This is a genomic window from Brucella sp. H1_1004, from assembly GCF_047308065.1.
Lineage (GTDB): Bacteria > Pseudomonadota > Alphaproteobacteria > Rhizobiales > Rhizobiaceae > Brucella > Brucella pseudogrignonensis_B.
Genome location: NZ_JAYKZA010000002.1, coordinates 7501 through 64276, shown reverse-complemented (window position 1 = coordinate 64276; position 56776 = coordinate 7501). Strand labels below are relative to the sequence as shown.

Below are 56776 nucleotides of genomic sequence, written 5' to 3'. Positions count from 1 at the left end.
TTCATCATATTGAGCTTGCCGAAGGTTCGCTTGGCGAAGAAATGGTTTGGGTCGTTCGCCGTATGGAGATCGACTACAAGTCACCTGCGAAAATGGATGATCTAATTCTGATTGAAACCCGTGTCAGCGAAATCCGTGGCGCACGGGTTATCATGGCGCAGAAGATTACCTGTGGTGAGCGGCTGCTTTCAGAAGCGAAGGTTGAGGCTGTGATGATCACCAAGGAAGGACAACCGCGCCGGATACCCGATGAATGGCGTGACGCTTTTACGAAGGCTTGAGATGAGTGACCGTTTCCACTCTTTTGAAGAGCTCTGCGATGTCTATATCGAGGGTAATGATTTTGCGGTCGTGACCCGCTTCGTTCCAGGTTCAGAAATTGTTATTCTCGCCCCGCATGGCGGTACAATTGAATATCAGACGACAGAACTCGCAGAAGCAGTTGCGGGTGGAAAATATAGTTTTTATTCCTTTATTGGCTTGGTTGACCGCAAGCGGGCAAAAGATCTTCACATAACGTCCCATCGTTTTTTTGAAGTCAGGATGGATGATCTGTTGTCCCGTTCCAGATATGCCCTTGCTATTCATGGTCGAAAAGACACTCAGACCTTGGATGGTATGGGGCAGCTTGACGACAAGGACACGATTTATCTCGGTGGATTGGATACCAGGTTTATTGAGCTTCTTGACGAAGAACTGAGAGGTGCCGGATTTTCCACTCGCTTGTCCGGTCATGCATTTCCTGCTCGCAATCCCGTCAATCTGTGCAATCGCTGTCAGTCTGGCCGGGGGGCTCAGCTCGAACTACCATTATCGCTTCGCCATGCATTTGCGAATTCCGCGTCAATGACGTCCCAATTTGTTGTTGCAACGCAAAATGCCATAGTCCGTCGCATTGGAAGCAAACAGTAATTCTTTGTGCTCATTGATTATTCGCACATTAAGAGTAACTGATCTTTAACCATAATAATCCATTAATCATGCTGATGGAATCGGTAGAGGGGCAGGTTATTAAGCAACGCCTTCCTTTCACCAAATTTAACCATGACAAGCGCTTGAGGATTTAAAGTTAAAATCCGGTTATGGCGGTTGGGGCGTTCGGCAGCGGACGTTTTTCGAGTAATTTGCGATGCCGCCCGGTCACAATGCCGGGCGTTTGGATTCGAGGACGGTAGATCGATGGAAAATATTGCGCTCGCGGCCCCTGCCGCCGATATTACCCTCTGGGGCCTGTTTATGCATGCGGGTTGGGTGGTCAAGCTGGTGATGCTCGGCCTGATAGGCGCATCGGTCTGGACCTGGGCAATCATCGTCGACAAGATTGTTTCTTATCGTCGTGCTCGCGGCGCGATGGAGCGTTTTGAGCAGGCTTTCTGGTCGGGACAGTCACTGGAAGAACTCTATCGTACGCTCAATGAACGTCGTACCACTGGCATGGCCTCCATTTTCATCGCTGCAATGCGCGAATGGAAAAAGTCCTTTGAAAAAGGTGCGCGCTCGCCAATTGGTTTGCAGATGCGTATCGACAAGGCGATGGATGTGGCACTGGCGCGCGAAGGCGAAAAGCTCGAATCCCGCCTTGGCTTCCTCGCAACGACAGGCTCGGCGGCGCCATTCGTCGGTCTGTTCGGAACGGTTGTTGGTATTATGACCTCCTTCCAGGCGATTGCTGCTTCCAAGAACACAAGTCTTGCCGTTGTGGCACCGGGTATCGCGGAAGCGTTGCTTGCAACGGCGATTGGTCTGCTCGCCGCTATTCCTGCGGTTATTGCTTACAACAAGCTTTCTGCGGATGCGGGTAAAATTAGCGGACGCCTTGAAGGTTTTGCGGACGAGTTTTCCGCCATACTGTCGCGCCAAATTGATGAGAAGCTGACACCGCGCAGCTAAAGCATGTCGCGGAGAAGTTGGAACTGGTTTTCCGATAAAGACATGCGTGAAAACAAAAAATAAAGCGTTCCAGCAAAAAAAGTTGAAATCGAGCCTTCGGGAAACTTGCAATGGGCATGTCAGTTGGAAATCAGGGAATGCAGTCGGGTGGTCGCCGCAGGCGCGGCCGCAAGAAGGCATTGATGAGCGAAATCAACGTTACGCCATTCGTGGACGTGATGCTGGTTCTGCTGATCATCTTCATGGTTTCTGCACCGCTTCTGACCGTTGGTGTGCCAATCGATCTGCCGGATACGCAGGCGAAGGCGATGAACGCCGATACGCAGCCAATCACCGTATCGGTGAACAGCGAAGGTAAAATCTATCTTCAGGAAACAGAAATTCCGATTGATGAAGTTGTTGCTAAACTTCAGGCGATTGCCAAGACCGGTTACGAAGAGCGTATCTTCGTGCGTGGGGACAAAGCTGCCGATTACGGCACTGTCATGAAGGTGATGGCTCGCATTTCCGCTGCCGGTTTTAAGAATATCGGCCTTGTGACACTCCAGGAGCAGGATAGCTGACGGCATCATGAAGGCTGGCCTGACATCTTCTGTTGCACTGCATGCCGCGGCACTTGCGCTGGCAGTGGTTTCGTTTTCCTCGCCGAAGGCTTTCGACGTGCAGGATTCGGAATCGTTTCCGGTTGACATCGTTCCGATTGAATCAATCACGCAAATTCAGCAGGGCGATAAAAAAGCGCCTATGAAGGAAAAGTCGGCACCTATTCCGACAACAAAACCGCAGACGGTACCGGATGCGCAGGAGTTTGGTGATCAGAGCGTTGATAGCCAGACACCGCCGACGCCTGACACCAAAGCTAAGCCGCTTGAAGCTGCTCAGGAACCAAAGGCGCAGCCGGAGCCGGTGAAAAATCCTGAGCCGAAGCCCGACCCAAAGCCTGAACCCAAACCGCAGGATAAGCCGACACCGGTTCCTGCCACGGAAGTTCAGACCAAGCCGGAAGCAAAACAGGAAGTGAAGCCGGATCCGGTCGCGGAAGCGATTGAGAAACAGGCAGAAGCGCCTGATCAGGCAGCACCGAAATTGCCGGATAATGTTCCGGCACCGCAGGAAAAGCCAAAGCCTCCGCAGGCGCAGACGGCCAAGACACCGGATCGCAAGCCTGTTGAAGAGAAGAAGCCAACGCAGTCAGCTTCGCAGACGTCACAGTCGAAGAATGATGCCATTGCGGATGAAGTGGCAGCACTTCTTAATAAGCAGAAAGCTTCAGGCGGCGGTGCTAAGCGCTCGACCGATCAGGCATCGCTGGGCGGCAAGAAGAATACTGGTGGCTCGAAATTGAGCCAGAGTGAAATGGACGCGCTTCGTGGCGCGATCTCGAAATGCTGGAACGTGCCAGCTGGTGTTGCAGATGCGCCTGGTCTTGTTGTGACGGTGAAGATGCATCTCAATCAGGATGGTTCCATTCAGGGCTCGCCTGAGGTGACATCTGGTGGTGGCAGTGATGGTGTGGGCAGAGCGGCTGCAGAAAGCGCCCGTCGCGCTGTGGCACGTTGCGCACCGTACAATCTGCCAGCAGACAAATATGAGAATTGGTCGGAAGTGATTGTTAACTTCGACCCAAGCGAAATGTTCTGATCAGCATGGCTGGTCGCTCCTAACGAATGCCAAGGACAAAAGAGGTCCCAGAAGATATGAAAATAGGCATCATGAAAACAAAGATCCGCGCAGCCTTATCGGCTTTTGCCTGTGTGATCGCTGCAAGTTTTGTTTCCACCATGCCGGCTCATGCGGTCGTGGAAATCAATATTAACAAGGGCGTGGTCGAGCCTTTGCCGATTGCTGTCACCGACTTCCTTTCAGGTGATCAGCTCGGCGCGAACATCACTTCCGTTATTGCAGCCGATCTTGAGCGGTCCGGCTTGTTTGCGCCGATCAGCAAGAGTGCATTCATCGAAAAGATTTCCAATCCTGATGCATCTCCGCGTTTTGAAGACTGGAAGGTCATCAATGCGCAGGCATTGGTCACTGGTCGCATTACCAAGCAGCCAGACGGTCGCCTGAAGGCTGAATTCCGTCTCTGGGATACATTTGGTGGCCAGCAGCTGATTGGACAGCAGTTCTTCACCACGCCGGATAACTGGCGTCGTGTTGCACATATTATCGCTGATGCGATCTATGAGCGTCTGACGGGTGAAAAGGGTTATTTCGATACCCGTGTCGTTTTCGTGGACGAATCCGGTCCAGCCCAGAAGCGCGTGAAGCGTCTGGCTATTATGGATCAGGATGGTGCCAATATTCGTTACCTTTCCGATGGCCGTGATATTGCACTGACCCCGCGTTTTTCGCCAAACCGTCAGGAAGTGACGTATATGTCCTTTGCTGGCGGTCAGCCGCGCGTTTACCTGTTGCAGCTTGAAACCGGTCAGCGGGAGCTGGTTGGTAACTTCCCCGGAATGTCGATTGCGCCACGCTTCTCGCCAGACGGCCAGAAGGTTGTGATGAGCCTTCTGCAGGATGACGGCAGCGCGAACATCTACACGATGGATCTGCGTAACCGCACAACCACACGTCTGACCAGCAGCCAGGCTATTGATACCAGTGCGTCTTATTCGCCAGATGGTTCGCAGATTGTGTTCTCGTCTGACCGTGGCGGACGTCCGCAGCTCTACGTGATGGGCGCTGACGGCTCCAATCCACGCCGTATCTCGTCCGGTGACGGCAGCTATTCGACCCCGGTTTGGTCCCCACGTGGCGATCTCATCGCCTTCACCAAGCAGTCACAGGGTCAGTTCTCGATTGGTGTTATGAAGACGGATGGAACGGGTGAACGTCTTCTGACTTCGGGCTTCCACAATGAGGGGCCAACCTGGGCACCAAATGGTCGCGTCCTGATGTTCTTCCGCAAGGCATCAGGTGCCGGTGGTCCGAAGCTCTTCAGTATTGATCTGACTGGTCGCAATGAACGTCAGATTCAGACCCCGAACTTCGGTTCTGATCCGGCATGGTCGCCGTTGCTCGAGTAGTTCGAATTATAAGAACACTAATATAATGGCGCGAAGCATCAGTTTCGCGCCTTTTTCATGGCAAAATGCCACAATTATAGCCTTGGGGCCGTGTTTCTGCCTCATTTAGCCCTCAAGGGCTAAAAGCAGAATTGCTACCGGATAAAAACGGTTTGCAGATGGTCGCAAGAAATTATTAACCATACTTCTTGAGCCTGCTTTAACCTAAATATGATTATTGGTTGGTTACGCAGGAACATCAAATCTTAAGGAGCTCCGGCCCATGCGCCGTATCCAGTCGATTGCACGTAGCCCGATCGCTATTGCCCTTTTCATGTCGCTCGCCGTTGTTGGTTGTGCGTCCAAGAAGAATCTTCCAAACAATGCCGGTGATCTTGGCTTGGCTGGTGGCGCTGCAACGCCCGGCTCCGCTCAGGACTTCACTGTAAACGTTGGTGACCGCATTCTGTTTGACCTCGATTCGTCGCTGATCCGCTCGGATGCGCAGCAGACATTGTCGAAGCAGGCTCAGTGGTTGCAGCGTTACCCACAGTACTCGATCACTGTCGAAGGCCATGCCGACGAACGCGGTACGCGTGAGTACAACCTTGCCCTCGGTCAGCGTCGTGCTGCTGCAACCCGTGACTTCCTTGCAGCCCGTGGCGTTCCAACCAGCCGCATGCGCACCGTTTCTTACGGCAATGAGCGTCCAATCGCTGTTTGCGATAACAACTCTTGCTGGTCGCAGAACCGTCGTGCTGTTACCGTCCTTAACGGTGCTGGCAGCTAAGTTTCAGCAAATAGCCTGACCTAATCAGAAAAAAGCGGTCTTCGGGCCGCTTTTTTTGTGCCGAAAGACAACTATTGGTAATTTCGACAAATTTTGGCCGAAGTAACCTGTGTGATAGGGAAAGCATCTATGCTTTTTAAGGTTTTTCTCTAATAACTGAAAAGAACCGCGGAAAATCAGGTGTTCAGAAAATGTTCAGGCATCGTGTTTGATTGTTTATCCAGACCTTGGTGGTCGCGGTTTATAGTTTCAGGGCACCATCATTTTTCGACAATGAGCGATAGGGGCAAAAGGGAATGAGGAAACCAATGAGGAAAGTGACGCTGGCAATTGCCATGCTGCCGCTTTTGGCGAGTGCGCCGGTTCTGGCAGCATCTGGTTTTTCGCAGCAGGGAAATATTCAACTTGCGCAAGCTGGAAGTCCGGGTGGCGATCAGTTTTCGCAGCAGGTTTGTAATCTGGCGCATCAGAACGCACAGTCCTATGCCCGCATCATGCAACTGCGCGACAACATGCTGAAAATTCAGCGTGAGAATGAAACCCGTTTTCGTGCGCTGGAAAAGGGCAATGGTGGTGGACAGAATCACGTGAATATCGGTTCGACCGCAATTCTTGACGACGCTATGCGTGACAATGGCAGCGGGGGCGGTCAGGGCGGCTATCAGCAAAGCCCCGGCTTGCAGCAAGAATTGATCCGTAACCTCACCGGTAAGGTCGAGGACGTCGACGCGCAGATTTCATTTACGAATGAGCTGCTGCAGAAGACGCAGGATGATAATGATTTCCGCTTTGAAGAGCTGGAAAAGAAGCAGGGTCTAGCGGCTCCTGCAAAGTCCACTGCCCAAAATCCTCAGGTCAGCCCCCCTCCCGGCAGCGATCTTTGTGCGCAGGGCATGGGCAATCCGGTAAGCACCGCCGATGCGCTCAGCAACCGTGCCGAAGCCATGAACTTCCAGGTCCTCGAATTGCAGGACCAGATGCAGAAAATGCAGGAAGACAATGAACGTCGCTTCCAGAAGCTGGAAGGTGGCCGCGCCGATGCGGGCAAAGCGCCGGACGAGACTTCGCTTGCTGATGCGACGCCAGCTGGAAACCCCGATAATGGGGTTTCTGGTAATGTGGCGCAGGGCGGTGATTTTGGTTCAGATACACAGTTGGCGACCCATGATACATCGGGCGCCGATTCCGTGGCTATTGGTTCAGGTGCTGCTCCGCAGGGTGGCCCACAACGTGGAGAGCCGCCGCGCTCGCTCGGCTCCATCCGCTTTGACAACAATGGCAATGTAATCGGCGAAACTATTGATGTGCAGCCTCGTCCGGTTGAGCAAGGCGCTGCGTTGCCAGCGGGTCAGGCAGTGGCATCGCTGCCGACTGATGATAATCCAAATTCGCTGTATCAGGCCGCGTATCAATATGTGATGTCGGGCGATTATAAAGCAGCGGAGACTGGTTTCCGGGAGCATATCAAGCGCTATCCTGCTGATCCAACCACGGCTGAAGCACGCTATTGGCTGGGTGAATCGCTGTATGGTCAGGCACGTTATCCCGAAGCTGCGACTGTTTTCATCGATACGCAGCGCGATTATCCGGATTCCAAACGTGCACCAGAAAATATGTTCAAGCTCGGTATGACACTTGAAAAAATGGATAATCACGACGTTGCTTGTGCAACATTCAAGCAGATTCCAGAACGCTATCCGAAGGCTGCGCCTGCCATTTTGAAGCGGGTGAGCGATGAGCGCGCGCGTATCAAGTGTTGATTTTGGAGACTATTTGTGGGGCTTTCCCCGACTGATATTTTTGAGCCTTTCAGATTAGATTGCGCTAAGGGAATCATTGCTGCCGTGTCAGGCGGGAGCGATTCTCTGGCTCTTCTTTTCCTTTTGAAAGACTATCTCGCGACGCTGGATAATCCGCCGCCGCTGACAGCTGTTACGATTGATCATCGTTTGCGTGCGGAATCGGCGCAAGAGGCTGACAATGTAGGTGTGCTTTGCCACCAACACGGCATAGCGCATCGTGTTCTTTCATGGGACGACGCCAAACCGAAAACTGGTCTCGCCGCCGCCGCTCGTTCTGCGCGTTATCGGTTGCTGGTTCAGGCGGCGCATGAGGCGGATGCTGATTTTATTGCGACGGGGCATACGCGCGATGATCAGATCGAAACATTTTTGATGCGCAAAGAGCGGAGCTCTCATTCAGAAGCCCGTGGTCTTGCTGCAATGGCACCGCAGTCATGGCTTGAAAATTCGGTGGTCTTGGTGAGGCCGCTGTTGGAAACATCCCGTTCAAACCTGCGGCAAGAGCTTACGGATAAATCGGTCGTCTGGATTGATGATCCCAGCAACGTAAACACCAATTATGAGCGTCCGCGCGTGCGGCTGTCATCGGCTTCCGAAGCCGATCCGGACCGCGTGATGGCGCAGATCGCACTGGCATCTGTGGCACGCAAACGCGATAATGCGGCGCTTGTTTCAGCACTTTCAAACCCCGGTTGCCTGCAAATGAATGCCTTCGGCACGATTTTGGTCGATGCCTCCATTTATGCAGCGCTGCCAGAAAGTGTTCGGCGCTTGTTTTCTGGCCTTCTTGCATCGATTGCTGGCGGGCGGCGTTTTCTTCCCGGTGATGCTGAGCGTGCACGGATTGAAAAGCTGTTGTCTGGTCAGGAGAAAGTTGGCCGTCTGACGGTGTTTGGCGCGCTTGTTGAGCTCGGTAAAAATGGTGATGCGCATAAGTTTCGTCGCGAACGCCGTAATCTGCCAAAGATGGAACTTAAAACCGGGCAGACGATCATCTGGGACGGACGCTATCGCCTGAAAAATGAAGCTCAAACGTTGTTTGAAGTGGCCGCACCTGATCGGCAGGAACTGGCTGATTTCATTGAAGTGCATCAGATGGAACTTGATTTTACACAACGCGAAGCTTTGCTGGTGCTGCCCGCGATCTATCAAAACGGCAAATTGCAGCAAGTTCCGGCGGTTAACGGTCAACAGTTGCCTTCAGGAATCACTGTCGAAAAGCACTTCGCAATCTTTGATCATGTGCTTCCGGGCTATGATTTTGCGCTGGCAAAGGCCATTGAAACGCAATTTGGGCGCGAATGTCCTAATTTTTATAAACCAGTTTGATAAGAATCGAAGATGAGGCGGCTCTCGCGCCTTGGCAAGGCCGTTCTTCGATCCTATGTTAAGTCGAAACATCCTACCGCCCTTGTCGGGTGGCTGTGGTATCGATAGGACCCGATATGAATCCGAACTATCGCAACTTCGCCCTCTGGGCGATCATTGCTCTACTTTTGATAGCGTTGTTCAACCTGTTCCAGAGTCCTGGCCAGCGCTCGAATTCCCGTGAAGTTTCCTACTCCCAGTTTATCGATGACGTTTCCAATGGACGCGTGAAGTCGGTTACAATTACTGGTGAGAAGATCAGCGGTACATTTGCCGATAATGGATCGACATTCCAGACTTATTCGCCGGGCGATACAGGACTGGTTTCCCGTCTTGAAGAGAAGGGCGTAACCATCACTGCCCGTCCTGAAAATGACGGTTCCGGCTCGCTTCTTGGTATCCTGCTGTCATGGTTGCCGATGATTCTTATTCTGGGTGTTTGGATTTTCTTCATGCGCCAGATGCAGGGTGGTTCACGCGGTGCGATGGGCTTTGGCAAGTCGAAGGCGAAGCTTTTGACCGAAGCGCATGGTCGTATCACTTTCCAAGATGTAGCTGGCGTTGAAGAAGCCAAGCAGGATCTGGAAGAAATCGTAGAATTCCTGCGTGATCCGCAGAAGTTCCAGCGTCTCGGCGGCAAGATTCCGCGCGGCGTACTGCTCGTTGGCCCTCCCGGAACCGGTAAGACTTTGCTCGCGCGTTCTGTTGCAGGCGAAGCCAATGTGCCGTTCTTCACGATTTCCGGTTCTGACTTCGTTGAAATGTTTGTTGGTGTGGGTGCAAGCCGCGTCCGCGATATGTTCGAACAGGCGAAGAAGAATGCGCCTTGCATTATTTTCATCGACGAAATCGATGCTGTTGGTCGTCATCGTGGCGCAGGTCTTGGCGGCGGCAACGATGAACGTGAGCAGACGCTCAACCAGCTTCTGGTCGAGATGGATGGTTTTGAAGCAAACGAATCGATCATTCTGATTGCTGCAACCAACCGTCCTGACGTTCTTGATCCAGCACTTCTTCGTCCGGGCCGTTTTGACCGTCAGGTCGTTGTTCCAAACCCGGATATTGTTGGTCGTGAACAGATCCTCAAAGTGCATGTGCGTAATGTGCCGCTTGCTCCGAATGTGGATCTTAAGGTTGTGGCACGCGGTACACCGGGCTTTTCTGGCGCGGACCTTGCTAACCTCGTCAACGAATCTGCTTTGATGGCAGCGCGTCGCAACAAGCGCCTCGTGACCATGCAGGAATTTGAAGACGCCAAGGACAAGATCATGATGGGTGCGGAACGCCGCTCCGCCATGACGCCGGAAGAAAAGGCGAATACGGCTTATCACGAAGCTGGCCATGCTATTCTGGCGATCAACGTGCCAAAGTCTGATCCGGTCCATAAGGCGACAATCATTCCGCGCGGTCGCGCGCTGGGTATGGTGATGCAGTTGCCGGAAGGCGATCGTTATTCTGCGACCTATACCTGGATGGTTTCGCGCCTTGCGATTCTGATGGGCGGACGTGTTGCGGAAGAGCTGAAATTCGGTAAGGAAAACATCACATCCGGTGCATCCTCCGATATTCAGCAGGCAACCAAGCTAGCGCGTTCGATGGTGACGCAGTGGGGTTATTCCGACAAGCTCGGTCGCGTGGCCTATGGTGACAATCAGGAAGAAGTGTTCCTCGGTCATTCGGTTTCGCGCACGCAGAATATTTCGGAAGCAACTGCGCAGATCATTGATGCTGAAGTACGCCGTCTTGTGGATGAAGCCTATGCAGAAGCAACCCGTATCCTGACTGAAAAGCGTGAGGACTGGATTGCTCTTGCTGAAGGTCTACTTGAATATGAAACGCTCAGTGGCGATGAAATTAAGGAGCTGCTTGCGGGCAACAAGCCATCGCGTGATCAAGGGAATGATACGCCATCGCGTGGTTCGGGCGTTCCGAAAGCTGGCAGCCCACGCAAGCGCAAGGGTGAAGAACCCGGCAGTGAGCCTGGTATTGAGCCCAACCCACAGCCGCAGTAAGTATCGTAACAATTTTAAAAGCCGGGCATTCTGTCCGGCTTTTCTGTTTTTGAGGCGCATTTTGTTGGAAAGGCTCGGTTAAGGATTTCGGCGCATCATATGGCAACTTTGGGAATTGATGCTTTGATATAATTTGTTTCCCCGAAAGGTGAAATTGCAATGACGGGTGGTTTTGCGCTATTAACGCAGACAATCGATTGCCGGGCTAACGACCCCGGATGTCATTGCCGTCTCATAAAATAACCGCGACTGATTTTTTATTGCTTCGAGACAGCTTTATGGCGCAACGCAAGGCTAAGAATATGACACGTAAATATTTTGGAACTGATGGTATTCGCGGTAAGGCAAACAGCTTTCCGATGACGCCAGATATTGCCATGAAAGTCGGTATGGCGGTTGGACATATTTTTCGCCGCAAGGGCCAAGCTTCGCGCGTTGTGATCGGTAAGGATACGCGCCGCTCTGGTTACATGCTGGAAAACGCGCTTGTGGCGGGGTTCACTGCCGCCGGTATGGACGTGTTTCTGCTCGGTCCAATTCCAACGCCTGCGGTCGCGATGCTTTGCCGTTCGCTGCGTGCCGATATTGGTGTGATGATCTCGGCTTCGCACAATCCATTCTATGACAATGGTATCAAGCTGTTTGGTCCTGATGGCTTCAAGCTCTCAGATGAGATTGAATTGCAGATTGAAAGCCTGATCGATAGCGATCTCTCCGCGCATCTCGCGACCCATGGCGAAGTGGGTAAGGCCAAGCGCGTCGATGGTGATATTTATCGCTATATCGAATTTGCGAAGCGCACGCTGCCGCGCAATATCTCGCTTAATGGTCTTCGCGTTGTGGTGGATTGCGCCAATGGCGCGGGCTACAAGGTAGCGCCCGCCGCACTTTGGGAACTCGGCGCCGAGGTTATCACCATCAATGACGAGCCAAACGGCATCAATATCAATGAGGATTGCGGCTCGACCCATCCGATTGGCCTGATGAAGAAGGTTCATGAAGTGCGCGCTGATGTCGGCATTGCGCTTGATGGCGATGCGGATCGCGTTCTGCTGGTCGATGAAAACGGCACCGTGATCGATGGCGACCAGCTTCTCGCGGTTATTGCCGAATCATGGGCAAAGTCAGATCGTCTGCAAGGCGGTGGGATCGTCGCGACGATCATGTCCAATCTCGGCCTTGAGCGTTACCTGCACGACCATAATATGACGCTGGCCCGTACCAAGGTTGGCGACCGCTACGTGGTTGAACACATGCGTGAGCATGGCTTCAATGTTGGTGGGGAACAGTCCGGTCATATTGTTCTGTCGGATTTTGCTACGACGGGCGATGGGCTGGTCTCTGCCTTGCAGATTCTTGCCGTTGCACAGGAAGAGAACAAGCCGTTGAGCGAGTTGTGCCGCAAGTTTGAGCCAGTGCCACAGCTTCTTAAGAATGTGCGTACCGCTGGCGGAAAGCCGCTTGAAAATAAGAAGGTTAAGAGCGCTATCGATGAAGCGACTGATCGTCTGGGTTCGCAGGGGCGTCTGGTTATTCGTCCATCCGGAACTGAACCGCTGATCCGCGTTATGGCGGAAGGCGATGACCGTGCACTCGTTGAGAAGGTCGTTAACGACATCATCAACGTGATTTCTTCGGAAAGCGCTGCGGCCTGATCAGTCGGACTATAAATTTAAAAAAAAGCGCGGTTTTCCGCGCTTTTTGTGTTTTTGGACGAGGAAAAGTTATACTTTAGAAGTCATTGATAAACATGGTTAAAAAACAAGGTTAAGTTGTATTTAACTTTTCATCGTTAGCGTGGCTTCCACAATTCAGTTCCGACGCAGTTGCGACGAGACAGATTTATGGGACAGACAGATGAACGGTCTTATTAAAACTTTTTGCGCAAGCCTTGCTGTATCGGCTGCAATGATGGCATTGGCTCCTGCGGGTTTCGCCGCAGATTACATCGAACCTGTGCCGGAAGTCGTTGTCGCTCCGCCAGCTGTTGGTGGTTGGTATTTGCGTGGCGATATCGGTTATTCCGCAGCGAAATTCCGTGGCGCAACCTACACCTTGCCGGGTGGCGGTGGTTGTAACACCTGTGGTGACGGCGATTCCGAAATTCATGGCGGCAAGCTGAAAGGCTCGTTTTTGCTTGGCGGTGGTGTTGGTTATCAGGTCACTGATTATTTTCGTACCGACCTGACGCTTGACTATATGACGCGCGCTAAATTCACGAGCGATCGCGATGAAAGCAAGATGTCTGCTTTATCGCTTCTGGCTAACGCCTATGTCGATCTCGGCAATTTCGGCGGCGTTACGCCTTACGTCGGCGCCGGTATCGGTGGCACTCGCGTGAAGTGGAACGACCTCGTCGATACCACCAATGGGGGTGTTCTCTCAGGTGATGCTGACTGGCGCTTCACCTACGCACTTATGGCTGGTGCGTCTGTCGATCTGACACACAATCTCAAACTTGATGCTGGTTATCGTTTCCGCCATATCAACGGCGGCAAGATGTTTAATGGAAACTATGGCGTTGGCGACGGTTACGACAAGGGCATGAATATCCACGATGTTCGTGTGGGTCTTCGGTACATGTTTGGTGGTTAAAACACTGTAACTTGAAATAAAGCCCGAAGCGCTCCGGGCTTTTTTCATTTTATATCCTATAAGCCCGTCAAAATTGCCCATAAATTAGTAATCTGGCTATTTTTTATTTCATATCTTCCGAAATGCCCTTAGAAGGCCGCATCAGAGAGGCGTTGCCTTATAGAAGCATTTTTCGAGACTGTACGCAGTCTGAAGGGAGAGAAATGAAAGCGCTTGTAGCTTTTTCAGATTTTGTTGGCCGCTCTTTTGCTGTCTGGATTATCGTCTTCGCTGTACTTGGTTTCCTGTTGCCATCGACGTTCAGTGTTTTCGCGCCTTGGATTGTCGTGTTGCTGGGCATCATTATGTTTGGCATGGGACTTACGATTTCGACCAAGGATTTTGCGGAGGTCGCCAAACGACCGTTTGAAGTATTGATTGGTGTTTTCGCCCAATTTCTGATTATGCCGCTGCTTGCAGTTTTGCTGACGCGCATTATTCCGATGTCGCCGGAAGTGGCTGCGGGCGTAATTCTTGTTGGCTGTTGCCCGGGAGGTACCGCAAGCAATGTGATGACCTATCTTAGCAAAGGGGATGTGGCTCTTAGCGTTGCTTGTACCAGCGTGACCACTTTGTTGGCCCCGCTGGTAACGCCATTTCTGGTTTGGTTCTTTGCAAGCCAGTATTTGCCTGTTGATGCGATGAGTATGTTCATCAGCATTCTCAAAGTTATTCTCGTACCCCTTGCACTTGGTTTCATTCTGCAGAAGCTGATGCCGGGTCTTGTGAAGGCAGCCGTTCCAATGTTGCCTCTCGTTTCGGTGATCGGCATTGTTTTGATCGTCGCAGCTGTTGTTGCGGTCAATAAGGTTGCAATTGCCCAGTCTGGTGCATTGATCTTCGCGGTGGTCGTTTTGCATAACGGCTTTGGTTTGCTTTTGGGATATTTCGCCGCACGCGCTGCGGGTCTTTCTCTGGCAAAGCGCAAGGCAATTAGCATTGAGGTCGGCATGCAAAACAGTGGCCTTGGTGCAGCGCTGGCCAATGCGCATTTCTCACCCTTGGCGGCAGTTCCGAGCGCCGTTTTCAGCGTGTGGCACAATGTTTCCGGTGCGCTCATCGCAAGCTATTATGCGCGCATGAAAGAAAAACCATCCGAGAAGTAAATCCTCTGGCATTCGAATCCGCCGGTGCTATTCCGGCGGGTTTAGAGCATAAATCCTTAAACTTCAGTCGGTTTGAGGTGAAATCATGCTGTAATTTTAAAGTGTAAAAGCGATATTGGTACGTTTGTTCAAGCGCGCGGCGCTTAAAAAATAAGCCTTAGACGGTCTTGTGAAATTTTTGCTTTCCGATATTTTCATCAGCGGGCCACGCCTCCCCAACGAGGCGCGTGCTATCTGTGAGGATAGGAAACAAAATGACGACGATTGCGAAGCCGGCAGTTCGCCCGGCTAATCCTAATTTTTCTTCAGGTCCCTGTGCAAAACGCCCCGGCTGGTCGCTTCAAGCGCTCGCCGATGCGCCGCTTGGCCGTTCGCACCGCGCGAAAATCGGCAAAAACAAGCTGAAAGAAGCTATAGACCTTACCCGCGAAATTCTCGGCGTTCCGGCTGATTACCGCATTGGCATTGTGCCTGCATCCGACACGGGTGCGGTTGAAATGGCCTTGTGGTCGCTGCTCGGTGAGCGCGGCGTTGATATGGTCGCGTGGGAAAGCTTCGGCTCCGGCTGGGTCACAGACGTGATCAAGCAGCTTAAGCTGGAAGACACCCGCACTTTTGTTGCGCCTTATGGCGAGCTGGTCGATTTTTCTGAGGTTGATTTCAACCGTGACGTCGTTTTCACCTGGAACGGCACCACATCCGGCGTTCGCGTACCCAATGCCGATTTCATTCCGGCAAATCGGGAAGGCCTGACCATTTGCGATGCGACCTCGGCTGCTTTCGCGCAGCGTCTTGATTTTGCAAAGCTCGATGTTGTCACTTTCTCATGGCAGAAAGTGCTTGGCGGCGAGGGCGCACACGGCATTCTCATTCTTTCCCCACGCGCTGTTGCGCGTCTGGAAAGCTATAAGCCAGCATGGCCGCTACCAAAGATTTTCCGCCTGACTTCTGGCGGCAAGCTGATCGAAGGCATCTTCGTTGGCGAAACCATCAATACGCCATCGATGCTTTGCGTTGAAGACTATCTAGATGGCTTGAGCTGGGCGCGTTCTGTCGGCGGTCTCGACGGTCTTGTCGGACGTGCGGACGCAAATTTCGCTGTGCTCAATGCCTTCATCGAGCGGACGCCATGGATCGCTAATCTGGCTCAGAAGCCTGAAACGCGCTCCAACACGTCGGTCTGCGTGACGATTGTGGACCCGGAAGTGACGGCACTTTCGGCGGATGAACAGGCGGCTTTTGCCAAGGGCATCGTCTCGGCGCTCGAAAAAGAAGGCGTTGCCTTCGACATCGGTGCGTATCGCGATGCACCTTCCGGTTTGCGTATCTGGGCGGGCGCGACGGTTGAAGCTTCTGATCTTGAAGCCCTGACTGCATGGCTCGACTGGGCCTTTGCTGCACAGAAAGCTGCTCTGAAAGCCGCTGCATAATCGCAAGCGATGTAGATAGCTGTGGCCGGAGTTGGGATGGCCATAGCCTGCTTGCCTTTCATTATCGTACAATTCGAAGGAGGCCCTTATGGCACCTCGCGTACTCGTATCCGATAAATTGTCGCCGACCGCCGTTCAGATTTTCAAAGATCGCGGTGTTGAAGTTGATTACCTTCCAGATCTTGGCAAGGACAAAGAAAAGCTACTTGAAGTCATCGACCAATATGATGGTCTGGCTATCCGTTCCGCAACCAAGGTGACGGACAAACTGATTGCTGCAGCAAAGAAGCTCAAGGTCATTGGTCGCGCCGGAATTGGCGTGGACAATGTCGATATTCCGGCGGCGTCGCGCCGCGGTATCATTGTGATGAATACGCCTTTCGGCAATTCGATCACCACTGCAGAACATGCAATTGCACTGATGTTTGCAGTTGCGCGTCAGCTCCCCGAAGCTGACGTTTCCACGCGTGCTGGCAAGTGGGAAAAGAACCGCTTCATGGGCGTGGAAATTACCGGCAAGACGCTTGGTGTGGTTGGCTGCGGCAATATCGGTGCTGTGGTTGCAGCGCGCGGTATTGGTCTCAAGATGCACGTTGTTGCGTTCGATCCGTTTCTTTCTGAAGCGCGCGCGCAGGAGCTTGGCGTTGAAAAGCTGGAGCTTGATGAACTTCTGGCCCGTGCCGATTTCATCACGCTGCATACGCCACTGACCGACAAGACACGTGGCATCATCAATGCCGATGCACTGGCTAAGACGAAGCCGGGTGTTCGCATTATCAACTGCGCACGCGGTGGCCTGATCGTTGAAAAAGATCTGGTTGAGGCGCTGAAATCCGGTCATGTTGCTGGTGCGGGTATCGATGTTTTCGAAACCGAGCCTGCGACAGAGAACGAGCTGTTCAATCTGCCCAACGTGGTATGCACACCGCATCTTGGTGCTTCTACGTCAGAAGCGCAGGAAAATGTTGCCATTCAGGTAGCCGAGCAAATGTCGGATTATCTGGTCAAGGGTGCCGTTTCCAACGCGATCAATATGCCGTCGATCACTGCAGAGGAGGCGCCGCGTCTCAAGCCATTCGTCAAGCTCGCAGAAGTTCTGGGTGCCTTTGTCGGTCAGGTGACGGACGAGCCAATTCAGGAAGTCGAAGTGCTTTTTGACGGCTCCACAGCTGGCATGAACACACGCGCTCTGGTCAGTGCAGCTCTTGCCGGTCTGATCCGTCCGCAGGTTGCTGACGTAAACATGGTTTCTGCACCGATCATGGTGAAGGAACGTGGAATCATCGTTTCTGAAATCAAGCGCGACAAGTCGGGTATCTTCGACGGCTATATCAAGCTGACCGTGAAGACCACTGAACGTGAACGCTCGATTGCAGGAACGTGCTTCTCTGACGGCAAGGCCCGCTTTATCCAGATCAAAGGAATCAACCTAGATGCGGAAGTTGGACCGCACATGCTTTATGTCACCAATGTTGATATTCCGGGCATGATTGGTCTGCTTGGAACGATCTGCGGTAAGCATGATATCAACATCGCAAACTTCGCTCTCGGACGTGATCATCCGGGCGGTGATGCCATTGCGATGCTCTACGTCGACGACAGAATTCCACAGGCAGCACTTGACGAACTGATTGCACAAGAGGCAATCAAGGCGGCAAGACCTTTGGAATTTAACGTCGAGGAAGCTTAAACGATATGAATGACGGGATTGAGCAGGCTGAATGGCGGCGGATGCAGGCACAGGATTTTGCAGGCGTTACGACTGTCGCCAACATTGTTCATCCCGACTTCTTCGAAGATGAGGCGGTCTTTCGGGACCGCTTCAACATCTACCCAGCCGGTTGTTTTGTGCTGGCAAAGGGCAGTGAAATCGTCGGCTATGGCATCAGTCATCCATGGAAACTCGATTCGGTTCCCGCACTGAATTCCGTTCTTGGCGAACTGCCAAAAGACATCAGCACCTATTATATCCACGACATTGCACTCTTGCCGGAAGTACGTTCAGGCGGGCAGGCGTCGCGCGTTGTTGAGCTGATGGGCGCTCAGGCAGAGCGTGATGGTTTTGCGACCATGGCACTTGTTGCGGTGAATGGCTCGCACGGTTTTTGGGAGAAAAAGGGCTTCGTTACCCGCGATGTGCCAGCACTCGAAGACAAGCTGAAAGGCTATTCGGATGAGGCACTCTATATGGTTCGTGCGGGATAAAAGGTGTTTACCGCTTAATCTCCATATTCTTCACACCGCTTAGCCATGGTTTTCCACGTTTTGCGAGCCGTTTTCCTACGTTTTCGTGAAAATATTCACATTTTCTGCATGAAAGAGTCGCGCAAGCGGGATTGAGTCTGTATAGAGACGAGGGATCAGCACCTCGCGTTTCATTGACGGGGTTTGCTTGCGATCCTTGGGTTATATTGACGGCTGAGATGCCGTACCGAGGAGTTTTCTCAATGGCGAATGTAGTTGTCGTCGGGTCGCAATGGGGCGACGAAGGCAAGGGAAAGATCGTGGACTGGTTGTCCGAGCGCGCCGATGTGATTGTGCGCTATCAGGGCGGTCATAACGCGGGTCATACGCTTGTCATCGATGGCGTCAGCTACAAGCTTTCGCTTCTGCCATCCGGCCTTGTACGCGGCAAACTGAGCGTGATCGGCAATGGTGTTGTGGTTGACCCGCATCATTTTGTCATGGAAGTCGAAAAGCTGCGCGGCCAGGGCATCGAAATCACCCCTGAAGTTCTGCGTATTGCAGAAAACGCACCGCTTATTCTGTCCGTTCATCGCGAACTGGATGCGATGCGTGAAGGCGCTACGGAAGGCCTCAAGATCGGCACCACCAAGCGTGGTATCGGCCCTGCATACGAAGACAAGGTTGGCCGTCGCGCGATCCGGGTCATCGATCTGACCGAGCCGGACACGTTAGAGCCAAAGGTTGAGCGCCTGCTTGCGCATCACAATCTGCTGCGTCGTGGCATGGGCCTCGAAGAAATCGCGGTTGCGACCATTCTTGAAGAGCTGACCTCGGTTGCAGACAAGATCCTTCCTTATATCGATCAGGTCTGGCGCGTTCTCGACGAACGTCGCAAGGCTGGTGACCGCATTCTTTTCGAAGGTGCGCAGGGCGCGTTGCTTGATAACGACCACGGTACCTATCCGTTCGTCACTTCATCCAATACTGTTGCCGGTCAGGCTGCTGCCGGTTCGGGCCTTGGTCCGACAGCAATCGGTTATGTTCTTGGTATCACCAAGGCTTACACCACCCGCGTTGGTGAAGGTCCGTTCCCGACCGAACTCAATGACGAGATTGGCGAATTCCTCGGCACCAAGGGCCATGAATTTGGCGTGGTGACAGGTCGCAAGCGTCGTTGTGGCTGGTTCGATGCGGTTATCGTTCGTCAGACGGTTCGCACGTCGGGCATTACCGGTATTGCACTGACCAAACTTGATGTTCTCGACGGTCTTGAAGAAATCAAGATCTGCGTCGCTTATGAGCTTGATGGAAAGCGCATCGACTATCTGCCATCCTCGATGGGTGCGCAGGCCCGCGTGAAGCCGATTTATGAAACACTTCCGGGCTGGTCGGAAACGACTGCCGGTGCACGTTCGTGGAACGATCTTCCAGCACAGGCTGTGAAATATGTTCGCCACATCGAAGAGCTGATCGGCGCGCCGGTATCGATGCTCTCGACGAGCCCGGAACGCGAAGACACCATCCTCGTGACTGATCCATTTCAGGATTAGTCGTTCGGAACTTTGCGTTCTGTAAAGAACAAGCCCGGTTTGCCTTTATGGCTGACCGGGTATTTTTTTTAAGGTTTTTTCGCGATCATTTTGAAAGGGTTAGAGCGCATTTCGATCTGATTGCATCACATCGGCGCTCAAATTTTGTATTTTAGTACGCATCTTTTCCGAAAACCGCTTCACACTTTTCGGGATGCGTTCACTTAATCGTTGCCGCAACCTTTGCTTTCTAACGATTATTGTGATTATTGAGGTATTTACTGCATTTCGAACGCGCGGAAACTGGGTAAGACGATGGCTGATTTTGTAGCGGTTCTGAAAAAGACAATCGATGCACAGGCGGATAAGTCGCCTGAACTGCGGCAGCGTGTCTATGCAAAGGCGCGCGCGACGATTGAACAGAAGCTTGTGACAGCAAATGCTTCGCAAGTTGTGGCAGTTCGCCAACGCAAAATACTTGAAGATGCTATCGAAGAAGTCGAAGCCTTTTATGCGCCGCCAGCTGCCGCACCTGTTGCAGAGCAGCCGTTGCATGATCCGCTTGAAGATTTTCTTGCCGAATCAAGTCAAACATCTTCGGACGAGGCGCCTTTCGTAACTGGCAATCGGTCTTATCCGGATCATGATGTCGATACCGACGAAGACGCAGCACCCGTGCAGGCGCGTCGTCAGGATGAGTGGTCAGCAGAGCGCGAACAGGATCGCACGGAAGACAAGCCTGCTTATGCACGCCGCGGTGAATATACTGACCCTGTACGTTTTAAAGAAAAGCGTTCTTACAAGGGCCTCATCATCGGTCTGATTGCTGTGCTTGTTTTAGGTGGTGCCGGTTACGGCGTCTTGGCGAACAAAGACAAGCTGCAGGAACTGGCCTCAAGTCTTGGTCGCAGCGATGCACCAGCAAGTGGTGATACGGGAACAACGCAGCCAGAAGCCGGGCAGACCGCAGGTTCTGAACAGCCGCAGACTGGCCAGCCAGCGGCGCCGTCTCAAGAACAGAAAATGACGCAGCGTCTGATGGAAGATGGCAGCGAGAAAGACGAAGGTCCAGCGGGCGGTCAGGCAGGTCTTGGCGAAGGCAAGTCAATGGCGGCTTCAACGCCGGGTGCGGAACAGACCAATACGCAAAGCCAACCACAGGCCCAGCAAGCTGTTGCCGTTGGCCAGCAAGCGCTTCTTTATGAAGAGCGCGGTGGTACGGAAACTGGCTCGGTTGAGCGTGGAACAGTTGTCTGGTCGGAAATACAGGAAAGCCCGGGCGAAGGTGAACCTGCTGCCCCGGCAATTCGTGGCACGATCACGATGCCTGACACCAAAGCCGAGCTTAAACTAACCATTCGCAAGAACACGGATCAGTCCATTCCTGCCAGTCATTTGATTGAAATGGTATTCACTCTACCAGATGATTTTCCGGGCGGCGCGATCGATAATGTTCAGCGCATCACGTTCAAAGATACGGAACAGGCTGCGGGCAATCCATTGATCGCTGTGCCATCAAAGATTGCCGATAATTTCTTCATTATCTGGCTCAATGATGCGACGACAGCGCAGGACACCAATTTGTCACTGATGCGCCGTTTGCAGTGGATCGATATTCCGATCTCATACCGCAATGGTCGCCGTGCTCTGATCAGTCTTGAAAAGGGTGTTCCGGGCGAGAAGGTGTTTAACGACGTGTTGGGTGCAGGTTAATCATAAAATAAAAAGGCCGCTTTGCGCGGCCTTTTTTATTACCGGCAATCACGCCGGATTATTTCTTTTCAGAGAACGCCTTGATGGCTTTTGCAACTTCAGAAGCCGCAGTTTCGGCAGTATCAAAGCCATTCAGCTCGACCGTCTTACGGCCTTCTGGAAGCTGCTTGTAGACGCGGAAGAAGGCTTCAAGGCGCTGCTGCTCAATCTTTGGCAGGTCAGAAAGTTCTTTGATGTTGTCATAGGTCGGGTCGATTTTTGAGGTTGGTACAGCAACGATCTTGTCGTCCTGCTCGCCACCGTCAATCATCTTCAAAACGCCGATTGGGCGAACCTTGATGATCGCACCTGGCACGATTGGCTCACGGGTATAAACGAGCGCATCAAGCGGATCGCCATCGCCCGCGAGCGTGCTGGTGATCGAGCCGTAATTGGCAGGGTAGACAACCGGCATCGACTGATAGCGATCCACGATGATGTGGCCGGTCTTGTCGTTGATTTCGTATTTGGTGAAGCTGCCCTGTGGAATTTCAATGGCAGTGAAGAATTCTTTTCCGTCCTGCTCTTTCTGCGGGTAGTCGAGATAAGAGACATATTCAGACGCAGATACAGCAGTGGCGGCAGTAAGAGCGAGCGTTGCAGCAAGCAGGAGCTTTTTCATAGCATGACCTTTAAGGCTTCGGTGAAATACGACCTGTTGCCTAAAGACATTGCATTACAGATATTTGACGGTTATTTATCAGTTGGATGACACATAACGAAACTGCCGCAAATGGTTCCCCAATCGCGGCAGTAGAATGGAATCTAAATTAGCAGGATTATGCGTTGGCTTCCTCGACATGGGGCAATGCCTTATGCTGTTTGAAAGCTGCTGCCTTGACTGCAGCCTGTACCTTTTCGAAGGCACGGACTTCAATCTGGCGTACACGTTCACGGCTGATACCAAACTCACCGGAAAGATCTTCCAGTGTCATCGGGTCTTCCGAGAGGCGGCGCGCTTCGAAGATACGGCGTTCGCGTTCATTGAGCGAATCCATTGCCTGTTCGAGCAGCGAGCGGCGGCTTTCCAGCTCATCCTGTTCAATCAGAACCTGTTCCTGACTGCTGCTGTCATCGACAAGCCAGTCCTGCCATTCGCCTGATTCACCTTCGGCTGCACGCAGTGGTGCATTCAGCGAAGCATCACCGGACAGACGGCGGTTCATGGAAACCACTTCGTCTTCGCTCACCTTCAACTTGGTCGCGATCTGTTTGACCTGATCTGGGTTGAGGTCGCCATCATCAAGCGCCTGAATTTTGCTCTTCATCTTGCGGAGATTGAAGAACAGGCGTTTCTGATTGGCCGTGGTGCCCATCTTCACAAGGCTCCACGAGCGCAGGATATATTCCTGGATTGAAGCTTTGATCCACCACATTGCATATGTGGCAAGGCGGAAGCCGCGTTCTGGTTCAAAGCGCTTGACCGCCTGCATCAAGCCGACATTGCCTTCGGAGATAACTTCACCAATTGGCAAGCCATAGCCGCGATAACCCATGGCAATCTTTGCTACGAGGCGGAGATGGCTGGTCACCAGCTTATGTGCGGCTTTCGGATCGCTATGTTCATGATAACGCTTCGCCAGCATATATTCTTCCTGCGGCTGAAGCATTGGAAAACGGCGGATTTCTTCCATATAACGGGTTAGGCCACCGTCACCGGATGTAATGCTTGGAAGACTAGTACGGGCCATTAAGCACCCTCCTTTATAGTTTCAGGTTCCCGTCTGGCAAACCTGTCGCGCTGGCTGCCTCCTGCACTTCCCTCGCGAACTTACATATATAGGCATGATTTTGGCGAAAACACGATCTCTAACCTCATGAAACAATGTGTCACTAGAATGTGAACACTTGTCATTCCTGAGAGGCCACCACCATTTTGGTTGAAGCCTTGTTTTGAGACCCCGTTTTCGCCCTCAAGGCATAATCTTTACAGACTTAATCTGGCGTTCTGAAACTGTGAGAACTTACAGCGTTATGTAGAGTGCTTGCGGAAATTTTCCAGAAGCGTCTCCATATCTTCCGGCAGATCGGCCTCAAAGCGCATGATTTCGTCGGTCGTTGGATGCGTGAATGCCAGAAGCCAGGCGTGAAGCGCCTGACGCTGAAAACTGTTCACGGCATTTTTCAATGGCTCTGGCAGCTTGTTGGCCTTGGTCTTATAAGCGCCGCCATAATCCATGTCCCCGACAAGCGGATGACCGATATGGGCCATGTGAACGCGAATCTGATGGGTGCGACCTGTTTCAAGGCGGCATTCGACCAGAGACGCAAGTGATGTGGCGTCTTCTTGCGGTGCGAATTTCTCGATGGTCGAATAATGCGTGATGGCGTGGCGTGCGTCTTCGCGGTCTTCTTTGACAACGGCTTGCTTGGTGCGATCACGGTGCGAGCGGCCAAGATAGGCGTCGATATAACCTTGTGGACGTTCGGTCATACCCCAAACAAGTGCTTTGTAGGCGCGTTCGAGATCGCCGGTGCGTCCATGATCGGCGAACTGGTCGCTCAAGTGGCGATGGGAATGGTCGTTCTTGGCCACAACCATGACGCCGCTGGTGTCTTTATCCAGACGATGAACAATGCCCGGACGACGCACGCCGCCGATGCCTGACAAGCTATCGCCACAATGATAGATAAGAGCATTCACCAGCGTTCCCGTCCAGTTGCCGTTGCCCGGATGGACAACCAGGCCAGCAGGCTTGTTGATGACGATGAGATCATCGTCTTCATAGAGAATATCCAGTGGGATGTTCTCGCCTTGTGGGTCGGCAGGTTCAGGCTCTGGCAGCACGACGGTAATCTTCATGCCTTCGCGCAGCTTTTGCTTCGCGCCACTGGCGGGAACATCATCGATGGTCACATGACCATCAGCAATCAGGGACTGGACGCGACTGCGGGAGAGTTCCGGCCCCAATGCTGCGGCCAGCCACTGGTCTAATCTTTTACCCGCAGCGTCTAGGTCGGCAATTAGTTCTTTCAATTGTCTCTTCCCTTCGTTATCACGCGCCCACGCGGGAGCATGAACCGGAGTCATTTAATGCAGGATCCACACTATCCGAAATATCAGAATCATCAGGATTCTGGATATCAGGACTATCAGCAGGGCTATTACCCGGACCAACAACAACCGGAACCCCCGCTTGATCCAGCGATGGAGAAAGTCCGTCGTAAGATGGTGCGGCTGCTTGCAGTTTCCATCGGTGTTATGTTGATTGGTCTTATGGCTGTGCTTGTCGCCGTTGTCTACAAGATCAATCGCGCACCGGATACTTCCGAGACAGAAGTTGCGCGTTCAGACATTCCGGGACAGGTGGCGACGCCGATTAAGCCGGAACCGCCGAAGCTGATCGAGTCGCAGATCGATTTGACACCGGGCACGCGTCTTTTGTCGCAGAGCCTGTCTGGCGATCAGCTTTCGCTTGAAACACTTTTGCCCGATGGTGGCACGGAACTCATCATTTATGATTACCGTGAATCGCGCATTCTTGGGCGTATCAAGCTCGGTAACGTCGAATAGTTTTGGATGCGGGCGGCAGATTTGCCGCCCTTTTCATTGCGTGCTGCGGGTCTTATATTAGCAAATACTGCTTGCGCCCATCGTCTAGCGGTCAGGACGGCGCCCTCTCACGGCGCAAACAGGGGTTCGATTCCCCTTGGGCGTACCAGTGAATTGATGGCTCCTTTGGAGGCAGCTTAATTGCAGTGCCAGCGACCCGTTAAGTCCGGGCAACATTTAACCTGCTGCCCATCCCAATAATGATACTCACAATCGTCATTAAACGGCAATTCGTCTCCGATTGCTGCTAGGCTAATATTGGTTACACTTATTATACTGGATAAAAAAGTTAGAAACAGAATTACCTTTTTCATGCGATATCAAATTCAAGCTTTCTGTGTTTAATAGCTGTCCAGATAGTTCAGGCCCCGCAAATGTGCGGTTCTCATTATTTGTCGTCAACAACCATTTTATTAGAAACATATATTCCAGATAGCAAAAATTGCAGTGCAGTATACAGCGCAATCAAGTGCATTCCGCCCACTGGTAACGCATGCTATGTTGTTTTGTGGTTTTGTTTTGACTGCATTTTCGGCTGCTGCGAACTGTACAGAAGAAATGCTAAAGGTTCCAATTATCGTTGCCAATATAACAACTCTACGCATGTTAATATCCTCACATTTCAATATTAAAGCGCTATGTTGATATCAGAAGTCGCTTATTTCAATTCCAATTTTGTGGATAATATCTAAGGTGACTTACTTTCGACGGGTCCTTTATGGCGCCCTCGAAAAGGTTTAGACATTCCTGATTGAACTGAGAAAGCATGGAATGATAGCGGCTTATATCGGATCTGCTTTACTCAGTGCTGGCGTTTATCTCACTTTGAGGTGTACGGCGCGAAAAAAGGGCCTGTTGATCGGCATAAGTATCTTCCTGGTGTTGTGTGCGGCCTTTACTGTGTGGTTTATCAACACAGGTGGCTATTATGGCGTCATCGGTACAAATGGCATTGATCCGGATTGGGCGCGCAAATAAAGTGGCGGTGAAAACATAGTTTTCATGTTGTTTTGCTATCCCAATTCCGCCGATAGAAATATCTCATTAATTGACGAATAGGTGTCCATGATGTCCCGCTTCACACATGTACTTGCGGCGCTGACCGCAGCAACTGCGTTAATGACGGCTGAAGTTCAGGCCTGTACCCGGATTGTTTATCATGGAGAGCAAGGGCGCGTGCTCACGGGCCGAAATATGGATTTTAAGGATCCTATGGTCAGCAATTTCTGGGTCTTCCCGCGGGGGATGAAGCGCAATGGTGAAGCCGGTTCCCGCTCGAAGGAATGGACGTCGAAATATGGAAGCCTCGCTGTGTCGGGCTATGATATTTCTACTGTTGACGGCATGAATGAGGCTGGCCTCAATGCAAGCCTGCTGTGGTTGAACGCCACCCAGTTCCCAAAAGATGATGATGCAACGCCTCGCATGTCACTGGCAATATGGGCACAATTTTATCTGGATCAGTTCGCGACTGTTGCTGAGGCTGTAGAATACACCCGCAGCCAGCCATTTGATGTTGTGAGCGGTGAAGTGCCCGGTCGTCCGGGCAGTCTCGCACCGCTCCATCTGACACTGTCCGATTCTTCCGGCGATAGTGCGGTGTTGGAATGGATTGATGGCGAGCTTAAAATCCATCATGATCGTTCGTATCAGGTGGTTACGAATGATCCGCCATTTGATTTCCAGCTTGCCAATCAGAAATATTGGAGCGCCCTCAATTTGTTGAACTTTCTTCCGGGCAGTGGCCGCTCAGAGGATCGTTTCGTGCGCGCAGGGTTCTATGTCAATGCCGTGACGCAAACTGAAGATCCGAGGATCGCTGCGTCTGCAGTTTTTAGTGTTATCCGCAATGCTTCAGTGCCTTATGGAGTTAGTCTGCCTGATGCGCCCAATCTCTCGACTACAAGATGGCGCGTTGTGGCAGACCACAAGAGTCTGACATTTCACGCAGAATCGGCGACATCGCCAAATGTTTTCTGGGTCGATCTTAAGAAGCTTGATTTCTCTGAAGGAGCAAAGGTGCTGAAACTCGATCTTGGTGTGGATATGAGCCGTGTGCTTGTCGGGGAGGCTTCTGATGCCTTTGTGGAGGTGAAGCCGTTTGTTTTCCAGGCGGCAGAATAAATCGCTGGATGAGAGGCTGTGTCACTCTTTTAACGGGTTCTGATGAACCACGACCTCCCCAGGTGCACATTTTAATAAAAGGCTTGGGGAGATGTTGATCAATCCAGTTGCAAAAATTTGCAACTGGAACACCGTGCGTGCATAATCAATCTATGAGTGAATCGCACAAGAAGCCCGATTATGAGCAGGAACTGAGGCAGGCAGGCGTTCGTATTACGCGGCCTCGCAGGATTATCCTGAACATTTTGACCGAGACTGAAGATCATCCAGATGCACTGGAGATTTTCAGGCGGGCGGTGGTAATTGATAGCGGCATTTCGCTGTCAACCGTCTATCGCACGATGAAATTGCTTGAAGAGTTGGGTGCTATTCACCGTCATGCATTTGCGGGTGGGCCATCGCGCTTTGAGCAAGCAAGTGGCGCACATCATGACCATATCATTGACATGGACTCAGGCGACGTCGTTGAGTTTCGTTCGGATAAAATCGAAAAGCTGCAGGAAGAGATCGCACGCCAACTTGGCTATGAGATTGTGCATCATCGTCTCGAACTTTATTGCAAAAAAATAAAATCCTAATGGAACCAATCATCGCGACCGGCGTTTTTTGATATGAAGGTCGCAACCCGCCCCGCAAGCGACCCTCACCGTTTGCTTCGACCTCCCCGTATGAAGTGAACAGCGAGAATGCCGCGCAGAAGCCCCCGTTAAGCAGCTGGCGTTCCGCATTTTCTAAAGAAAAGCCGTTGTGACAGAAGATCGCAACGGCTTTTCTTTTGCTGGATCATTTAGCCGAGAAAAAATGGTCAGGAATCGAACTGCTCAGCGGGCACGGTCAGCGTGTAAACAGCGCCGTTGCCATCAACACGATACTCGGCTCGCCCGCCGACGGATGAGGGTACGATGCGCTGGAGAACTGCACTGCCAAAGCGGGGATCATGTTTGATCTCAGGCATGGACGGATTGGTCTCTTCCCAATGCAAGATCAGCTCTTCGTCGCCCTGATCGCTGCGCTGAACCTTAGCCGATATGACGACGCGGCCATAAGGAATAGACAGGCCACCGAAAGACGTTGCGTTGATAATTAATTCATGCAGTGCCAGGCCAACGTGCAGCGCCGCGCCGGGGAAGAGATAAGGATCATCACCCTCGATGGTCAGGCGTTCATCCGTAACATCGATGTATTTTTCGATCTGTGAATGCACGAGATCGAGGAAGAGCGCACCATGCCAATTGGAATCGGTGACGAGATCTTGCGAGTAAGAGAGAGACTGAATGCGTCCGCGAAATTTTAGCAGGAAGTCGTCAACGCTATCAGTGAAGCGCGCCGTTTGACTTGCAATGCTTTGAACGATGGCCAGTAAGTTTTTTGAGCGGTGGCTGACTTCGCGTAGCAGCGTTTTTAAGACCTGCTCGCGACGTTTCAGCTCGCTGATTTCAAGCGCTGTCGTTACGAGACCGAGTACGTTGCCATCCGAATCACGGTCGCAATCGATATGGAATTCGATCCAGCGTAACTTATCGCCATCGTTGATCGCCAGTTCGACATTTTGCGCGGTGCCAGTTTCTAAGGCGGCACGCTTTGCATGTTCCAGACGAGACATTGACGTTGAGAAAATGAAATCACAATCCCGCCCGCCGGCTTTCCACTTTTCCTGCCAGTATGGAGGGATATTTTCACCCCATATGTAAAGCAGATCAGGCGATTGATAGAGAACGCAGATATTGTTGTTTCTCACAGCGCCCAGAAGGGCGCGAAGACGGGATGCATCTGTCTCGATATTTTTGCGGGAAGAGTTAGGTGTTGTCATGAAGGCCTCAACTGCCGCCCGTTATCGAGTACAAATGATTGAAGGAATGATAAAAATATCGATTTTTGATTTATGTTGTTTTCATCAAGAAATCGAGAAATGCAAATACACGAAGAAGATTTAAACGAAAGAGTATGATCTTTAAGTTCACTATTCACGCCGTCATCGAATAGTGCGAGACGGCGTGAAGTTTTCGAAAGCCGAGCCGGATTAATTAGCCGCTCGCCCTTGATGGTCAAGCCTTGCGAACCACCGAGGCGATAAGGGAAATAACCAGCAGCGCCAGAAATACGAAGAAAAGTATTTGCGCAATCCCGGCTGATGCACCGGCGATACCACCAAATCCGAGAGCGCCTGCAACGAGAGCTACGACGAGAAATACAAGAGCGTAATAAAGCATTTTGGGTCTCCTCTGTTTTCATTGAAAGAGAAACGTCCCATCTATGCTTTTGGTTCCTCGAAATAGACAATTTGAAGGTCCAGACCTCAAAAAAATCACACTTTTTAGCGGATGACTTTTGTTTAAAGCAAGTTCCCCCTGTGAAGGCTATTCTTCGCAGAGGGATAAGCTTACGGACTACAATTGTTCTTTAAGCCGCTGCTTCGGCAGATTCTTCAAAAAACAAAGCCTGACTGATTAACGCCTTTACCATGTCTGGGTTAAATGGCTTTGTCACAAGGAAAGTCGGCTCTGGACGCTCTCCGGTCAAGAGGCGTTCTGGGAACGCTGTGATGAAAATCACCGGGATGGTGCCGTCGGTTAGAATTTCGTTGACGGCATCGATGCCGGAACTGCCATCAGCAAGCTGAATATCGGCAAGCACCATTCTTGGTCTTTGTTTGTTGTAAAGCGCGACTGCTTCGTCTTTCGTGCGCGCAATACCGACAACCTCATGACCAAGGCTCTCAACCATTTGCTCAATGTCCATCGCGATTAATGGCTCATCTTCGATGATCATGATGCGCGTTGCGACTTGCTTTGATATTTCAGTCGAGGCGGAAGCGAGGATGGAACTGAATTCTTTTTCGTTCAATTCCAGAATTTCAGCGGCTTCCCGATCATTAAAACCTTCAACTGCAACCAAGAGAAACGCCTGACGTGGCAATGGTGCGATCACGGACAAATTGCGTGCTGCCTGCTTTTCCCAAGCGAATTGGGACGAAGGCTCGGGTACCTGTACGGATGCAGTTTTATAAAGATTGCAGAACAAGCGATAGAGCGCAATCCGGTCTGTAGAACACGGCGGGAAGATGCTTATATCTGCGATCAAAGCTTCCAGCGTTGCGGCAACATACGCATCACCAGAAACCTGAGTGCCTGTAAGCGCGCGTGAAAAGCGGCGGAGATAGGGAAGATGCGGCGCGATACGCGTCGATAACGTCATGATTATATAACTCCTCGTTGCCGCAGTTTTCATTCTTTTCACATCAACCTGACGGCGCTGAAGCCATGGGGTTAATGTTAGAGAGCGCGGCATTATGGTATTTAAAACTACACTCAGTGGAAAAAGTTCCACGCAATGAACGTTATTTGTGGAACTTAATGGATGTTGATGCATTAAACCATCGAAGTAGCAGCTGGGTAATTGATAAATGGCGATGTGCCTGGATTGAATAAGAGATGACTGAAAAGAAACACCTTCATGCGAACGGGGCCGGTATCCGGCTCAACGGGCGCGTCCAGAAGGACATTTTAGGTCCGAACTGCGAGGTCGGTCTTAAATTAAAAGCGCTTTATAGCTCGATACAAGACGAGAGCATTCCAGATCGTTTTCTCGATTTGTTGGAAAAACTCGATCAGGCTGAACAGGAGAGTACGCGTGAGCACAGCACTGGTTCCGTCGGCTGAGGAGATGGCGCAGTTCAAGCGCGAGCTTCTCGCGTCTTTGCCCAGTCTGCGCGCATTTGCAGTTTCATTGATCGGGCAGCACGACCGAGCCGATGATCTTGTACAAGATACTATTATGAAAGCCTGGGCCAAACAGGAATCGTTCGAGTTGGGCACCAATATCAAGGCCTGGCTTTTTACGATTCTAAGAAATGAATTTTATACACAGATGCGCAAACGCGGTCGCGAAGTGCAAGATACGGATGGCGTATTCAGCGAGCAACTTGCTGTTCATCCCTCGCAATATGGGACGCTTGATCTGCAGGATTTTAAGGCGGCACTTGAGCAGCTTCCTGATGACCAGCGTGAAGCAATTATCCTGATTGGTGCGTCTGGTTTTGCTTATGAAGAGGCGGCGGAGATTTGCGGTTGTGCTGTCGGTACAATCAAGAGTCGCGTTAGTCGCGCCCGCACACGTTTGCAGGAAATATTGCAAATCGATGGAGAAGCGGATTACGGCCCGGATGCCAGTTCTTCCCGCGCTACGTTAAGAAGCTTCGCCTAATCACTAGGCAGGGCTACTTGAATAAAATGTTTCGCTCGTGTTTGCTTATCAAACCAGCGTCAGAAAACTGTAGTGGTTTTCGACGCTGGTTTGAAGATTCTAAACTAAGCGTATTATTTCGATCGTGGACTGACCTTTGCCATCATCATTTTCCAGCGGCCTGTTAAAACCATCCATACGACCGATAGCCGTTATCGTGTCGTTGAGCCTCGTGCTGTTGTCCGCTTTGATCACGTTGTTTTTGTCAGCGGGTGTAAACAATCAGATTGTCGATATCTCTAAAAATTTCGAACTGCGTGAGCAGGTCGGAAAAGTCATGCGTATTGCTTATAATATCGAAATGAGCCGCCGGGGCTATTTGTTGACTCTGGATGATGCCTATCTCGATCTTTATCAGCGCTCCATCGTCAATATTGATCAGACCCTAGCCGATCTCGGCGTTTTGACAAAAGACAATCCGCAGCAGGACGGTCGAATCAGAATCATAAAAGCGCTGGTTGAGCATGCACATGACGATGTGCGTCAAACAATTGATCTCGCCAAGGCTGGAAATGTTCAGGAAGCGATCAAGAAGGTGCGTAGTGATGAGGGCAAGGTCCTCATGGATCAGCTTACCGAAACCGTATCGCAATTCATCACGACAGAAGAACAGGAACTGGCTGAACGCAATAAGCATATTGACGCTATGCGCTATTGGATGACGGCGGCCTCCGTAGTGGCGCTTATTTCTGGCGCCATTCTGGCATTTTTGCTGTTTTCACGTGTCCAAAGAGTCGTTCGCGCTCTGTTTGAAGGACAATCGGTCCTGCTATCTCAAAATGAATTGCTTGAAGAGCGGGTTAGGGAGCGTACAGCGGAATTGGAACGCGAGCGCTCTATTGCGGAACGCGAACGCAAGCGCGTGGAAATATTGTTACAGGATTCCAACCATCGTATTGGCAACTCACTCGCAACAGTTTCTTCCTTGCTGGGGCTTCAACTGCGTCAAACGAGAAGCACGGAAGCGCGTGCTGCGCTTTCTGCTGCGCGCGATCGTGTTCAGACGGTTTCAACGGCGCATCGTCGGCTGCGCTTGGGCGAAGATATGGAATCGACTCGCGTTGATGAATTTCTGGAAACGGTGATCGAGGATATCCGCCATGCAATTGGCGAGGATCGCAAGATTAGCTTTCAGACAGATCTGGCCCCGCTTGATCTGAAAGCGCGTGACGTTACGACGATTGGCATTATTCTTGGTGAGCTGATCACGAACGCAATTAAGCACGCCTTCAAAGGCCAGCAGGAAGGCACAATTTCCGTCAGCTTTAAACATGACGATGAAACTGGTGTGCTGGTTTTGATTGTTGAAGACAACGGGATTGGCTTGCAGCACGACGAGGCGCTCAGCACCAAAGACCAAGCCGGCTTGGGTACGCTGGTTGTTGAGCAGCTTTGTATGCAGTTCGGTGAGAAGCCTGTTTACTCCTCTTGTGAAGGGGGGACAGGAACACGCGTTATTGTACGGCTGTCGGGGCTTAAAGAGCATGAAAAAGAAACAAACAGTGAAACATCACAATGAAAAAGCTCCCGCTGAAATTTGCGGGAGCTTTTATTTTTCAACGCTTTTTCTTGTCTGAGAGTAGGCTCACAAGCGCAATGCCTGCCAGCGGCAAAGCGACAGCCAGTATAGGACGTTTTAGAATAGAAGGAACCGTTGCGATTGCAGCGGTAGCCACCAAAGCGGACTTATCAGCTTCAATGCGTTGTTTGCGTCTTTTCTCCTCTGCTGCGGCCTGAATTTTCAAGACAGCCAAAATAAGCAGAGCAATAATAAGCGAAAGCCCAGCAAGAATGAGGGCTGCAATTGGACCACCATAATTCTCGGCGAGAGCCAGAAAAGCTGCGACACACAGAAATACCACTGCAATCAGACCGAAGATTGCAATCGCCGTCCCGAAAATGGCTGCTCTTTTTGCTCGCCCGGTGAGGAGTTTAATCTCATCACCGGCGAGCGTTGCCACGACTGGTGCTAATAGCTTCAGCATGACAAAATTTAGCGACGTGAGAGAAGGGCGAGGAGATAGCCCACGCCAACTGCAGTCGCGAGCGAAGCGATGGGTCGTGCACGCACTGTTTCTGTCAGTTGTACTTCAACGTCTTGTGCCTTGTTTTTCAAGTCACCAACAACGTCTTCGCTCTGAATATAGGCGCTCTTGTAGGTCTCTTTTGCGGTGCGCTTTGCATCGCGTACTGTTTGCGAGCCGAGATTGGTAAGCGTGGCCGCAATTGCAGCAATATCTTCCTTAAGTTGCTCGACCTGCGCCTGAAGGTCGTCCGTTGTCGAATCCGTCAGTGCGTCTTCGATTTTTTCTTCGATCTTCCGCGTGCTAGTTGTTCCGCGCGCCATGGCAGGCCTCCTGTTCGATCACTGATCTTGGATTTTAAAGTTCGACCAGTATAACGTTTATTGAGGCCCAATGGTTGCATGCAAACCAGTATATCGGCAACACAATGTGTCATGAACCGTCTGGCATGGTAAATGCGCCGGTGATGACCGTTGTCTTAAAGCTGTGTTCTCAGAGCGTGTCGCACTTATTCGTATTCACGGCGCTCGCGCTGAGTCCCCGTTCTTACGCATGCCGGTATCGGAAAACCGGTTCCCACGTTTCCGCGACATGCTTTAGGCGAAAAGCAGGTAGGCAGTTCCGATCAACACGATTGCAGCCAGTCCATAATGCGATGGTTTCAAAAGCGGTTGAGGTACAGGCAACGGGTCATCATTGCCAGCCATTGCAGTGCGTGCTGCGTTTTCGAGCGTTTGAATGTCTTTGAACATCATTGATGTGCCCTCCACAAGCCTTTTGCAAATCCGTGCATTTCAGTTGAAATATCGGTTTGTCTGTTATTGCCGTATCAGGTCTGATTTGAACTGCTTACGCAATAGCTATTTCTACGCAGTTGCTTTTTCTAAATGCCCAAAAAATAGGGAAAATGCCGTATTTGATGAAACATGACTTGCATCATCATGTTAATGAGAGTTAAGAAAAGGCCGATCAGGCGCCGGGATGGTCTGCATGGATGATCTGTCATATGCGCTTGAACCTGAACAATCAAAAGGCGATCAAAATGACTGGTTTCTGGCGAAAGAGCTTCACGGCTGCGGCGATGGGCATTGGGCTGCTGGCATTTGCAGGTTCTGCCGCTGCGCAAAGTACAGTTGAGCCTTCGACGAACAGCCCGGCGGTTACAAGTCAGGCGCCGACCCCCCCCGCACCCGCTGCTCCAGCTGAACAGCCAGCAGCGGAAACGCCGCCCGTTGGTGCGCCAGCAGGTGAACCAGCCGCGGTACAACAGACGTTACCTGAAGTGGCCCAGCCTGTAACATCGGCTGAAGCAGCGACTCCAGCTTTCGTGTTGCCACATGATCTTTCTCCTTGGGGCATGTTCATGGCGGCTGACTGGGTGGTGAAGTCGGTCATGATCGGCCTTGCGGTAGCTTCGCTTGCGACGTGGACCATATGGGTTGCCAAGTCGCTCGAACTTGCTGGTGCACGCAGTCGCGCCAAGCGTGCACTCAAAGTTATTGGCCATTCTGCGACGCTTGCTGAAGCGGTCCGTTCGCTTGATGGTGTGAAAGGTCCAGCTTCAATTCTTGTGCGTGCAGCAGAAGATGAAGTTCGCCTATCGGGACCGGCATTGTCGCGCGCGGGTGGCGATGGTCTGAAAGAACGCGTGTCCTCGCGTTTGTCACGCATCGAAGCAAAAGCCGGACGCCGTCTTTCAAAAGGCACCGGCATTCTGGCAACGATCGGTTCTGTTGCACCGTTCGTTGGCTTGTTCGGCACCGTTTGGGGTATTATGAATTCCTTCATCGGTATCAGTCAGGCGCAGACGACCAACCTTGCGGTTGTTGCTCCCGGTATTGCTGAGGCGCTGCTGGCAACGGCTATTGGTCTTGTCGCAGCTATTCCGGCGGTTGTTATCTATAACGTATTCGCACGCTCTATCACTGGCTACCGCTCACTGCTCGCTGATGCGAGTGCTGGCGTTGAGCGCCTTGTTAGCCGTGATTTCGACTTCAGGACCGCTGGTGTTTCTGAAGGCAAGTTGCACGCTGCGGAGTAAGCAAAATGGCTGGCAAAATTCGCGAAGGCGGCGGTGACGATCTGGAGCTTAATCACGAAATCAATGTGACGCCGTTCATCGACGTCATGCTGGTTCTGCTGATCATCTTCATGGTCGCGGCCCCATTGGCGACGGTTGATATCAATGTTGATCTTCCTGCGTCGACTGCAACGCCTGCACCACGCCCCGATAAGCCGATTTATGTGACGCTCAAGGACGATCTTACTGTCAGTGTGGGTAACGACACGGTTGTGCGGGAAGCCCTTGGCGCAAAGCTTGATGGTGTGTCTGAAAATAACAAGGACGCACGCGTATTTCTGCGTGCGGATAAAACTGTTGGCTATGGCGAATTGATGCGTGTGATGAACCTGTTGCGGGAAGCGGGTTATCTGAAGATTGCGCTTGTTGGGCTTGAAACCGTTGGAACCACCGATGGTGTCGCTCCAGCTCCTGCGTCTGACGCCGCACCTGCTATACAGGGAGCTCAGTGATGAACAGGCTGCCGCCCGAACATCCTCCTATCAAGAATGTGGCATCAACTGATAGCCATCATTACTCCTTTTGGCGTGATGCGGGGCGGTGGATCGGTGCGGGCGTAATTGTTCTGACGGTTCATGCTGCCGGTGCTTACGCTATCAGTATGAGCCAGGACGATGATCAGCCGGATGGTGCGCAAGTTGCAGCCATGGTTGTTGAGATTGCGCTTGAGCCTGAAGCGCCGATGGAAGAGGTAGCATCAGAAGCACCCCAGCAGGAAACTGCCGTGGCGCCTGAAGAGCAGGTTGAGCCGGAACCAGTCCCAGAAGAGATCAAGGAACCCGAACCGGAGCCTGAGCCAGAACCTGTTGAGGAACCGGAAGACGTCATTCCGGATGTGGTTGAAGCTCCGAAGCCTGAAGTCGCTGTGCCGCTGCTTGTTGAGAAGCCTGAGCCGAAGGTCGAAAAACCACAGGTTGAGAAGCCGAAGGTTGAAAAGCCCAAGCCGGTAAAGAAGGTTGAAAAGCCAAAGCCCAAAAAGGCTGAGAAGGCTGCTGGAACCCGCGAAGCAAGCGCCCCGCGCATGGATGTGGATTCAGGCGCAAAGCCTGTTGCCAATCGCCGTGGGGATAACAATGCCTCTGCCGGTGTTAGTTCCAACAAATGGCAGTCCAAGCTTTATGCGCATTTGCTCCGTCGCACACGTTCTTTGCAGCGTCAGGCTGGAAGAGGTGTAAAGGGTACGGCACAGGTTGCGTTTGTGGTGGATCCATCGGGCAATATTCTGTCCGTTCGATTGGCCAGCTCATCGGGCAATCCCACGGTTGATGAACTGGCGGTGCAAGCCACGCGCAATTCATCACCGGTGCCAGCACCGCCTGCTGCAATTGCCAAACCGCGCATGCCGATTACGGTACCGATTCAGTTTAAGTAAATAAAGCAATGATTGCTTGTGTAACGAAGCAACCCTAATACCATTAGGGTTGCTTTAAATGACTTTATATTTTTAACCGTAGATGTCGCACATTGACGCGATCTTGTTCGCTCTTTTCAGTGCTTCAGTACCGATCAGGCCTGGTATGCTTGCCATACCGTAATTCCGCCAATACTCACCTTTTAACTCCGGTGTGCATGCTGGAAGCCCGTCATGTGCTTGGCTTGTGAATGTTGATAAACAAATAACTGCTGCAGCTGAAAATATTGTAATTAGTTTCATTATAATTTTCTCCTCATAACCGTATGAAAATGTAATGAAAGAATAGCGTCTAATAACCGTGGTCGCGCTGCTGTGAACGCAGAACCGAGGTGCTGAATATGCTGCATTGCGAAGTAATGGTGTCCATCTGTTGCCTTGCAGCTTCCGCGATTTCGGGATCTGAGTTCTTTGAAGCGCTAGCATAAACCCAATAAGCTATGTGCTCGTCTGTGTTGCATGAGCGCAAAGGTTCGCCAGCCTGGCATGCAATTGTGTAGAGGACTGCCGCTGAAGCTGTCGATACTATTGTGGCTAACTTCACTATAAATTCCCTCACTAATTGTCGTGTGTGACAATTAGTGAGGCTATATATTTTCACCTAGTTTAAAATTCCTATTTATTTTTAGATACTTACTGGGTGCTTATTAGGAATATCTATTCCGCTGAGAGCGCTACTGCTGGTAAGAGACGTGAAGCTTTGCGGGCCGGTAGAAACCCAAACACGAGGCCCGTTGCGAATGCGCAAGTAAATGCAAGCAGCACAGGGCCGACGCTGAAGGCCACCGCCACACCTGCGAAGGATATCAGCGTCGCTGCTCCCACACCAAGTATCACGCCAAATGCGCCGCCGATTGCAGATACGCTAAGCGCTTCGGTAATGAATTGGAGGAGGATGTCCCGCCGTCTTGCACCCGTTGCCATACGAACGCCGATCTCACGCGTGCGCTCGGTGACGCTGACCAGCATGATGTTCATCACACCGATGCCACCGACCAGAAGCGAGATTGCGGCTACGGATCCCAAAAACAGCGTGAGGGTCGATCCCATAGCAGCCGCATCGTCTCGAATAGACGACATGTTGGTTATCATCGTGTCACGCTGCTTGTGACGTTGATCTAGAAGTTCCTGAATCTGATCTTGCGTCGTATCGATCAGGTCGGCATCTTTCACCTGAACGGTGATGGTTCGGACATATTTTTGGCCGAAGAGCCGTAGGTTTCCCGTCGAGAGCGGAACCACCACCACGTCATCCTGATCGGAGCCACCGAAGCCTGCGCCCTTGGATTCCAGCGTTCCGATCACCTGAAATGGTATTTTCTTGATCAAGATATATTGACCAATTGGGTTCGAGCCGTCCGGGAACAGAGTTTTGACCACGGTCGAACCCAGCACTGCAACGGGCGCATAGGATTCCATGTCGTGTTGGGTAATAAAATCGCCGGTGGCTACCTTCCATGATTTGGCTTCTGAAAAAGCGGCGACCGTGCCATTGGCTTGCGACTGATAATCCACATTACCGCGTCTCAAAGTAACGCTGCCCGTGACTTCGGGCACGGCGGTTTTCACATTTGGCAGCTGCAGGATTGCATCGGCATCTTCAGGGACGAGCGTTGCTATGGAACCTGATCCGCGGAATCCGGGCATGGATGGACGGATCAGCACCAAATCGGTGCCCATCGCGTTGATGCGATCAAGAATCGAATTTTGTGCGCCGGTGCCGATTGCGAGCATTGTCACAACGGAACTCACGCCGATGATGATGCCGAGCAACGTCAAAACGGTGCGGAAGATATTAGCGCGTAGCGCGCGCATTGCCATTTTGACCGCTTCGGAAATGTCGGCGATATGCGCTGCATCGCTTTGCGTGATCTGCTGGAGGTTTTTGGGTGCTTCGGTGTCCGGGATTTCATGCTTGGTTGTATCGGACAGAATCTGGCCATCGCGAATTTCGATCAGCCGGTCGGCACGTTCCGCGACTTCGCGAGCGTGAGTGATGACGATGATTGTGTGACCTTGCTCGTGCATCGAGCGCAAAAGCGCCATGACATCTTCGCCGCTCTGGCTATCGAGCGCACCGGTCGGTTCGTCCGCTAGGATGATGCGGCCACCATTCATCAATGCGCGCGCTATGGAAACACGCTGCTGCTGTCCGCCGGAAAGCTGGTTGGGGCGGTGGTCCAGACGGTCACCGAGTTTGAGTGTATCGAGAAGTGCTGCCGCGCGTTCGTGACGCTCAGCAGCTGGCATGCCAGCATAGATAGCAGGAACCTCGACATTCTCAAGCGCGGTGGAGGTTGCAATGAGATTATAGCTCTGAAACACGAAGCCGAATGTGCGCCGGCGCAGACCTGCCAGCTCATCGGCATCCAATGTCGAGACATCCTCGCCATCAAGCAGATATGCACCGCCGCTTGGACTGTCGAGACAGCCCAGAATATTCATCAGTGTTGATTTGCCGGAGCCGGATGCACCCTTGATGGCAACAAACTCACCGGCATGAATGTCAAGCGTTATCCCGTGCAGAACTTCAACCGCCAGATCGCCATTGTGATAGGTCTTGCGAATATCCTGTAATCTTATGAGCGGAGTATCGGTCATGGCGCGCTCCATCAGAAGAACATACCGCCAGGTCTGCGACCACGCTGGCTGGAACTCGTAGTTCCTGATGCTGACGTAACGACGACCTTGTCTCCTTCCTCAAGACCGCTTTTGATTTCTGCCTGCACACGATTTCGCACGCCAATTTCAACGGCGCGTTCCGTTGTGCCGCCATTTTTGTCTACGACTTGTACCGTGACCTCCGGCTTACTCTCTTTGTTATTCTTTGTATTTAGTGCAGCCGTTGGAACAACGAGTACATTCTCGGCTTTGTCGAGAACGAAATAAACCTGCGCGCTCATATTGATCATAAGTTCGCCAGTCGGGTTAGGAACGTCGAACAGCGCGTAATAAAGAACAACATTATTGTCAGTTTCGGGTGTCGGTTTGATTTGACGGAGTTTACCTGTAAAGCGCTTTTCAGGCTGGCCAAGCAGGGTGAAATAAACTGGCATCCCTGGCTTTAACTTGCTGATGTCGGCTTCTGATACTTGTGCTTCTACGGTCATCACCGTAAGGTCGGCTACAGTTACAATTGTGGGCGCACTTTGCACTGCGTTCAGTGTTTCGCCTTCTTTAGAAGTCTGGTCGACGACTGTGCCAGAAATCGGGCTATATATCGTGGTATATCCGAGATCTACTTTGGCACTGGATAGCTGGGCTTCCTGCTGACGAATCTGTGCACTGAGTGCTTTTACATCGGCATCGGCCACGGCTAGTTCGGCATCGGCCTGATCAATTGTTGATTGCGATGCGTTTCGGCTTGCAAGCAGAGAGCGCTGGCGTGCAGCATTGGCTTTTTTGAGCGTGAGCTGTGCTTGTTTGCTCACAAGTTGCGCTTTGAGATTATCGAGTTGTGCGCTGGCGATTTCCATCTTTTTTTCAAAAGGCGAGGGGTCTATCTCGGCCAGAAGGTCACCCTGTTTTACAGTGTCGCCAATGTCAACTTTGACGCTTTTGAGCTGGCCTGATACCTGAGCACCAACATTGACGCTGCGTAGCGCGCTCAATGTTCCAACCGCAGTAATCGAGTTTTCGATATTTCCGCGCTCGACAGTCTCAGCGAGATAGGTGCTTTTTTGGCTGCCTGTTTCTTTGCCACTGAGGAAATACCAGCCTGCTCCCAAGGCAATGGCCGCAACAGCCAAACCGATCCACAAACGATTGCGTTTGCGTGTGGCAGTCTTTTTTCGAGCTGTGGCAAGTGAATGAGTGGATTTAAGCACCCGGTAACCCCTGAGAAATCAATTTTAAAAATAGTGTTAGGCGGATATCTATGCCTGCGCAGTCAGGAATTCATCTTAATTATTTGTCATGCGCCCAATAGTCCTAGTGTGAGGACGCTTAAGCGGTTGTTTTATGGTTTAAATGTGATTGTTGAAATGTATGAGCACAGAAGAAAAGCCGGGCGAACCCGGCTGTCTGAATTTTCTGATCTTGCTTAATCAGGCTGTCCCTGTTGAACCAAAACCGCCAGCGCCGCGTGCTGTCTGACTTACCTGCGAACGCTCTTCGATCTTTGGCTGGACGACCGGAGCGAAGACAGCCTGCGCGATACGCATGCCGCGTTCGATGCGGAAATCTTCATCGCCAAGATTAATGAGCAACACTTTCACTTCGCCGCGATAATCAGAATCGATTGTTCCCGGCGTGTTGAGGCATGTAATACCGTTCTTGAAAGCCAAGCCCGAACGCGGGCGGATCTGCACTTCATAGCCGTCCGGGATTTCAAAGATAAGGCCGGTTGGTACCAGAGTGCGACGACCTGGGAGAAGAACGATCTGACGGTCTTCGGCAACGGCTGCACGAAGATCCATACCAGCGGAGCCGGATGTTTCATAAGCGGGGAGTTCAAGGCCTTCCGCATGTTCAAGGCGAATAATGCCGAGCGTTGGTGCTGTCATGAGGGGGCCTTTCCTACGTGAAGTTAAATTGGCGACGCTCATACGTGAAAACACATCAAAGGTGTACCGCCTATTTTGAGTTTTGCAATGATACTGCGGCACAGGATCATGCTTTTACACCATGAGTTACCCTTAAGTGGCGAATTAATCGCGCTCTAATGGCACGGCAGTGGTTTCCTTGATCTCCTCCATGACGAAAGACGCTGATACATCCGATAAGGGCACGCTTGCAATCAATCGCTGATAGAGTCGGTCATAAGCTTTCACGTCGGAAACGCGTGCTTTGAGCACATAGTCAAGATCGCCAGTCATGCGGTAAACGCCAACAATCTCTGGAAAGCGGCCCATCGCTGAGCGAAACTTTCCCAGCCAGTCAGGGTCGTGGCTCGATGTGCGCACCAGAATGAAGACGGACAGGCCGCAACCAGCCATTTCAGCATCAATCAAAGCAACGCGCGCTTTGATGATTCCATTATCTTCCATGCGCTTGACCCGTCGCCAGCAGGCATTGCGGGAAAGGTGTACGCGCTCGGAGAGAGAATCAACGGACAAAGTGCCGTCAATTTGCAGTTCATTCAAGATTTTTCGATCAATTTCGTCTAAAGTGAGTTTCATATTGGGATGATTGTCTCATATAATGTCAATTATCAAGGATAAATTGAGATTTCATCTCGCCCGCTTTTGCTAAAATGATTTTCCAGAAAGGCGCGATTGCGCTGGATAAACGGGAACAAATTGCTCATCGACGGGAGTATTTCCAATGACCACTCGCATCACACGCCTCTTTACTGAACATCCAGAGTCAGTCGACGAAACCTATTTTCAGCATATGGCCTTTGCTGGTCGTTTTTCATTCAAGCTTTTTTGTGCAGCATTCGCTGCACTCATTCATGCAATTTTGCCATTTTTGTTCGAGAAGACTGCGAGCACAATTGTTCGCCAGCTTTATGAGCGGACTCATAACCGGGGCCGGTAAACACCGGATCGAAAATGTGTCGTTGGGCCGCCTATCTCGGACCTGAAACCTATCTGGAAGACATTATCTCGTCTCCCTGTCATTCTCTCGTGGCGCAAAGCCACGATGCACATGAAGCCAAAACGCGGACCAATGGCGATGGTTTCGGCGTCGCCTGGTATGGCAATCGGAGCGAGCCGGGGCTTTACCGCGATATTCTGCCCGCCTGGTCGGATCAGAACTTACACAGTCTTGCGCGGCAGATCCGGTCGCGCCTTTTTCTAGCTCATGTCCGCGCCTCGACCGGCGGTTTGACAAGTCGTTCCAACTGCCATCCGTTTGTCTCCGGGCGCTGGAGTTTCATGCATAACGGACAGATCGGTAATTTTGACCGGGTGCGACGGAGGCTTGAAGGCCATCTGAGCGACGACATTTATCGTCAGAAACATGGCGCAACAGATTCGGAGCTGATCTTTCTGCTCATGCTCGAATTTGGTCTTGAAAGCGATCCGGTGCTGGCTATGAAGCGGATGGTCGGAACAATCGTGGAAGAGGCCATAGGTGCGGGAGTGCCACCATTCTTGCGGCTGACAGCAGCTTTTTCCGATGGCAATCAGCTATATGCAATCCGTTATGCCACCGATGCATTTGCGCCGACGCTTTATACAGCGACGCTCGGCAGTGTATCCGGCATCTGTGTTGTATCCGAGCCGCTTGACGGTGAGGCTGCAAACTGGATGGCTGTGCCAGCAAACAGTTTCGTCACTGTTTCCCGGCATGGCCGCATTTCCATCGATGATTTTGCTGGTCCTGTTTCCTTGTCGCAGGATGCTATGTCGGTTTAAGCGCTGCCAATCAATATGCCTGCCGCAAGAACAAGCGCACCACCGAACACGACCTGAAGGGCTGCGCGGAAGAAAGGTGTTTCCATATAACGGTTCTGGATGAAGGCGATTGCCCAAAGCTCGAAGAAAACCAGAATTGCTGCGATGCTCGTTGCAGTCCAGAAATCCTTGATGAGATAAGGCAAAGTGTGGCCAAGGCCGCCCAGCGTCGTCATCACGCCACAGGAAATGCCGCGTTTGATCGGAGAGCCGCGACCTGAAAGCTTACCGTCGTCATGCACGGCTTCCGTGAACCCCATCGAAATGCCCGCGCCGACTGAAGCCGAGAGGCCCACGAGGAATGTCTGCCATGTGTCCTGTGTAGCGAAAGCAGCGGCAAAGATTGGCGCGAGGGTGGAGACGGAGCCATCCATCAATCCCGCTAGCCCAGGCTGCACGTAGGTCAGGATGAACTGCTTGCGTTCCAGCGCACGTTCTTCGTCCTGAACAGCATTGGGCGTGAGTTCATTCTCCAGCGACTCTGCTTTTGCTTCGTGCTTCTTTTCCTGTTGGGCAAGATCACCGAGAAGCTTGCGGGTCTGTGCGTCTGTAACGCGTTTTGCGGCTTCAATATAAAAGCGATAGGCCTGCTCTTCCATTTGCGCTGCTGCATCGCGCACCTTGTCGATGCCAAGCGGGCGCACCAACCAGTCCGGCTTGCGCTCGTAATAGCCGCTCACATGTTCGCGACGAATAAGCGGGATGCGATCGCCGAAACGAGCGCGATGTCGCTCAATCAATGCATCGCGGTGTTCATGCTCTTCAGCGGCCATCTGCTCAAAGATTTTCGCAGATTGTGGGAATTCGTCGCGCAGCCCATCCGCATAGGCAAGATAGATGCGCGCATCGTCTTCCTCAGACGAAATTGCGAGCGCTAGTATCTCCTGTTCGGAGAGTGAATCAAAGGGGCGACGACCATTGCTGAAGAACCGGCTGAGCATTTCTCAAATCCATAGTTTAGAATAATTCTAAAATAAGTTTTACTGGCTAAAAGTCAAGCCTTGCAGCGAAGGCATAATTGGCGCATTAAACCGCAGCCTTTAAACGAGGCTCCATATCAGGATTCCCGATCAGAAGAGAACGAATCGATGGCATCGACAAACTCCCATACAAGCATCAATCCCCGACCGCTCAACCGGCAGGATTTCCGCACCCTTGGCCTTTCGGCATTGGGTGGCGCGCTGGAGTTTTATGATTTCATCATTTTTGTATTTTTTGCGAGCGTTATCGGACATCTGTTTTTTCCGCCTGACATGCCGGACTGGCTGGTGCTGATCCAGACTTTTGGCATTTTCGCAGCTGGTTATCTGGTGCGCCCCGTGGGTGGCATTGTACTGGCGCATTTTGGCGACAAGTTTGGCCGCAAGCGCGTCTTCGCGTTCTCAGTGTTTCTGATGTCGATCTCGACATTGGCCATGGCCTGCTTGCCAACCTATGCAACGCTTGGTGTTGGCGCGCCGATCCTACTGATTATCTTCCGCATGTTGCAGGGCGCTGCCATCGGTGGTGAAGTCCCCGGCGCTTGGACCTTTGTGGCTGAACATGTCCCTGCCAATCGTGTTGGCATGGCGTGTGGTTTCCTTTGTTCCGGCCTGACGCTCGGCATCATGATCGGCTCGCTGATTGCGACCGCCATCAACTGGATTTTCACGCCGGAAGAACTTGCCGGTTACGCATGGCGCATTCCGTTCTTCATCGGTGGTATTTTCGGCCTGTTCGCCGTTTACCTGCGCCGCTGGTTGGCTGAAACGCCGATCTTCACCGAGATGAAGAACAGCCATCTTCTCAAGGACAAGCTGCCGCTCGGCACTGTTCTGCGCAACCACATGCATGGCGTTATCATTTCCGTGCTGCTGACATGGATTCTGTCGGCTGGCATCGTCGTCACCACATTGATGACTGCGACGTTCCTGCAGAAGCTTTATGGCTACACGCCTTTGCAGTCGCTTGCCGCCACAAGCTTCGGCACGCTGTTTCTGATGTTCGGAACGGTGAGTGCGGGCGCGATTGTTGATCGCATTGGCAGCGGCCGCTTCTTTGCGGTTGCAGGCATTTTCTTCGGTGTTGCGACTTTCGTGTTCTACACCTATGCGGCGGTTTCCCTGCCCGTTCTGTTCGCGCTTTATGCGGTGATGGGTCTTTCGGTGGGCATGGTTGGCGCGGTCCCTTATGTGATGGTGCGCGCATTCCCGGCGCCTGTTCGCTTTTCGGGCTTGTCGTTTTCCTACAATATTTCCTATGCGGTTTTTGGTGGACTGACGCCGGTGATCGTAACCTCGCTTCTGGCGGTCAACCCGATGGCACATGCCTGGTATCTGGTGTTCATCGCGGTTCTGACCTCTGTACTCGGCCTCTACCTGATAGCCCGCAGCGATCAGGTTGAAGGTGATATCGGTCTGACAGAGCTTTCGACCGGGACTGCCGTTCCACAGCCGAACTGATAAAAAAAAGGGCCGCAAAAGCGGCCCTTTTTCTTTGTTTAATGTGTTGCGAGCTTTGCGCTGCCCGGTTCTTTATCATGGACAGCGAAGCGGTCGATCATATCGCTGCTTGCTTCATTAAAGCCGATCACCGAAACATCGGTACCGCTGGCACGGTATTTTAGTACCACTTTGTCGAGCGCACCGACCGAGGTGATGTCCCACAGATGGGCATTGCTGACATCGATCGTTACCCTTTTTGCAGGTGATGAAAAGTCGAAAGCGGCAATGAAGTTTTGTGCCGAGGCAAAGAAGATCTGACCCTGAACGGTATAGGTGCGCTCGGTTCCATCTTCGCTCGTTGTTTCGCTCACGCGGAACATCTTTGCGACCTTTCCTGCGAAGAACACGCCGGAAAGCAGCACGCCAACCAGAACACCCTTGGCAAGATCATGCGTTGAAACCACCGTTATGACGGTTGCTAGCATGACAACGGAGGAGGATGGCGGGTTGCGGCGCAGATCGAGGATCGAGCGCCATGAGAAGGTGCCGATCGATACCATGATCATCACGGCCACCAGTGCGGCCATCGGAATGATCCGCACAAGATCGTCGAGAACGAGAATGAGAAACAGCAGGAAAGAGCCAGCAACAAAGGTTGAAAGCCTGCCGCGGCCGCCGGACGACACATTGATCACCGACTGTCCGATCATGGCGCAACCGCCCATGCCGCCAATCATGGCGGATGCGATATTGCTGGTGCCCTGACCAATACATTCCTGGTTTTTGTTGCTGTTGGTATCCGTCATGTCATCGACAATCTGGGCCGTCATCAGCGATTCAAGCAGGCCGACAGCCGCCAGCGTGATCGAGTAAGGCAGGATGATCTGCAGCGTTTCCAGCGTCAGCGGTACTTGTGGAAGCGCGAAGATCGGCAATGCGGATGGCAACTCGCCGAGATCGCCAACCGTTCGCAGATCCATGCCGCTGGTCCATGCTAGCGTGGTGAGGACTGCAATGGCAACGAGCGGCGATGGGATTGCTTTGGTTAAGCGCGGGAAGAGATAGATGATGGCGAGACCGCCTGCGATCATCCAGTAGGTCTCAACCGGAACATGAATGAGTTCCGGAAGCTGCGCCATGAAAATGAGGATAGCAAGCGCATTGACGAAGCCGGTGATGACCGAGCGCGATACAAAACGCATCAGGCGCCCGAGTTTGAGAAAGCCTGCAAAGATCTGCAGAATGCCCATCAGGATCGTGGCTGCAAAGAGATATTGCAACCCGTGTTCCTTGACGAGCGAGACCATCACCACAGCAGTTGCAGCGGTTGCAGCAGAGATCATGCCAGGACGTCCACCAGTGAAGGCGGAAACGCAGGCAATGGCGAAAGAGGCGAAGAGGCCGACCTTGGGGTCGACGCCAGCGATGACCGAAAAGCCGATGGCTTCCGGGATAAGGGCAAGTGCTACGACGATGCCGGAAAGAATATCGCCGCGAATATTGGAGAACCACTCGCGGCGGTAGGCAGCAAGACGTGTCATTGAATTTTCCGCAAATAGAAGACGGGCGTTGAGAGCCGTCCGATTCAACATGGCCGATTGTAAAAATGGGGGATGTTGTTGCGTTGTCTGGCGGATAGGCGGCCAGAAGAGCCACCCGGGCTTTCACCGGGTCCTTGCGAATACGCCTGTATAAACAAAAAAAGCGCAGCAGGGCAATGGCCCGCTGCGCTTTCTATTGCACGGTGCTGATTAGAGTATCTTTTGCATGAAGGTCAGATCAAGCCAACGTCCGAATTTCTGGCCGACCTGTTTCAGCGTGCCACTATCTTCAAAGCCTTGCGATTTGTGCAAGGCGATGGATGCGGCATTGCCTGCTTCAATGCCCGCCACCAGCACATGGACTTTACGCTCGCGTGCTTCTTCCACAAGCTCTGCCAGAAGTGCGCGTCCGATACCGCCGCCGCGCGCATCGCTTGCCACATAAACAGAGAGTTCCGATGAGTGGCGGAAGCCTTCAAACGGGCGGAAAGGGCCATAACTCGCATAGCCGACGACCTGTTCCTCGCGTTCGGCCACCAGAACCGGAAAGCCGTCGCGGTTGCGGGCTTTGAGCCATTCGCGACGGTTTTCCAGATCGACGAGCGTTTCGTTCCAGATGGCAAGCGTGTTCTCGACTGCATCATTGTAGATCGCAAGCAGAGCAGGGAGGTCAGCTTCGTTGGCAAAGCGGATGGTGAGGGTCATTTCACAGGCCTTTATAGAAAAGTGTAGTCGCGCAGGGACTTCCGTCAGGATAAAGCGCATAATCCGGGATAACGCCCACCCGCTCCCAGCCGAGATGGGTGTAAATTGCTTCCGCAGGACTGCCGGTTGCGGTGTCCAGGCAGAGAAGTGTCTTGCATCGGTTACGTGCTTCTTCTTCAACGGCTTCCATCAGCTTGCGTGCAAGACCAAGGCCGCGCGCCTTACGATGGATCAGCAGTTTTTTAAGATCGGCGCGATGCGGCTGATTGGGCATCTGTGCGAGACCAAGCTGAACCGTACCGACAATTTCGCCGTTATGTTCGGCAACCAGAAGGGCCGTGTCGCCTCGCTCTACTTCATTAAAGACGCGGTTCCAGTAAGGGATGAAGCCCTGCCATTCACATGGCGCCATGAAACCAACTGACGCGCCATCATTAACGCAATCGGTCAGGATTTCTGCCAGTGGGAGAAGCGAGGGGCCAGCGTCTTCGTAGGTAAGGACACGAATCATATTCTACTTTCAGAGATTACTGCGGCGCTCGAGCACGATTGCATAACGTGCGGTCGAGGTGCCGGGATTATGAAAGGTGATGCCATCAGCGAGCGCCATATAAAGACAGTCGCCGGTATGGAGCTGATAGGCAGTTGCTCCAACGGTGATTTCCATCTGCCCATTCAGGAGCCACAAATGCTGTGTGATGCCTGCATTGGCCGCCTGTGGTGCAAAAGTGACCTTTGCGCCTGCGGGAAATTCGACCTCGATCATGTCGATATTCGACCCCGTTGCCGGTGGCGAAACAGACCGCCGGATATAGCCCGTATCCGGATCACGCCAGACTCGTTGGCGATCATGCGTGAGCAAAGGAGAGGCGGGGGCTTCCGCATCAGCAAAGAAGGCTGAGAGCGATGTGCCGAGCGCTGCACAAATGCGCGCCAGAAGCTGTGCGGTTGGGCTGGTTTCGCCACGCTCGATCCGCGAGATCATGGCGCGGCTGACACCTGACGCGTCACCAAGCGCATCCAGCGTCATGCCTTGCGCAAGGCGCAGGCGGCGCAGATTTTCGCCAATGGCGTTGTCGAGATGCTCATTCATGTTTTCCATTATCTTAGAATTAATATCTATTATAATGGAGTCAAGTGATTTCGAAAACAGAAACGGCGGGATTTCTCCCGCCGCTTTCTTTCTGTCCGAATAATTCCTGATTAGCCTTGCGCTTTCAGTTCTAACCGGCGGCGGTGCAGGACTGGCTCGGTGTAACCATTTGGCTGTTCGCGGCCCTTGAAAACCAGATCGCAAGCGGCCTGAAAAGCAATCGAATTGTCGAAGTTTGCGGCCATCGGACGATAAAGCGGATCGCCTTCATTCTGCTTGTCCACGACAGCTGCCATGCGCTTCAGCGTTTCCATGACTTGCGCTTCCGAAACCACGCCATGATAGAGCCAGTTGGCGATGTGCTGTGCCGAGATACGCAGCGTTGCACGATCTTCCATCAGGCCGACATTGTTGATGTCCGGCACTTTCGAGCAGCCAACACCCTGATCAACCCAGCGCACGACATAGCCGAGGATGCCCTGTGCGTTGTTGTCGATTTCGTGCTGGATGTCTTCCGGCGTCCAGTTTGGACGCGGGGCGACCGGCACCGACAGAATATCGTCGAGCTTGGCGCGCGGGCGGCTCTTCAGCTTTTCCTGAACGCTTGCGACATCAATCTGATGATAATGTGTTGCGTGGAGCGTTGCAGCGGTTGGCGATGGCACCCAGGCGGTGTTCGCACCAGCCTTCGGATGGGCGATTTTCTGTTCCAGCATCGCAGCCATCAGGTCCGGCATGGCCCACATGCCCTTACCGATCTGCGCATGGCCGGAAAGTCCACATTCAAGACCGATATCGACATTCCACTGTTCATAAGCGCCGATCCAGGCAGCCTGCTTCATGTCGCCCTTGCGGATCATCGGGCCAGCTTCCATCGAGGTATGGATTTCGTCGCCAGTGCGGTCAAGGAAGCCGGTATTGATGAACACGACGCGTTCCTTGGCGGCGCGGATCGCTTCCTTGAGGTTAACCGTGGTGCGGCGTTCCTCATCCATGATGCCGATTTTCAGCGTGTTCGGCTTCATGCCAAGCAGCTCTTCGGTGCGGGTGAAGATTTCATTGGCGAATGCCACTTCTTCCGGCCCGTGCATCTTTGGCTTGACGATATAGACCGAGCCTTCGCGCGAATTCATGTGGCGACCATTCGCGCCAATATCATGCAGTGCGATCAGGCTGGTGAAGGCGGCATCCATGATGCCTTCCGGCACTTCATGACCTTCGGCATCAATGATCGCCGGATTGGTCATGAGGTGGCCGACATTGCGCACCAGCATCAGCGAACGGCCCTTGAGGCTAAGTTCCGAGCCATCGGCAGCCTTATAGCTGCGATCACCATTAAGGCGGCGCGTCATCTGCTTGCCGCCCTTCTCGAAGGTGTCTTCGAGCTTGCCATTCATCAGGCCGAGCCAGTTGCGGTAGACGGCAACCTTGTCTTCCGCATCGACTGCTGCAATCGAATCTTCGCAATCCTGGATCGTGCTGATCGCCGATTCCAGAACCATGTCTGCTATATGGGCCGGGTCGCTCTTGCCGATCGGGCTGTCCGCATTGATTACGATATCAACATGCATGTTGTTCTTGGCCAGCAGCACATTGGTCGGTGCCGCCGCATCGCCATTATATCCCTTGAACTGGCTCCCGTCCTTCAAGGCGGTGCCCGAACCGTCGGCTAGCGTTAAGCCGAGTTTGCCGTCCGTGACGGAAAGGCCGGTGACGTCGGCCCACTTGCCCGCATTGAGCGGTGCGCTTTCGTCGAGGAAATTCTTGGCCCATGCGATGACTTTTTCGCCGCGCTTCGGGTTGTAGCCTTTGCCTTTTTCCGCGCCATCATCTTCAGAGATAGCATCGGTGCCGTAAAGCGCGTCATAGAGCGAACCCCAGCGTGCATTGGCGGCATTGAGCGCATAGCGGGCATTCATGACCGGAACGACAAGCTGCGGTCCTGCAATATGCATGATTTCCGGATCGACATTGGCGGTCGAGACCTTGAACTCTCCGCCTTCGGGCAGGAGATAGCCGATGTCTTTCAAAAATTGCTGATAATCAGCCTGCGAATAGCCTTTGTCGCGATTATCCTTATACCAGGCATCGATCTTGGCCTGCAGGTCGTCGCGCTTTTTGAGGAGGGCGCGATTCTTCGGTGCGAGATCGCGGATGATGGCAGCGAAGCCCTTCCAGAAGGCGTCTGGTTCAACGCCAGTGCCGGGTGCTGCTTCCTTGGCCAGAAACTCCACCAGTTCAGGGGCAACGCGTAAGCCTTCTATCTCAACGTAGTTACCGGCTTTCTGAGAAACCATGGCTCTGCCTCCTTCAAAATAAACAAAATCACCGCCAGCACCCTTCAGTGCCAGCTATCATGCTGTCTTTGAACCGCTTTAGCGCGCTTTCGTCAATCGGCGTGCGGGCACATCATCTGTGACGCTGCGGCGAAAATAGTTTTTACAGCGACAGTCTTGCGCGGATATCGTCAGGCGTAAAGCCCTGTTCACGCAAGCTGCTGAGTGCTGTATCCTTGCGGCTTTTGGATAGTTTCAAACCATCATCGCCGAGTATAAGATCATGATGATGATAAAGTGGCTGCGGTAAGTCCAGAAGCTTTTGCAGAAGCCGATGCACGGATGTTGCATGAAACAGATCGCATCCGCGGACAATATGGGTGATGCCTTGCAGCGCATCATCCACCACGACGGAAAGATGATAGCTGGTGGGGGTGTCTTTGCGGGCAATCACCACGTCGCCCCATTGCGCGGGATCGGCGTTCACGCGACCGGTTTCGCCATTCGGGCCGTAGCCGCTTTCGTTCCAGAACAGCGTTTCGCCAGCCACTTCAAGCGCTTTCTCCATATTAAGCCGCCATGCATAGGGCGCACCGGAGATGATGCGCTTCGTCTGCTCTTTTTCGCTCAAGTTTCGTTCGCCCTGCGGGTATAGCGGTGTGCCGTCAGGGTCGGTGGGCCATTCCTGGCCTTTGGCATGGGCTTCGCCGATAATCTCGCGCACTTCGGTGCGGCTCAGAAAGGCGGGATAGACGAGCCCCTTGTCGGCGAGCTTGGTCAGGGCGTTGCGATATTCGCCGAAATGCTCTGACTGGCGGCGTACCGGCTGTTCCCATTCAAGCCCGAGCCAGTGGAGATCGTCGTAGATGCCCTGTTCAAGTTCCGGCGTGCAGCGGGCGGTGTCGATGTCTTCCATGCGAAGCAGAAAGCGCCCTTCGCTTGTCTGCGCCATTTGTGCATTGAGAAGGGCGGAATAGGCGTGACCAAGATGCAATTGCCCATTGGGGCTTGGAGCGAAGCGATATACTGGCTGGGTCATGATCATGTCAGTTGATTGTCATCTGACTGCATTGGTACGTTGTGCCACACTGAAATGAAAGGCCTGACGATGCGGCGGATCGATACATTGGATGATATTGAAGCCGGGCTTGAAGCACTGGGATTAGCCGACGCACGGTTGCTTGATATTCGCAGTCGGTCCCACGCTGTTCCGCTTCGAAGATCTGAGCCGGGTTTTGAAAGTCTTGCCTCGATTATCGTTGCGCAACAGGTTTCAACTGCAAGCGCGGCAGCAATATGGGCGCGGTTCAAGCAGGTGATCGATCCGATGACACCGGAAGCTTATATTGCAGGCGGGGAAGACGCATGGCGTTTTGCCGGACTTTCGCGGCCAAAACAGAGAACGCTGTTTGCTTTGAGTGAAGCTTTGGCAGAAGAGGCAATCGATCTGCATGGGCTGTGCGATCTGCCTGCCGAAGAAGCGATCAAGGCGCTGACCGCTATCAAAGGAATCGGTCCATGGACGGCTGAAGTCTATCTGCTGTTTGCCGCGGGTCATCCGGATGTGTTTCCGGCTGGCGATGTGGCGTTGCAAACGGCTGTCGGTCACGCTTTTGCACATGAAACGAGACCCGATACAAAGGCGCTTCGCTTGCTTGCGGAAGACTGGTCGCCATGGCGCGGTGTGGCAGCGCGTTTATTTTGGTCATATTACGCTGCGATCAAGGGGCGGGAGGCGGCGCCGCTTCTGTAAATCTTGCGTGTTTACGGGGACATAAATGCGTTTCTGCTTCACAATGCTGTCATGTCGGGATTACATTATTCGCATCAGGTGAATGACGGCATTTCGATTCGCAGAAACTTGGTACCCTGCCTATCGCACTGCTGCCTTACAGCGGTGGGCCCGCTGTAACCATCTGTTTCTACGCATTATCCTACGCAAAACCGCTTCGCACTTTTGCTGGAAATGCTATTACAAGGTTGGAGCGTCGTAGGTTGCGCCCATGATGGACGCACGGCGCTCTCGTCAGAAGCGCAGTTCCGCATGGAAAGCCATACGCACTTTTCTTTCGGAATTGTTCTGAAGGAGGTGTGCCCTTGAATGTAGCCGTCTCTCCCCGAACGGTGTCGAGCAGTGGTTTGCCTGCTCTGGTTCTCAATGCGGATTACAGGCCGCTCAGCTATTATCCTCTGTCGCTTTGGTCATGGCAGGATGCGATCAAGGCCGTGTTTCTTGAACGCGTGCATATCGTGGCGGAATATGATCAGGTCGTATCCTCGCCAACATTTTCCATGCGTTTGCCAAGCGTGATCTGTCTCAAGGATTATGTGCAGCCGCCGCGCCATCCGGCATTTACCCGCTTCAATCTTTTTCTGCGTGATCGTTTTGAGTGTCAGTATTGCGGCTCACCGCATGATCTGACGTTTGATCACGTCACCCCGCGTTGCCATGGCGGTGCGACGACGTGGGAAAATGTGGTCGCCGCCTGTTCTCCATGCAATTTGCGCAAGGGCGGCTTGATGCCATCGCGCGCGCATATGTGGCCACGCCAGAAGCCGGTTCAACCCACGATGCATGATCTGCATAAAAACGGACGTCTTTTCCCACCCAACCATCTCCATGACAGCTGGCTCGACTTTCTTTACTGGGATGTCGAATTGGAACCTTAGTATCTGTTCCAAAAGTCGCCATGCCGGTCTGCAAATGGCAATTTGTCTGCGTTCCGATGCTCATGTACCCAAAAGTACACTCCGCTTCGGTACTCGAAAATCACCATTTTCGCCACGGCCTGCCGTTTTTTGATCAAGATACTTGAGCTCTTGCGAAGAAAGAAAAACTTCCTCAGAATTCGCTCTTACTTCCCACCTTTAGCAAAAGCGCCGTAGTAGCCAATAGCTGCAAAGAGCAGACTTGCGACGACGTTCCATCCGGCAAATGACAGGCCGAGGAAGAAGCCCGGCGCGCTGTCACATGCGGGTGGGCGGGTCGCGTTGAGATCGCCAAGCAGATTGCCTGCATCGAGTGTGATCTTCATGGTGGCTGCACTGCAATCAGCCGGACCCGGCCAATATTTAAGCTCAACGCCGGTGTGATAGATCGCAAGTGCCAGACCGAAGGTCATCAGCAGCGCGCCGATCAAAATAAGACCGCGTATCAGCACTGGAGGCAGTTTCAAGACATAGGAAATGAAGGCTGCCGCAAGAACAGGGACGCCGACATAATATGGTGTGCGCTCTTCAAGGCAGAGCTTGCACGGCATAAAGCCAGCCAGATGTTCGAAGCCCAGAGCTGTACCGACTGTCGCTGCAAGTCCGACTGTCATGATGCCTGCGGTCCAGGCCTGAATTTTGCCAACGGGTTTATTAAGGGCAAATGCCATATGAAATTTCCTGCGCCACACTGGCTTTATCAGTAGTCTAGAATTCTAGTTTGCTTCCAAGCAATTAAATTTGACTGACTTGAGGCAAAATCAAAAATGAAAATATTTAACCGCTAAGAACAGTGCAATCAGCACCACGGCGACCAGACCAGCCAGTAGGCCGAGGCGCTTTTCAATAAAGTGGCGGATCGGTTCGCCATAACGCTTCAACAGCCATGCAAGGAAGAAGAAGCGTGCACCGCGAGCGATAATTGCCGATGCAATAAATAGCCAGATATTTATGCCCGCAGCACCGGACAGAATGGTGACAACTTTGATCGGCGGCAAATGCGATAGACCGGATGTGATGAGCATCAGCAAAATCATGTCGGCGCTGGTCGTGCCACGCATCTGCTCGAATGTGTCGAGCTTACCATACATTTCAAGCACAGGTTTCGCGACCTGTTCATAGGCATGATAGCCAAGATACCAACCTGCTATACCGCCAAGCACGGAAAAGATCGTCGCCACAAGCGCATAGCGATAGGCGCGTTCAGGGCGTGCGAGCGCCATCGGAAGAAAGAGCACATCGGCGGGCACCAGAAACACTGAGCTTTCTACAAAAGCGATGAAAGCGAGCCAATATTCGGCAGACTTTCGGGCAGCAAGCGAGATCGTCCAGTCATAGAGTCGGCGCAGCATGATTTTTCCGGATTTTTATAGGTACAAACATTCGGGAATATTTGCACTCTCTATAAATAAAAAAGGTGGCACGAACAATGCGCGCCACCTCTTAATGTCGATGAAGTCTATTTTAACGCGTGTAGGCGCTGCAAATATATTTGGTTTCGAGATATTCTTCGATGCCATATTTAGAGCCTTCGCGACCGAGGCCCGACTGCTTCACGCCGCCGAAAGGTGCGACTTCGTTGGAGATCAGGCCGGTATTGTGTCCGACCATACCATATTCCAGTCCTTCGCTGACGCGGATCGCGCGGCTGAAGTTCTCCGTATAGAAGTAAGCAGCCAGACCGAAGATTGTGTCGTTGGCAGCAGCAATCACTTCTTCTTCAGTGTCGAAGGCAAAGAGCGGTGCGAGCGGTCCGAAGGTTTCTTCCTTGGCAACAAGCATATCCGAGGTAACGCCGGTTAGAATGCCCGGTTCAAAGAACAGGCCACCCAGTTCCTTGCCGCCTGCAATAAGCTTCGCACCCTTTGAAACCGCATCTTCAATATGCGATTTGACCTTAGTGATGGCTTTTTCTTCGATCATCGGGCCGATGACGACGCCCGGCTCGGTGCCGTTGCCGACTTTCAGCTCTTTCACTTTGAGCGCCAGCTTTTCAGCGAACTTGTCGTAAACGCCGCGCTGAACATAGATGCGGTTGGCGCAAACACAGGTCTGGCCGGCATTGCGATATTTTGAAAGCATGGCACCGTCTACAGCTGCATCAATGTCTGCATCATCGAACACGATGAAAGGTGCATTGCCACCAAGTTCAAGCGAGATGCGCTTGATGGTCGGGGCGCATTGCGCCATCAGCAGGCGGCCAACTTCGGTCGAGCCGGTGAAGGAAAGCTTGCGGACAATGTCATTGCTGGTGAGTTCGGCGCCGATCTCGCGGGCCTTGCCGGTCACGATCTGCAGAACGCCTGCAGGAATGCCGGCTTTTTCAGCCAGAACGCCAAGCGCAAGCGCGGTTAGCGGAGTGAGATCAGCCGGGCGGACGATCATCGTGCAGCCAGCAGCCAGTGCGGGTGCAGCTTTACGAGTGATCATTGCCGCCGGGAAGTTCCATGGCGTGATTGCAGCTGTCACACCGACTGGCTGACGGATGACGGTCAAGCGCTGGCCGGGCTGTGTTGCCGGAATTGTGTCGCCATAGACGCGTTTGGCTTCTTCTGCGAACCATTCAATGAAAGATGCAGCATAAAGAACTTCACCGCGCGCCTCGGCGAGTGGTTTGCCCTGTTCCGATGTCATGATAAGGGCAATGTCGTCTGCATTGGCGACGATCAGGTCAAACCATTTGCGAAGGATTCCGGCGCGTTCTTTGGCGGTCTTTGCAGCCCACGCCGGAAGTGCCTTGTTC

57 protein-coding genes, 1 tRNA gene and 1 other annotated feature (2 of these 59 running past the window's edge) are annotated in these 56776 nt (G+C 52.5%); of the genes, 34 read left to right on the top strand and 24 right to left on the bottom strand.

Annotated elements, in window-relative coordinates:
* The 18 genes from U2P60_RS07540 to U2P60_RS07455 form a co-directional block, all read left to right on the top strand.
* Positions 1-281: the 3' portion of a YbgC/FadM family acyl-CoA thioesterase gene (locus U2P60_RS07540; protein WP_313827161.1), read on the top strand. The gene continues 160 nt to the left of window position 1, outside the view; only the last 281 of its 441 coding nucleotides appear in the window; its start codon lies beyond the left edge, outside the window; it ends in the stop codon at positions 279-281.
* Positions 250-912 carry a poly-gamma-glutamate hydrolase family protein gene (locus U2P60_RS07535; protein ID WP_413572076.1) on the top strand — a complete coding sequence of 221 codons (663 nt, stop codon included), beginning with the start codon at positions 250-252 and terminating at the stop codon, positions 910-912. Before U2P60_RS07540 ends, U2P60_RS07535 begins: the two co-directional genes overlap by 32 nt.
* Before the next feature lie 267 nt (positions 913-1179).
* Positions 1180-1890, top strand: a complete 711-nt coding sequence (gene tolQ / locus U2P60_RS07530; protein WP_313827159.1) for a protein TolQ — start codon at positions 1180-1182, stop codon at positions 1888-1890.
* A 110-nt stretch (positions 1891-2000) separates the two neighbouring features.
* On the top strand, positions 2001-2453 hold the full coding sequence (gene tolR, locus U2P60_RS07525; RefSeq protein ID WP_313827157.1) for a protein TolR: 453 nt from the start codon (positions 2001-2003) through the stop codon (positions 2451-2453).
* A 7-nt stretch (positions 2454-2460) separates the two neighbouring features.
* Positions 2461-3531: a hypothetical protein gene (locus tag U2P60_RS07520; protein WP_313827156.1), complete on the top strand. Its 1071-nt coding sequence runs from the start codon at positions 2461-2463 to the stop codon at positions 3529-3531.
* 56 nt (positions 3532-3587) lie between these two features.
* The gene (gene tolB, locus U2P60_RS07515) at positions 3588-4919 is read left to right on the top strand and encodes a Tol-Pal system beta propeller repeat protein TolB (protein WP_413572074.1); all 1332 of its coding nucleotides are present in this window, start codon (positions 3588-3590) and stop codon (positions 4917-4919) included.
* A gap of 262 nt (positions 4920-5181) precedes the next feature.
* Positions 5182-5688, top strand: coding sequence for a peptidoglycan-associated lipoprotein Pal (gene pal / locus U2P60_RS07510; protein WP_250041098.1), 507 nt, complete (start codon positions 5182-5184; stop codon positions 5686-5688).
* A gap of 296 nt (positions 5689-5984) precedes the next feature.
* Positions 5985-7448 carry a tol-pal system protein YbgF gene (ybgF, locus tag U2P60_RS07505; RefSeq protein WP_413572073.1) on the top strand — a complete coding sequence of 488 codons (1464 nt, stop codon included), beginning with the start codon at positions 5985-5987 and terminating at the stop codon, positions 7446-7448.
* Between the two features lie 15 nt (positions 7449-7463).
* Positions 7464-8819, top strand: coding sequence for a tRNA lysidine(34) synthetase TilS (gene tilS / locus U2P60_RS07500; RefSeq protein ID WP_413572072.1), 1356 nt, complete (start codon positions 7464-7466; stop codon positions 8817-8819).
* A 116-nt stretch (positions 8820-8935) separates the two neighbouring features.
* Positions 8936-10870, top strand: a complete 1935-nt coding sequence (gene ftsH, locus U2P60_RS07495; RefSeq protein ID WP_313827152.1) for an ATP-dependent zinc metalloprotease FtsH — start codon at positions 8936-8938, stop codon at positions 10868-10870.
* A 302-nt stretch (positions 10871-11172) separates the two neighbouring features.
* A complete protein-coding gene (gene glmM / locus U2P60_RS07490; RefSeq protein ID WP_313827151.1) occupies positions 11173-12525 on the top strand; it encodes a phosphoglucosamine mutase in 1353 nt (450 codons plus the stop codon).
* A gap of 202 nt (positions 12526-12727) precedes the next feature.
* Positions 12728-13465 carry an outer membrane protein gene (locus U2P60_RS07485; protein ID WP_413572071.1) on the top strand — a complete coding sequence of 246 codons (738 nt, stop codon included), beginning with the start codon at positions 12728-12730 and terminating at the stop codon, positions 13463-13465.
* 203 nt (positions 13466-13668) lie between these two features.
* A complete protein-coding gene (locus tag U2P60_RS07480) occupies positions 13669-14610 on the top strand; it encodes a bile acid:sodium symporter family protein (protein ID WP_313827135.1) in 942 nt (313 codons plus the stop codon).
* Between the two features lie 254 nt (positions 14611-14864).
* Positions 14865-16040 (top strand): phosphoserine transaminase, encoded by a 1176-nt coding sequence (locus U2P60_RS07475; RefSeq protein WP_413572070.1) that lies wholly within the window; start codon positions 14865-14867, stop codon positions 16038-16040.
* An 88-nt stretch (positions 16041-16128) separates the two neighbouring features.
* A complete protein-coding gene (gene serA / locus U2P60_RS07470; RefSeq protein WP_413572069.1) occupies positions 16129-17730 on the top strand; it encodes a phosphoglycerate dehydrogenase in 1602 nt (533 codons plus the stop codon).
* Between the two features lie 5 nt (positions 17731-17735).
* Positions 17736-18245 (top strand): GNAT family N-acetyltransferase, encoded by a 510-nt coding sequence (locus tag U2P60_RS07465; protein WP_413572068.1) that lies wholly within the window; start codon positions 17736-17738, stop codon positions 18243-18245.
* Between the two features lie 242 nt (positions 18246-18487).
* Complete coding sequence (locus U2P60_RS07460; RefSeq protein ID WP_313827131.1) at positions 18488-19777, top strand: adenylosuccinate synthase; 1290 nt, start codon at positions 18488-18490, stop codon at positions 19775-19777.
* A gap of 294 nt (positions 19778-20071) precedes the next feature.
* Positions 20072-21469, top strand: coding sequence for a transcriptional regulator (locus U2P60_RS07455; RefSeq protein WP_413572067.1), 1398 nt, complete (start codon positions 20072-20074; stop codon positions 21467-21469).
* A gap of 58 nt (positions 21470-21527) precedes the next feature.
* On the opposite strand, the gene U2P60_RS07450 is transcribed toward U2P60_RS07455, so the two are convergent.
* The 3 genes from U2P60_RS07450 to U2P60_RS07440 all read right to left on the bottom strand — a co-directional run bounded on the left by U2P60_RS07450 (position 21528) and on the right by U2P60_RS07440 (position 24539).
* Positions 21528-22130: an inorganic diphosphatase gene (locus U2P60_RS07450; protein ID WP_250041079.1), complete on the bottom strand. Its 603-nt coding sequence runs from the start codon at positions 22128-22130 to the stop codon at positions 21528-21530.
* Positions 22131-22287: 157 nt separating this feature from the next.
* Entirely contained in the window at positions 22288-23199 is a 912-nt protein-coding gene (gene rpoH, locus U2P60_RS07445; protein ID WP_413572066.1) for an RNA polymerase sigma factor RpoH, read from the bottom strand.
* Positions 23200-23480: 281 nt separating this feature from the next.
* Positions 23481-24539 carry an RluA family pseudouridine synthase gene (locus U2P60_RS07440; protein WP_313827129.1) on the bottom strand — a complete coding sequence of 353 codons (1059 nt, stop codon included), beginning with the start codon at positions 24537-24539 and terminating at the stop codon, positions 23481-23483.
* A gap of 3 nt (positions 24540-24542) precedes the next feature.
* Between U2P60_RS07440 and U2P60_RS07435 the strand changes: the two genes are divergently transcribed.
* From U2P60_RS07435 to U2P60_RS07415, 5 genes are all read left to right on the top strand, one after another.
* Positions 24543-25022: a hypothetical protein gene (locus U2P60_RS07435; protein WP_250041076.1), complete on the top strand. Its 480-nt coding sequence runs from the start codon at positions 24543-24545 to the stop codon at positions 25020-25022.
* Between the two features lie 73 nt (positions 25023-25095).
* Positions 25096-25170, top strand: a tRNA-Glu gene (locus tag U2P60_RS07430).
* Between the two features lie 662 nt (positions 25171-25832).
* Positions 25833-26039 (top strand): hypothetical protein, encoded by a 207-nt coding sequence (locus tag U2P60_RS07425; RefSeq protein ID WP_413572065.1) that lies wholly within the window; start codon positions 25833-25835, stop codon positions 26037-26039.
* Between the two features lie 90 nt (positions 26040-26129).
* Entirely contained in the window at positions 26130-27185 is a 1056-nt protein-coding gene (locus U2P60_RS07420; RefSeq protein ID WP_413572064.1) for a linear amide C-N hydrolase, read from the top strand.
* Between the two features lie 152 nt (positions 27186-27337).
* Positions 27338-27763, top strand: a complete 426-nt coding sequence (locus U2P60_RS07415; RefSeq protein ID WP_413572063.1) for a Fur family transcriptional regulator — start codon at positions 27338-27340, stop codon at positions 27761-27763.
* Between the two features lie 227 nt (positions 27764-27990).
* Here the strand turns inward: U2P60_RS07415 and U2P60_RS07410 are convergent, their stop codons facing one another.
* The 3 genes from U2P60_RS07410 to U2P60_RS07400 all read right to left on the bottom strand — a co-directional run bounded on the left by U2P60_RS07410 (position 27991) and on the right by U2P60_RS07400 (position 30380).
* On the bottom strand, positions 27991-28995 hold the full coding sequence (locus tag U2P60_RS07410) for a sensor histidine kinase (RefSeq protein ID WP_413572061.1): 1005 nt from the start codon (positions 28993-28995) through the stop codon (positions 27991-27993).
* 235 nt (positions 28996-29230) lie between these two features.
* Entirely contained in the window at positions 29231-29395 is a 165-nt protein-coding gene (locus tag U2P60_RS07405) for a DUF1328 domain-containing protein (RefSeq protein WP_187544061.1), read from the bottom strand.
* Between the two features lie 190 nt (positions 29396-29585).
* Positions 29586-30380 (bottom strand): response regulator, encoded by a 795-nt coding sequence (locus U2P60_RS07400; protein WP_313827124.1) that lies wholly within the window; start codon positions 30378-30380, stop codon positions 29586-29588.
* A 236-nt stretch (positions 30381-30616) separates the two neighbouring features.
* On the opposite strand from U2P60_RS07400, the gene U2P60_RS07395 reads away from it, so the two are divergent.
* The 3 genes from U2P60_RS07395 (at position 30617) to U2P60_RS07385 (ending at position 32946) form a co-directional block, all read left to right on the top strand.
* On the top strand, positions 30617-30844 hold the full coding sequence (locus U2P60_RS07395) for a NepR family anti-sigma factor (RefSeq protein ID WP_313827123.1): 228 nt from the start codon (positions 30617-30619) through the stop codon (positions 30842-30844).
* Positions 30845-30848: 4 nt separating this feature from the next.
* Positions 30849-31388 (top strand): RNA polymerase sigma factor, encoded by a 540-nt coding sequence (locus U2P60_RS07390; RefSeq protein ID WP_313828543.1) that lies wholly within the window; start codon positions 30849-30851, stop codon positions 31386-31388.
* A 136-nt stretch (positions 31389-31524) separates the two neighbouring features.
* Positions 31525-32946: a sensor histidine kinase gene (locus tag U2P60_RS07385; protein WP_413572059.1), complete on the top strand. Its 1422-nt coding sequence runs from the start codon at positions 31525-31527 to the stop codon at positions 32944-32946.
* A 37-nt stretch (positions 32947-32983) separates the two neighbouring features.
* Here the strand turns inward: U2P60_RS07385 and U2P60_RS07380 are convergent, their stop codons facing one another.
* The 3 genes from U2P60_RS07380 to U2P60_RS07370 all read right to left on the bottom strand — a co-directional run bounded on the left by U2P60_RS07380 (position 32984) and on the right by U2P60_RS07370 (position 34206).
* The gene (locus tag U2P60_RS07380) at positions 32984-33412 is read right to left on the bottom strand and encodes a hypothetical protein (RefSeq protein WP_313827121.1); all 429 of its coding nucleotides are present in this window, start codon (positions 33410-33412) and stop codon (positions 32984-32986) included.
* A gap of 8 nt (positions 33413-33420) precedes the next feature.
* The gene (locus U2P60_RS07375) at positions 33421-33774 is read right to left on the bottom strand and encodes a DNA gyrase subunit B (RefSeq protein WP_413572058.1); all 354 of its coding nucleotides are present in this window, start codon (positions 33772-33774) and stop codon (positions 33421-33423) included.
* A gap of 273 nt (positions 33775-34047) precedes the next feature.
* Positions 34048-34206: a hypothetical protein gene (locus U2P60_RS07370; RefSeq protein ID WP_413572057.1), complete on the bottom strand. Its 159-nt coding sequence runs from the start codon at positions 34204-34206 to the stop codon at positions 34048-34050.
* Positions 34207-34493: 287 nt separating this feature from the next.
* Here U2P60_RS07370 and exbB point away from each other — a divergent pair, with 287 nt between their 5' ends.
* Genes exbB through U2P60_RS07355 form a run of 3 tightly spaced genes read left to right on the top strand, consistent with a single transcriptional unit; the run spans position 34494 to position 36903 of the window.
* Positions 34494-35492 (top strand): tonB-system energizer ExbB, encoded by a 999-nt coding sequence (gene exbB / locus U2P60_RS07365; RefSeq protein WP_413572056.1) that lies wholly within the window; start codon positions 34494-34496, stop codon positions 35490-35492.
* A 5-nt stretch (positions 35493-35497) separates the two neighbouring features.
* The gene (gene exbD / locus U2P60_RS07360; protein WP_413572054.1) at positions 35498-35983 is read left to right on the top strand and encodes a TonB system transport protein ExbD; all 486 of its coding nucleotides are present in this window, start codon (positions 35498-35500) and stop codon (positions 35981-35983) included.
* Positions 35983-36903, top strand: a complete 921-nt coding sequence (locus U2P60_RS07355) for an energy transducer TonB (RefSeq protein ID WP_413572053.1) — start codon at positions 35983-35985, stop codon at positions 36901-36903. The genes exbD and U2P60_RS07355 overlap by 1 nt, the downstream gene beginning before the upstream one ends.
* Positions 36904-36975: 72 nt before the next feature.
* Here U2P60_RS07355 and U2P60_RS07350 read toward each other — a convergent pair whose 3' ends face one another.
* From U2P60_RS07350 to U2P60_RS07330, 5 genes are all read right to left on the bottom strand, one after another.
* Positions 36976-37185: a hypothetical protein gene (locus tag U2P60_RS07350; RefSeq protein ID WP_413572052.1), complete on the bottom strand. Its 210-nt coding sequence runs from the start codon at positions 37183-37185 to the stop codon at positions 36976-36978.
* Between the two features lie 414 nt (positions 37186-37599).
* A complete protein-coding gene (locus U2P60_RS07345) occupies positions 37600-39543 on the bottom strand; it encodes a MacB family efflux pump subunit (RefSeq protein WP_413572051.1) in 1944 nt (647 codons plus the stop codon).
* 11 nt (positions 39544-39554) lie between these two features.
* On the bottom strand, positions 39555-40769 hold the full coding sequence (locus U2P60_RS07340; protein ID WP_413572049.1) for an efflux RND transporter periplasmic adaptor subunit: 1215 nt from the start codon (positions 40767-40769) through the stop codon (positions 39555-39557).
* Between the two features lie 219 nt (positions 40770-40988).
* Positions 40989-41447, bottom strand: a complete 459-nt coding sequence (dut, locus tag U2P60_RS07335) for a dUTP diphosphatase (RefSeq protein WP_313827111.1) — start codon at positions 41445-41447, stop codon at positions 40989-40991.
* A gap of 144 nt (positions 41448-41591) precedes the next feature.
* Positions 41592-42062: an Lrp/AsnC family transcriptional regulator gene (locus tag U2P60_RS07330; RefSeq protein WP_413572048.1), complete on the bottom strand. Its 471-nt coding sequence runs from the start codon at positions 42060-42062 to the stop codon at positions 41592-41594.
* A gap of 145 nt (positions 42063-42207) precedes the next feature.
* Between U2P60_RS07330 and U2P60_RS07325 the strand changes: the two genes are divergently transcribed.
* Together U2P60_RS07325 and U2P60_RS07320 are read left to right on the top strand one after the other, a co-directional pair.
* On the top strand, positions 42208-42423 hold the full coding sequence (locus U2P60_RS07325) for a DUF6356 family protein (RefSeq protein ID WP_064321024.1): 216 nt from the start codon (positions 42208-42210) through the stop codon (positions 42421-42423).
* A gap of 14 nt (positions 42424-42437) precedes the next feature.
* The gene (locus U2P60_RS07320; RefSeq protein ID WP_413572046.1) at positions 42438-43247 is read left to right on the top strand and encodes a class II glutamine amidotransferase; all 810 of its coding nucleotides are present in this window, start codon (positions 42438-42440) and stop codon (positions 43245-43247) included.
* On the opposite strand, the gene mbfA is transcribed toward U2P60_RS07320, so the two are convergent.
* Entirely contained in the window at positions 43244-44227 is a 984-nt protein-coding gene (gene mbfA, locus U2P60_RS07315; RefSeq protein ID WP_413572045.1) for an iron exporter MbfA, read from the bottom strand. The genes U2P60_RS07320 and mbfA overlap by 4 nt on opposite strands.
* A gap of 147 nt (positions 44228-44374) precedes the next feature.
* Between mbfA and U2P60_RS07310 the strand changes: the two genes are divergently transcribed.
* Entirely contained in the window at positions 44375-45727 is a 1353-nt protein-coding gene (locus tag U2P60_RS07310; RefSeq protein WP_413572044.1) for an MFS transporter, read from the top strand.
* A gap of 38 nt (positions 45728-45765) precedes the next feature.
* Here the strand turns inward: U2P60_RS07310 and U2P60_RS07305 are convergent, their stop codons facing one another.
* The 6 genes from U2P60_RS07305 to gluQRS form a co-directional block, all read right to left on the bottom strand.
* Complete coding sequence (locus U2P60_RS07305; protein ID WP_413572042.1) at positions 45766-47250, bottom strand: SulP family inorganic anion transporter; 1485 nt, start codon at positions 47248-47250, stop codon at positions 45766-45768.
* 81 nt (positions 47251-47331) lie between these two features.
* Positions 47332-47387: a sequence feature (sul1 is cis-regulatory element that is thought to sense ions involved in sulfur or methionine metabolism; They are found in Alphaproteobacteria), on the bottom strand.
* Positions 47388-47460: 73 nt separating this feature from the next.
* Positions 47461-47955, bottom strand: a complete 495-nt coding sequence (locus U2P60_RS07300) for a GNAT family N-acetyltransferase (RefSeq protein WP_105518886.1) — start codon at positions 47953-47955, stop codon at positions 47461-47463.
* A gap of 1 nt (position 47956) precedes the next feature.
* Positions 47957-48466, bottom strand: coding sequence for a GNAT family N-acetyltransferase (locus U2P60_RS07295; protein WP_413572040.1), 510 nt, complete (start codon positions 48464-48466; stop codon positions 47957-47959).
* A gap of 9 nt (positions 48467-48475) precedes the next feature.
* Complete coding sequence (locus U2P60_RS07290; protein ID WP_413572038.1) at positions 48476-49048, bottom strand: helix-turn-helix domain-containing protein; 573 nt, start codon at positions 49046-49048, stop codon at positions 48476-48478.
* Between the two features lie 110 nt (positions 49049-49158).
* Entirely contained in the window at positions 49159-51345 is a 2187-nt protein-coding gene (locus U2P60_RS07285; protein WP_413572037.1) for a malate synthase G, read from the bottom strand.
* Positions 51346-51487: 142 nt separating this feature from the next.
* Positions 51488-52363, bottom strand: a complete 876-nt coding sequence (gluQRS, locus tag U2P60_RS07280) for a tRNA glutamyl-Q(34) synthetase GluQRS (protein ID WP_413572036.1) — start codon at positions 52361-52363, stop codon at positions 51488-51490.
* 69 nt (positions 52364-52432) lie between these two features.
* Here gluQRS and U2P60_RS07275 point away from each other — a divergent pair, with 69 nt between their 5' ends.
* Together U2P60_RS07275 and U2P60_RS07270 are read left to right on the top strand one after the other, a co-directional pair.
* Complete coding sequence (locus tag U2P60_RS07275) at positions 52433-53077, top strand: DNA-3-methyladenine glycosylase family protein (protein WP_413573708.1); 645 nt, start codon at positions 52433-52435, stop codon at positions 53075-53077.
* Positions 53078-53421: 344 nt separating this feature from the next.
* The gene (locus tag U2P60_RS07270; RefSeq protein WP_313827094.1) at positions 53422-53994 is read left to right on the top strand and encodes an HNH endonuclease; all 573 of its coding nucleotides are present in this window, start codon (positions 53422-53424) and stop codon (positions 53992-53994) included.
* Positions 53995-54179: 185 nt separating this feature from the next.
* On the opposite strand, the gene U2P60_RS07265 is transcribed toward U2P60_RS07270, so the two are convergent.
* The 3 genes from U2P60_RS07265 to U2P60_RS07255 form a co-directional block, all read right to left on the bottom strand.
* Positions 54180-54704, bottom strand: a complete 525-nt coding sequence (locus U2P60_RS07265) for a disulfide bond formation protein B (RefSeq protein WP_413572035.1) — start codon at positions 54702-54704, stop codon at positions 54180-54182.
* Between the two features lie 90 nt (positions 54705-54794).
* Complete coding sequence (locus U2P60_RS07260) at positions 54795-55385, bottom strand: YqaA family protein (protein WP_112807762.1); 591 nt, start codon at positions 55383-55385, stop codon at positions 54795-54797.
* Positions 55386-55497: 112 nt separating this feature from the next.
* Positions 55498-56776: the 3' portion of an NAD-dependent succinate-semialdehyde dehydrogenase gene (locus U2P60_RS07255; protein WP_313827092.1), read on the bottom strand. Its footprint extends 173 nt past the window's final position; 1279 of the gene's 1452 nt are visible here — the last part of the coding sequence; its start codon lies beyond the right edge, outside the window; the stop codon is at positions 55498-55500.

What these genes read in the sequence shown, in the direction of transcription:
- U2P60_RS07310 (WP_413572044.1), top strand. Translation starts at nt 44,375, where the DNA reads ATGGCATCGACAAACTCCCATACAAGCATCAATCCCCGACCGCTCAAC.
- U2P60_RS07295 (WP_413572040.1), bottom strand. Translation starts at nt 48,466, where the DNA reads ATGATTCGTGTCCTTACCTACGAAGACGCTGGCCCCTCGCTTCTCCCA.
- U2P60_RS07480 (WP_313827135.1), top strand. Translation starts at nt 13,669, where the DNA reads ATGAAAGCGCTTGTAGCTTTTTCAGATTTTGTTGGCCGCTCTTTTGCT.
- U2P60_RS07435 (WP_250041076.1), top strand. Translation starts at nt 24,543, where the DNA reads ATGCAGGATCCACACTATCCGAAATATCAGAATCATCAGGATTCTGGA.
- U2P60_RS07355 (WP_413572053.1), top strand. Translation starts at nt 35,983, where the DNA reads ATGAACAGGCTGCCGCCCGAACATCCTCCTATCAAGAATGTGGCATCA.
- U2P60_RS07440 (WP_313827129.1), bottom strand. Translation starts at nt 24,539, where the DNA reads ATGACTCCGGTTCATGCTCCCGCGTGGGCGCGTGATAACGAAGGGAAG.
- U2P60_RS07300 (WP_105518886.1), bottom strand. Translation starts at nt 47,955, where the DNA reads ATGACCCTCACCATCCGCTTTGCCAACGAAGCTGACCTCCCTGCTCTG.
- U2P60_RS07305 (WP_413572042.1), bottom strand. Translation starts at nt 47,250, where the DNA reads ATGACACGTCTTGCTGCCTACCGCCGCGAGTGGTTCTCCAATATTCGC.
- tolR (WP_313827157.1), top strand. Translation starts at nt 2,001, where the DNA reads ATGGGCATGTCAGTTGGAAATCAGGGAATGCAGTCGGGTGGTCGCCGC.
- tolQ (WP_313827159.1), top strand. Translation starts at nt 1,180, where the DNA reads ATGGAAAATATTGCGCTCGCGGCCCCTGCCGCCGATATTACCCTCTGG.
- serA (WP_413572069.1), top strand. Translation starts at nt 16,129, where the DNA reads ATGGCACCTCGCGTACTCGTATCCGATAAATTGTCGCCGACCGCCGTT.
- U2P60_RS07330 (WP_413572048.1), bottom strand. Translation starts at nt 42,062, where the DNA reads ATGAAACTCACTTTAGACGAAATTGATCGAAAAATCTTGAATGAACTG.
- glmM (WP_313827151.1), top strand. Translation starts at nt 11,173, where the DNA reads ATGACACGTAAATATTTTGGAACTGATGGTATTCGCGGTAAGGCAAAC.
- tolB (WP_413572074.1), top strand. Translation starts at nt 3,588, where the DNA reads ATGAAAATAGGCATCATGAAAACAAAGATCCGCGCAGCCTTATCGGCT.
- U2P60_RS07450 (WP_250041079.1), bottom strand. Translation starts at nt 22,130, where the DNA reads ATGAAAAAGCTCCTGCTTGCTGCAACGCTCGCTCTTACTGCCGCCACT.
- exbD (WP_413572054.1), top strand. Translation starts at nt 35,498, where the DNA reads ATGGCTGGCAAAATTCGCGAAGGCGGCGGTGACGATCTGGAGCTTAAT.
- pal (WP_250041098.1), top strand. Translation starts at nt 5,182, where the DNA reads ATGCGCCGTATCCAGTCGATTGCACGTAGCCCGATCGCTATTGCCCTT.
- U2P60_RS07475 (WP_413572070.1), top strand. Translation starts at nt 14,865, where the DNA reads ATGACGACGATTGCGAAGCCGGCAGTTCGCCCGGCTAATCCTAATTTT.
- U2P60_RS07350 (WP_413572052.1), bottom strand. Translation starts at nt 37,185, where the DNA reads ATGAAACTAATTACAATATTTTCAGCTGCAGCAGTTATTTGTTTATCA.
- U2P60_RS07415 (WP_413572063.1), top strand. Translation starts at nt 27,338, where the DNA reads ATGAGTGAATCGCACAAGAAGCCCGATTATGAGCAGGAACTGAGGCAG.
- U2P60_RS07375 (WP_413572058.1), bottom strand. Translation starts at nt 33,774, where the DNA reads ATGGCGCGCGGAACAACTAGCACGCGGAAGATCGAAGAAAAAATCGAA.
- U2P60_RS07265 (WP_413572035.1), bottom strand. Translation starts at nt 54,704, where the DNA reads ATGGCATTTGCCCTTAATAAACCCGTTGGCAAAATTCAGGCCTGGACC.
- U2P60_RS07460 (WP_313827131.1), top strand. Translation starts at nt 18,488, where the DNA reads ATGGCGAATGTAGTTGTCGTCGGGTCGCAATGGGGCGACGAAGGCAAG.
- U2P60_RS07405 (WP_187544061.1), bottom strand. Translation starts at nt 29,395, where the DNA reads ATGCTTTATTACGCTCTTGTATTTCTCGTCGTAGCTCTCGTTGCAGGC.
- U2P60_RS07390 (WP_313828543.1), top strand. Translation starts at nt 30,849, where the DNA reads ATGGCGCAGTTCAAGCGCGAGCTTCTCGCGTCTTTGCCCAGTCTGCGC.
- U2P60_RS07410 (WP_413572061.1), bottom strand. Translation starts at nt 28,995, where the DNA reads ATGACAACACCTAACTCTTCCCGCAAAAATATCGAGACAGATGCATCC.
- U2P60_RS07485 (WP_413572071.1), top strand. Translation starts at nt 12,728, where the DNA reads ATGAACGGTCTTATTAAAACTTTTTGCGCAAGCCTTGCTGTATCGGCT.
- U2P60_RS07455 (WP_413572067.1), top strand. Translation starts at nt 20,072, where the DNA reads ATGGCTGATTTTGTAGCGGTTCTGAAAAAGACAATCGATGCACAGGCG.
- U2P60_RS07290 (WP_413572038.1), bottom strand. Translation starts at nt 49,048, where the DNA reads ATGAATGAGCATCTCGACAACGCCATTGGCGAAAATCTGCGCCGCCTG.
- U2P60_RS07370 (WP_413572057.1), bottom strand. Translation starts at nt 34,206, where the DNA reads ATGATGTTCAAAGACATTCAAACGCTCGAAAACGCAGCACGCACTGCA.
- U2P60_RS07275 (WP_413573708.1), top strand. Translation starts at nt 52,433, where the DNA reads ATGCGGCGGATCGATACATTGGATGATATTGAAGCCGGGCTTGAAGCA.
- U2P60_RS07325 (WP_064321024.1), top strand. Translation starts at nt 42,208, where the DNA reads ATGACCACTCGCATCACACGCCTCTTTACTGAACATCCAGAGTCAGTC.
- U2P60_RS07520 (WP_313827156.1), top strand. Translation starts at nt 2,461, where the DNA reads ATGAAGGCTGGCCTGACATCTTCTGTTGCACTGCATGCCGCGGCACTT.
- U2P60_RS07285 (WP_413572037.1), bottom strand. Translation starts at nt 51,345, where the DNA reads ATGGTTTCTCAGAAAGCCGGTAACTACGTTGAGATAGAAGGCTTACGC.
- U2P60_RS07395 (WP_313827123.1), top strand. Translation starts at nt 30,617, where the DNA reads ATGACTGAAAAGAAACACCTTCATGCGAACGGGGCCGGTATCCGGCTC.
- ftsH (WP_313827152.1), top strand. Translation starts at nt 8,936, where the DNA reads ATGAATCCGAACTATCGCAACTTCGCCCTCTGGGCGATCATTGCTCTA.
- U2P60_RS07345 (WP_413572051.1), bottom strand. Translation starts at nt 39,543, where the DNA reads ATGACCGATACTCCGCTCATAAGATTACAGGATATTCGCAAGACCTAT.
- U2P60_RS07320 (WP_413572046.1), top strand. Translation starts at nt 42,438, where the DNA reads ATGTGTCGTTGGGCCGCCTATCTCGGACCTGAAACCTATCTGGAAGAC.
- U2P60_RS07380 (WP_313827121.1), bottom strand. Translation starts at nt 33,412, where the DNA reads ATGCTGAAGCTATTAGCACCAGTCGTGGCAACGCTCGCCGGTGATGAG.
- dut (WP_313827111.1), bottom strand. Translation starts at nt 41,447, where the DNA reads ATGACAGCACCAACGCTCGGCATTATTCGCCTTGAACATGCGGAAGGC.
- mbfA (WP_413572045.1), bottom strand. Translation starts at nt 44,227, where the DNA reads ATGCTCAGCCGGTTCTTCAGCAATGGTCGTCGCCCCTTTGATTCACTC.
- exbB (WP_413572056.1), top strand. Translation starts at nt 34,494, where the DNA reads ATGACTGGTTTCTGGCGAAAGAGCTTCACGGCTGCGGCGATGGGCATT.
- U2P60_RS07535 (WP_413572076.1), top strand. Translation starts at nt 250, where the DNA reads ATGAATGGCGTGACGCTTTTACGAAGGCTTGAGATGAGTGACCGTTTC.
- U2P60_RS07465 (WP_413572068.1), top strand. Translation starts at nt 17,736, where the DNA reads ATGAATGACGGGATTGAGCAGGCTGAATGGCGGCGGATGCAGGCACAG.
- U2P60_RS07260 (WP_112807762.1), bottom strand. Translation starts at nt 55,385, where the DNA reads ATGCTGCGCCGACTCTATGACTGGACGATCTCGCTTGCTGCCCGAAAG.
- U2P60_RS07400 (WP_313827124.1), bottom strand. Translation starts at nt 30,380, where the DNA reads ATGACGTTATCGACGCGTATCGCGCCGCATCTTCCCTATCTCCGCCGC.
- rpoH (WP_413572066.1), bottom strand. Translation starts at nt 23,199, where the DNA reads ATGGCCCGTACTAGTCTTCCAAGCATTACATCCGGTGACGGTGGCCTA.
- U2P60_RS07425 (WP_413572065.1), top strand. Translation starts at nt 25,833, where the DNA reads ATGATAGCGGCTTATATCGGATCTGCTTTACTCAGTGCTGGCGTTTAT.
- gluQRS (WP_413572036.1), bottom strand. Translation starts at nt 52,363, where the DNA reads ATGACCCAGCCAGTATATCGCTTCGCTCCAAGCCCCAATGGGCAATTG.
- ybgF (WP_413572073.1), top strand. Translation starts at nt 5,985, where the DNA reads ATGAGGAAACCAATGAGGAAAGTGACGCTGGCAATTGCCATGCTGCCG.
- U2P60_RS07420 (WP_413572064.1), top strand. Translation starts at nt 26,130, where the DNA reads ATGTCCCGCTTCACACATGTACTTGCGGCGCTGACCGCAGCAACTGCG.